Below are 43,916 nucleotides of genomic sequence, written 5' to 3'. Positions count from 1 at the left end.
GTTAGAGCGCACCCCTGATAAGGGTGAGGTCGGCAGTTCGAATCTGCCCAGACCCACCAATTTTGTTATGGGGCCATAGCTCAGCTGGGAGAGCGCCTGCCTTGCACGCAGGAGGTCAGCGGTTCGATCCCGCTTGGCTCCACCATAAACTGCTTCTGAAAGCTTAGAAATGAGCATTCTGCTTGAATGTTGATTTCTAGTCTTTTGATTAGATCGTTCTTTAAAAATTTGGGTATGTGATAGAAAGATAGACTGAACGTTACTTTCACTGGTAACGGATCAGGCTAAGGTAAAATTTGTGAGTTAAATTGCAAATTTTCGGCGAATGTCGTCTTCATAGTATAACCAGATTGCTTGGGGTTATATGGTCAAGTGAAGAAGCGCATACGGTGGATGCCTTGGCAGTCAGAGGCGATGAAAGACGTGGTAGCCTGCGATAAGCTTCGGGGAGTCGGCAAACAGACTTTGATCCGGAGATCTCTGAATGGGGGAACCCAGCCATCATAAGATGGTTATCTTGTACTGAATACATAGGTGCAAGAGGCGAACCAGGGGAACTGAAACATCTAAGTACCCTGAGGAAAAGAAATCAACCGAGATTCCCTTAGTAGTGGCGAGCGAACGGGGACTAGCCCTTAAGTGGCTTTGAGATTAGCGGAACGCTCTGGAAAGTGCGGCCATAGTGGGTGATAGCCCTGTACGCGAAAATCTCTTAATCATGAAATCGAGTAGGACGGGGCACGAGAAACCTTGTCTGAATATGGGGGGACCATCCTCCAAGGCTAAATACTACTGACTGACCGATAGTGAACTAGTACCGTGAGGGAAAGGCGAAAAGAACCCCGGAGAGGGGAGTGAAATAGATCCTGAAACCGTATGCGTACAAGCAGTGGGAGCAGACTTTGTTCTGTGACTGCGTACCTTTTGTATAATGGGTCAGCGACTTATTTTCAGTGGCGAGCTTAACCGAATAGGGGAGGCGTAGCGAAAGCGAGTCTTAATAGGGCGTCTAGTCGCTGGGAATAGACCCGAAACCGGGCGATCTATCCATGGGCAGGTTGAAGGTTAGGTAACACTGACTGGAGGACCGAACCGACTACCGTTGAAAAGTTAGCGGATGACCTGTGGATCGGAGTGAAAGGCTAATCAAGCTCGGAGATAGCTGGTTCTCCTCGAAAGCTATTTAGGTAGCGCCTCATGTATCACTGTAGGGGGTAGAGCACTGTTTCGGCTAGGGGGTCATCCCGACTTACCAAACCGATGCAAACTCCGAATACCTACAAGTGCCGAGCATGGGAGACACACGGCGGGTGCTAACGTCCGTCGTGAAAAGGGAAACAACCCAGACCGTCAGCTAAGGTCCCAAAGTTATGGTTAAGTGGGAAACGATGTGGGAAGGCTTAGACAGCTAGGAGGTTGGCTTAGAAGCAGCCACCCTTTAAAGAAAGCGTAATAGCTCACTAGTCGAGTCGGCCTGCGCGGAAGATGTAACGGGGCTCAAACCATACACCGAAGCTACGGGTATCACGTAAGTGATGCGGTAGAGGAGCGTTCTGTAAGCCTGTGAAGGTGAGTTGAGAAGCTTGCTGGAGGTATCAGAAGTGCGAATGCTGACATGAGTAACGACAATGGGTGTGAAAAACACCCACGCCGAAAGACCAAGGTTTCCTGCGCAACGTTAATCGACGCAGGGTTAGTCGGTCCCTAAGGCGAGGCTGAAAAGCGTAGTCGATGGAAAACAGGTTAATATTCCTGTACTTCTAGTTATTGCGATGGAGGGACGGAGAAGGCTAGGCCAGCTTGGCGTTGGTTGTCCAAGTTTAAGGTGGTAGGCTGGAATCTTAGGTAAATCCGGGGTTCTAAGGCCGAGAGCTGATGACGAGTTACCTTTTAGGTGACGAAGTGGTTGATGCCATGCTTCCAAGAAAAGCTTCTAAGCTTCAGATAACTAGGAACCGTACCCCAAACCGACACAGGTGGTTGGGTAGAGAATACCAAGGCGCTTGAGAGAACTCGGGTGAAGGAACTAGGCAAAATGGCACCGTAACTTCGGGAGAAGGTGCGCCGGTGAGGGTGAAGGACTTGCTCCGTAAGCTCATGCCGGTCGAAGATACCAGGCCGCTGCGACTGTTTATTAAAAACACAGCACTCTGCAAACACGAAAGTGGACGTATAGGGTGTGACGCCTGCCCGGTGCCGGAAGGTTAATTGATGGGGTTAGCTAACGCGAAGCTCTTGATCGAAGCCCCGGTAAACGGCGGCCGTAACTATAACGGTCCTAAGGTAGCGAAATTCCTTGTCGGGTAAGTTCCGACCTGCACGAATGGCGTAACGATGGCGGCGCTGTCTCCACCCGAGACTCAGTGAAATTGAAATCGCTGTGAAGATGCAGTGTATCCGCGGCTAGACGGAAAGACCCCGTGAACCTTTACTATAGCTTTGCACTGGACTTTGAATTTGCTTGTGTAGGATAGGTGGGAGGCTTTGAAGCGTGAACGCCAGTTTGCGTGGAGCCATCCTTGAAATACCACCCTGGCAACTTTGAGGTTCTAACTCAGGTCCGTTATCCGGATCGAGGACAGTGTATGGTGGGTAGTTTGACTGGGGCGGTCTCCTCCTAAAGAGTAACGGAGGAGTACGAAGGTGCGCTCAGACCGGTCGGAAATCGGTCGTAGAGTATAAAGGCAAAAGCGCGCTTGACTGCGAGACAGACACGTCGAGCAGGTACGAAAGTAGGTCTTAGTGATCCGGTGGTTCTGTATGGAAGGGCCATCGCTCAACGGATAAAAGGTACTCCGGGGATAACAGGCTGATACCGCCCAAGAGTTCATATCGACGGCGGTGTTTGGCACCTCGATGTCGGCTCATCACATCCTGGGGCTGAAGCCGGTCCCAAGGGTATGGCTGTTCGCCATTTAAAGTGGTACGCGAGCTGGGTTTAGAACGTCGTGAGACAGTTCGGTCCCTATCTGCCGTGGACGTTTGAGATTTGAGAGGGGCTGCTCCTAGTACGAGAGGACCGGAGTGGACGAACCTCTGGTGTTCCGGTTGTCACGCCAGTGGCATTGCCGGGTAGCTATGTTCGGAAAAGATAACCGCTGAAAGCATCTAAGCGGGAAACTTGCCTCAAGATGAGATCTCACTGGGATCTTGAATCCCCTAAAGGGCCGTCGAAGACTACGACGTTGATAGGTTGGGTGTGTAAGCGCTGTGAGGCGTTGAGCTAACCAATACTAATTGCCCGTGAGGCTTGACCATATAACACCCAAGCAATTTGCGAACTCGAAAGAGACCAGATTGCGGTGTGTGAAGACGAAACAAACCGAAAGTTTGCACAACACACAAATCTATTACATACCCATTCGCTGGCACGTTGCATCAGCAACGGACTGGCTACCGAATTTCTTGACGACCATAGAGCGTTGGAACCACCTGATCCCATCCCGAACTCAGAAGTGAAACGATGCATCGCCGATGGTAGTGTGGGGTTTCCCCATGTGAGAGTAGGTCATCGTCAAGATTAAATTCCGAAACCCCAATTGCGAAAGCAATTGGGGTTTTGTTTTTGCGTGGAGAAAAATTGCTCTTATTCGCAAACAAAATTGCACAGTTATTTTCGAATTGGAACACTAGAATAGCCGCTACTTTTTCCAATTCCAGAGCCCTCTATGCCAGATCCGGTTGACGCCCCCGGGTTGTCAGAACTACCACTGGACGACCTGGTTGCCTGCCATGAGTGCGACTTGCTGATGCGCAAGCCAACGCTCGCCCTTGGCGAGAAAGCCCAGTGCCCGCGTTGTGGCTATGAGCTGTATGCCCATCGGCACAATGTGGTCGAACGCAGCCTGGCTCTGGTAATCGCCGCCTTATTGCTCTACGTGCCGGCGAACTTTCTACCCATCATGCAGCTCAATCTATTGGGACAGTCTTCCGAAGATACGGTCTGGAGTGGGGTACAAGGCCTGTTCGATACCGGCATGGAAGGCGTAGCGCTGGTGGTATTCCTGTGCAGCATGGGCATTCCATTGCTCAAGTTGATTTGCCAACTTCTGGTGCTTCTAAGTATCCGCTGGAACATCGGCCGTAGTTACGGTTTGCTGCTCTATCGCATTTATCACCATTTGCGCGATTGGGGCATGCTCGAGGTCTACTTGATGGGCGTACTGGTGGCCATCGTCAAGTTGGCCGACATGGCCTCCATCACCGTAGGCCTGGGGCTGGTGTGTTTCATCAGTCTGTTGTTGGTGCAGGTCTGGCTGGAAGTGGTGATGTCGCCTCATCAGGTCTGGCAGGCGCTATCGGGAGAAGACATACATGCGGGCCATTGATGCAGGCATTCTGATTTGCACTGAATGCCATGAATTGAACCGGCAGGAGGCTGACAGCGACGGGCAGACCTGCACTCGTTGCGGAGCTTCGGTATACCCACGGCGCCCCAACAGCATCCTGCGTACCTGGGCCCTGCTGCTTACCGCCGCCATTCTCTATATACCCGCCAATGTCCTGCCGATCATGACCGTCAGCTCGCTGGGCCAGGGCGACCCGAGCACCATCATGTCCGGGGTGATCCAGCTGGTGCAGCATGGAATGTTCCCCATCGCCGCCGTGGTGTTTGTCGCCAGTATTCTGGTGCCTACCTTCAAACTGGTGGGCATTGCCCTGTTGCTGTTCTCGGTGCAGCGTCACCAGCCACTGTCAGCGCGGCAACGGATTATCATGTACCGCTTTATCGAGTTCATCGGTCGTTGGTCGATGCTGGATATTTTCGTCATCGCCATTCTGGTGGCGGTGGTCAACTTTGGCCGGCTGGCCAGTATCGAGGCCAATCTCGGTGCGGTCGCCTTTGCCAGCGTGGTGATCCTGACCATGCTGGCCGCAGTAACTTTTGATCCCCGACTGATCTGGGATAACACGGAGTCGGACGACGACCATGAGTGATTTGCCTACCGCCAAAACCCGCCCGGCCTCCAACTGGTCGGCCATCTGGGTGCTGCCCCTGATTGCCTTGATCATCGGTGGCTGGCTGGGTTGGCGTGCCTACAGCCAGACCGGTATCGAGATCCAGTTGCGCTTTGAAAGCGGCGAAGGAATACAGGCCAACAAGACCGAAGTGGTCTACAAAGGCATGCCTGTGGGTAAGGTCAAGACTCTGGCTCTGGACGATGAGGGCAACTCCAAGGGGGTGATTGCCACGGTCGAAATGAACAAGGATGTCGAACAGTACCTGAAGACCAACACCCGCTTCTGGCTGGTCAAGCCCAGTGTCAGCCTGGCCGGGATCACCGGTCTGGAAACCCTGGTCTCAGGCAATTACATCGCGGTCAATCCCGGAGAAGGAGAGCCCACGCGCAAGTTCAAGGCCCTGGCTGAAGAGCCGCCGTTATCGGATGCCAAGCCTGGTCTGCACCTGACCATCAAGGCCGAACGCCTGGGGTCGTTGAGCCGCGGCAGTCCGGTCTTCTACAAACAAATCCAGGTCGGACAGATCAAGAGCTTCCTGCTTTCCGAGGATCAGAACACAGTCGAGCTCAAGGTCTACATCGAACCGACCTACGCCAATCTGGTGCGCAAACACACGCGTTTCTGGAACGCCAGCGGCATCAGCATCGACGCCAATCTGTCCGGGGTAAAGGTGCGCAGTGAGTCCCTGTCCAGCATAGTGGCCGGCGGTATCGCGTTCGCCACTCCGGAAAATCGCAGGGACAGCCCGCCCACCGACCCGAGCCTGCCGTTCCGCCTATACGAAGATTTCGATGCCGCCCAGGCGGGCATCCGGGTCAAGGTCAAACTCACCGATTTCGAAGGCCTGCAGGCAGGGCGCACGCCTGTGATGTACAAAGGCATCCAGGTGGGCAGCCTGAAAGCACTGAAGGTCGACTCCGACCTGACTAGTGCCACCGCCGAGCTGACCCTCGATCCACTGGCCGAGGACTATCTGGTCCAGGGCACTCAGTTCTGGACCGTCAAACCCTCGATCTCCCTGGCGGGTATCACGGGGCTCGAGGCCTTGGTGAAAGGCAACTACATCGCCATTCGCCCCGGTGACAAGGGCGCCGCCCCCCAGCGCGAGTTCGAGGCGCGGGCCAAGGCCCCGCCCCTGGACCTGCGGGCACCCGGCCTGCACATGGTGCTGTTTACCGACAATCTCGGCTCCCTGGAGGTGGGCAGCCCGATTCTCTACAAACAGGTCAAGGTCGGTTCGGTGCAGAGCTACCAGTTCTCCCACACCCGCAAGCAAGTGGTGATCGGTGTTCATATCGAGAAAGAATACGAGGGACTGGTCAACGGCTCGACGCGCTTCTGGAACGTCAGTGGCATAACCCTTACGGGCGGTCTCACTGGCGGTATCCAGATCAAGAGTGAGTCGCTACAAAGCCTGATGGCCGGTGGTATCGCCTTCGAGACGCCGCTGCCCAACGTGCCACTGAAAAAACGCATTCCGCGTTTCCGTCTGTTCGCCAATCAGGAAGAGGCGGCGCAGCGTGGCACCCTGATCAACATCAAGGTTGATCGCGCCGACGGGCTGCGCGCCGGAACGCCGGTGCGCTTCAAGGGCCTGGATGTGGGCAAACTGGAAGAAGTGACCCTCAGCGCCGACCTGCAATCGGTGATGCTCAAGGCGCGGATCACCGAAGTGCCGGAACGTATTGCTCGGGTCGGCAGCCAGTTCTGGGTGGTCAAGCCGGAACTGGGGCTGATGAAGACCTCGAACCTGGAAACCCTGGTGACCGGTCAATACATCGAAGTTCAGCCCGCGGCGAAGAACCAGGGCGTGCAAACCAGCTTTGTCGCCTTGCCGCAGCCACCGGAAGCCAGCTCCCAGGAAGCGGGTCTGAGCCTGGTGCTGAGTGCTGCTCGCCGTGGTTCGCTGAAGGTGGGTGTCCCAGTGACTTACCGGGAAGTGACCGTGGGCAAGGTCACCGGCTACGAACTGGGACAGACCGCCGACCGGGTACTGATCCATATCCTCATCGAACCCAAGTACGCGCCGTTGATTCGTGGTGGCACGCGCTTCTGGAACAGCAGCGGATTTGGTGTGGACTTTGGCCTGTTCAAGGGCGCCACAGTGCGCACCGAATCCCTGGAAACCCTGATCCAGGGCGGCATTGCCTTCGCCACCCCGGATGGCGAACGCATGGGCAACCCGGCCCGTCCCCAGCAGACCTTCCCGCTGTTCGACAAGTTCGAGGATGAATGGCTGACCTGGGCTCCCAAGATCCCCCTGGGTAAGTAACCCTGTTGTAGGAGCCGGCTTGCCGGCGAAGAGGCCCTCAAGTCCTGCGTTCTTCTAGAGGACGCCTTCGCTGGCAAGCCAGCTCCTACAAAAGCTATCCAATAAAAAGGCCGCGCTCCCAAGAGCGCGGCCTTTTTCGTTGCAGCGTTACGAAATCAGACTTCGTCCAGTTCCGCTTCTGCTTCGGGTTCCACGTTCAGCGTCGCCTTGACCTGATCGTGACGACGGATGAACTTCCAGTCCGCCTCGTCGATGTAGATGCCGTTCGGTCCGCTGCCGCCTTCCAGGTCGATGGCGACCTGGGCCGACACCTGCGGCTTCACACTGGCCAGGATCGGCACGAAGCCCAGCTGCAGGCTGGTTTCCAGCAGCGCCGCCTGGTTGCGTTCGTCGATGTCCGCTGCCTCGTCGAGGTAATAGGGCAGACGAATGCGTCCGGCCTGGTCGCGGTCCATCAAGTGCAGCAACAGGTACATGTTGGTCAGCGCCTTGATGGTCATGGTGGTGCCGTTGGACGCCGCGCCATCGATGTCGGTGTGGATCACCGGCTGGCCGTTGACCTTGGTGATCTCGAACGCAAGCTCGAACAAGTCCTTCAGGCCCAACTGGTTGTGGTTGGCTGCTACCAACCGCGCCAGGTACTCCTTGGCCTCTTCGTTCTTGTTGTCCTGCTCGGCGCTCTGGCTCAGGTCGAACACCGACAGGGTCTCGCCTTCCTCGTACTGGCCGGCGCTGTGGATGATCTGGTCGATGTGCTTGAGGGCTTCCTTGTTCGGCGCCAGGACGATGCGGAAGCTCTGCAGGTTGGACACCTGGCGTTTGTTGATCTCGCGGTTGAACAGCGCCAGCTGGTGTTCCAGGCTGTCGTAGTCACTGCGGATATTGCGCAGGGTCCGGGCGATATCGGTCACCGCGGCGCGGCGTGCCTTGCCCAGGGTCAAGGCTTCGTCAGTGCGGTGCGCATAGGCGTTGATCAGCAACTGCAGGCGGCGCTCGACGTCATCCTCGCTGTCGAACTTGGCCACGCCCTTGAGGCGTACCTGGGCATACAGCGCCTCGATCTGCCCGTCGACCCGTTGCAGGCCCTGCCAGCTGTCCTGGTAGTCATTGAGCAGTGGCAGCAGGTTGTCCATGGAGTCGTCCACCGGGTCCATGAACGGCGTGCCGAACGGCAGGTCTGCCGGCAGCAACTGACGGCGACGCAGGGCGTCATCCAGAGTGCGCTGCTTGGCTTCCATGTCGGCGATCTGCCGGCCCACCAGTTGCAACTTGGCCGACAGTTGCTGGACGCGTTCGGTGAAGGCATCACTGGAACGCTTGAGTTCGTCCTGGGCCGCTTCCATCTGCGCCAGCTGCTCCAGCTTCTCGCCTTCCTCGGCGCTCAGGGTCTGGGCACGGCGGAAGTCTTCCAGGGCCTTCTGCGCATCCAGTACCTGCTGGTACAGGACTTCGGTCTGGGTCTTGCTCGCGGCGCGGTCGGCAGCCACGGCAGCCTGGGTCTTGAGCTGCTTGAGTTCTTTTTCCAGACGCTCTTTCTGATCCCGCAGGGCGGCGCGGTCGGCCAGGGCCTGCAGGGCTGGCGGCTCGATGTGGGAGATGTCGATGGTCAACCCTGGCACTTCGAAACGCTCGCCCTTGAAGCCATCGAGGATCAGCTCCACCGACTTCACCCACTCGCCGTTGTCGTCCAGGGCGATGCCGTGCTCGCCCAGGGGCAGGCTGAACAGCGCGCTGTTGAACAGGCGCATCAGGCGCTCCACGTCCTGCTGGGAGAACTCCTCGCGCAGGCGGGCATAGCTGTTGTTGTCAGCGTGATCGAGTTGCTGCTTGACCGACTTCAGGCGCTTTTCCAGATCCCGCAGGCGTTCTTCCAAATCTTCAGCCGAGAACTGCCGGGACTGGGCCAGGGCGCCGGCCAGTTCATCGTGGGCATCCTTGGCTGCCAGCAGTTGCTGTTCCAGGACCTTGACGTCATCCACCAGGGCGAAGCGGTGCTTGAGCACCGACAGCTCGCCGAGCCAACGCTGGGTGCCGGTGATTTCCCGTTCCAGGCGCATCATTTCCTGGGTGCTGCTGCGTTGGTCGTTTTGCAGCGCGTCCTGCTCATTACGGTAGTGCTCGGCCTGGATGGTCAGCTCTTCCTTGCGCGCGCCGGCGTAGTCCGACCACGTACCCAGCAGCGAATCCAGCAGGGGCGACAGGCGATGCAGCTTGCCCCGCAGAATGTCCCGCTGCTTCACGCCGTTGGCCAGGGCTTCCACCAGAGGGCCCGCGGCCACCAGGGAGTTGTAGTCCTGCTCCATGCGCCGCACATCGCGGAAGGCTTCGTCGCAGGCGGCGATGTAGTCGACGCTGCCGGAGCGCAGGCTGTGCTCGAAGGCATCGAGGAACAGCTGCTTGAGCTTGGCTGCGGTGATCTCGCGCATGTGCAGCAGGTTGATGAACAGCGCGCGGAAGGTCTTCAGGCTCTGCTCGCTGGTCGAGCGCAGCGGGATCAGGGTCAGGTCCAGTGGAATTGAGGTGTGGCCGCCTACCAGCAGGCGCCGCAGTTCATCCGGCTTGAGTTCATAGGCCTTCAGGCCCTGGCGTTCCAGGTTGGTGAACAACTCTTTCTGCCGCAGGCAGGTGTCGTCCTTCTGGTAATGCGCCAGGTCCAGCTGGCCGGCGTAGGCGAAGAACTGGTGGCCGAAACCGCCGCCCGGGCCGCGCCCGACCACGCCAATCACATGAGGGCCGTGGGGCAGCGAGACTTCCACCAGGATGTAACTGGTGTCCGAGGCGAAGTAGAAGCGCCGGGATTGTTCCAGGCTGTACTTGCCGAAGCTCATGTCCGACATACGCGCCAGGATCGGGAATTGCAGGGCGTTGATCGACGCCGATTTGCCCAGGTTGTTGGCCCCGTAGACCGACAGCGGCTCTTCCAGGGGGAACAGGCCCAAGCTGTAGCCGGCGGTGTTCAGTAGGGCAAAGCGGCGGATGCCGTAGCGTTCCTTGCTCATGCGTCGAGCTCCTGTTCTTCGGCGATGGCCCGGGCCAGCGCGTCTTCTTCACTTTCTTCGGACTCGTCGAATTCGCTCAGGTCCAGCGGGTCATCGGTCTGCAGCAGTTTCTCGTCGCTGTCGTTGTCCACCAGCACCGGGGTCGGCAACGGCAGCACGCTGTGCAGGCTGGCGGCCAGGTCGCGGTCCTGCTGCACCGACAGGCAAACGTCGAGGAAGCGGTGCATTGGCGGCAGGAAGCGGTAGATCCCCGGTTCCTCGGCGGCAAAACCCAGCTGGGTCATGCGGCGCATGATTTTCTCTTCCAGCTCTTCCTGGGTCTGTACTTCGGCCTGGATGAACAGGTCGCGGTATTTCTCCAGCAAGGACGGCAGTTCGTCACGGCCGAGGCTGCCGCCATCGAGCACGGCAATCGGGTCGCGGCCCTGGTCGGCCAGATGCTCCACCAGGATGAAAGTGAACAGCGCCAGGCGCTGGGCGGTCTTGTTCACCTGGGCGGCGGCGTTGTCGGGGACAAAGTAGTAGAAGCCGCGGGTGTCGCACACCAGTTCGAAGCCCAGGGCCTTGAACAGCGTGCGGTACTGGTCCTGGAAGTTCGACAATTGCGCGTACAGCTCCGGGTCGCGGCGGCTGACGTGGTAACCCTTGAACAGCTCGCGGAAGATCGGCGCCAGCTGGGACAGTTCGGAAAGATCAAGATGCATGGGCGTTGCTCGCAGAATGCTCGGCGGTGTCATCGCGGGCCGAGAGCAGGGCGAAGGAGCGCAGGCTGACCTGGTGCTCCTGGGTGTGGTAGTCGCGGCGTTCTAGGCGCTCGCGCTTGAAGCGTTTTTCCCGGGACAGGCGGGAGAACCAGTACAGCAATTCGTCGGTGGCGCCATCCGGCTCCTGGTCCAGCAGCCAGCTCATCAGGTCCGGCATCGGCAGGGCGTCTTCGCAGCGCTCGAGCATTTCCCGAACCGTGCGCGGCGCCTTGGGGGCCAGGCCCTTGTGGGTCTTGTGGGCCTTGGGGAAACGCGCCGGCTTGGGCTCGAAGCGGGCCAGGGCGTAGACATAGGCTTCCACCTGGCCGGAGCTGCCGAGGAAGGTGCTCTGCGGACGGGTGAACATCGGCATCGCCGCCTGGGGCACCGCGTCGATGCCCTTGCGGCGGATGGCCGCCAGGGCCAGGGCGGCGCCGCGGGTCACGGCGTTGTGGCGGCGGGCTTCCTCACGCAACGGCAGCAGCAGCTCCCGGGCGTGACGCAGGGTCAACTGGGCGCTGGTCTGCATTTCCAGGATGCGCGCGTGGGTGCGCAACAGCATGTCGTCGTCCACCAGATGGCCCAGGCGCTGTTGCTCGGTGAGCAGGCGCAGCAGGACGTTCTCCACCTTGCGCACGCCCTGTTCGAAGGCGCCGTCGGCGTTCACCAACTGAATCATCGGCTCGACGTATTCGTCCCAGGTGGCCAGCACCTCAGCGTAGCGCTGGCGCAGGGGAATCTGCCGGTCGCTGGTCTTGGCCCGCTCGGCCACGGCCACCAGGGCCTGTTCGTCGTTGGCGAGCTTCTTCAGGACATCGCGCACGCGCATGTCCAGCAGCCGCAACTGGCGCGCCAGGTCGTTGCCGTCGCGCACATCGAAGGCGTCCTGGATGTAACCGGCCAGGCGCTCCAGGTGACGCAGGTAGGCTTCGATCTCCAGGCACAGGCCCAGGCGGTGTTCACGGCGCAGGTAGGCGAGGAAGTCGTGGATCTGCGCATTGAGCTCGAAACGGTTCGGGCTTTTCGCCACCGGGACCAGGATGTCCAGGCGTATCCATACGTCCAGCAGGTGGGTGATGTCCTGGGGCGTACTGTCCAGTTGTTGGGCAGACAGCTGTGAACGCAGTTCGGCAAGACTCAGGGTGCCTTGGTCGAAGTGCTCGCACAGCGGCTCCAGAAGTGCCCAGTGTTCGGCGAGGGCGCGCAAGACGCGCTTGGGTTCGATCATCGGAATGGCCGGCTGGTTGGCAATGAAAAGCGGCGATTGTACTGCATCAGGGGGCCGACGATTCACCCCCAGGTCCAGGTATGAGACGGACTGTCGCTTTTGCGCGCAATCAACAGCAGGCGATCTTTGGCGAAGGACGGTAGAATCCCCCACCTCAGTTATCCACAAGTGGCCGACCTTTGCTTATCGAGTCCCGTCGTCGCGCTTATCTGTCCGCCATGCAGGTGGTCAGTTGGCTGCCGCGCAGCGAATTGCCCTTTGCCGCCCCTTCGCGTCCTGAATTGCTGGCCTTGCCGGAACCTGAGGTGCAGGCGCCGCCTGCCCCTGTGGTCGAGGCCAAGGCCCCGGCGGCGGCTGCAAGGACCGTCGAGCGGCCGAAGATCGAGGTGCCGCGTCCTTCCACCACGCCTGCAAAGTCAGCCAGCAAGCCAGTGGCCGAGGGCGAAGAAGCCCCGGCTCCGGTGGTCAAGGCGCCGGTGGTTCCTCCGCCGCGCTTTGCCCTGCAGCTGTTGCGGGCCGGCCGTTGCCTGCTGCTGGTGGAGTTACCCACAGGCGAAGCCTTCCAGAGCCGCGACCCGGCCTACTTGCTGCTCAAGGACATGCTGCGCGCCGCCGGCCTGCCGGACAGCCCGCAGATCCTCGCCGAGCCGGTGCGCTGGCCGATGCTGACCCGGGGCAACCTCGACCAAGGGCCGGAAGCCGCCCGGGACTTCGTCCAGGCCTTTGTCGGCGTGCGAATCGAAGAAGAGCCCTGCGTCTGCCTGTGGCTGATCGGTCTGCCGGCCGTACGTTTCGCCGGGGAAGCCAACGCTGAATCCTACAACCGTGAACTGCAGGTCGAAGGCCTGGGTTCGGCCTGGGCCTTGCCCGGCCTGGAACTATTAATGGAAGAGCCACAGCGTAAGGCTGATGTCTGGCAAGCCATGCGTCGATTGATGACGCGCTGGAAAAGCACTGATGAGCACAATGACCAATGAGTGACGCGTTGACCTTCCGCCTGGCTACCGAGGCGGACCTGGATGCCATCCTGAAAATCGAATATGCCGCGTTCAGCCACCCCTGGACCCGGGGCATTTTCATGGATGCCTTCAAGTCCTACGAAGTCTGGCTGATGTTCGAAGGCAGTCAGCAGGTGGGCCACGGGGTGATCCAGGTGATCATTGACGAGGCGCATTTGCTGAATATCACCGTCAAGCCGGAAAGCCAGGGCCGCGGCCTGGGCCTGCGGCTGCTGGAAGAACTGATGAAGCGCGCCTACCAAAAGGACGCGCGCGAATGCTTCCTCGAAGTGCGTTCCAGCAACCAGACCGCTTATCGGCTTTACGAGCGTTATGGCTTCAATGAAGTCGGGCGCCGCCGCGACTATTACCCGGCGGTGGGTGGTCGCGAAGACGCCCTGGTGATGGCCTGCACCCTGGTCGACTGAGCCTTCAACCAGCACGCAGGCAGCTGTAGGAGCTGGCTTGCCAGCGAAGACGCCATTCGCGGCGATGTATGGCTTGAGGGCCTCTTCGCCGGCAAGCCGGTTCCTACGGGAGAGGGCGTCATTAAATGTGGCGCCGAGCTCAGGGTTTGCCGTCCAGCGGGTCGCGACGTGCCAGTTCGGCTTCATCCAGACCACTGCCACCCCCAATGTCCGTGGCATCGACAATACTCAGATCCCAGTCCGCCGGTTTATCGGTGCCGATTTCCCGGGCAGAACGGGCCCCATCCTCGCGGATCAGGGTTTCCGGGCTCAGGTCGTCGTCGCTGGAGCCGTCGCTGGTGAGGCCGGTGCTGCTTAGGGCGCCGGGTTCGTCGTCATCGAAATGCAGTTCCTCCATGGACCCCATGCGATCCTGATCATCGTCGATCGGCTCGGGCTGGGGCGCGTTGAAGGGGCGTCGTGATTCGGTCATGGCGATTGCTCATACTTTTAGGGGCTTGCAGGGTGGACCCACAGCCCCGGTGAAGATTCCCCGGCAGGGATAACCGGTATCTGCCGTTATTGGCGTGACCTCGACAGGCACTCGTCTGTCAAAGCTGCGCATCATTCTTGAGGCTTCACAGCATGAACGAACTACAAGATCTGATTGATAACAACGCGCGTTGGGCCGAAGCGATCAAGCAGGAAGATCCGGAATTCTTCTCCAAGCTGGCCCGCCAGCAGACTCCGGAGTACCTGTGGATCGGCTGCTCGGACGCCCGGGTGCCAGCCAACGAGATCGTCGGCATGTTGCCGGGCGACCTGTTTGTGCACCGTAACGTGGCCAACGTCGTGCTGCACACCGACCTCAATTGCCTGTCGGTGATCCAGTACGCGGTGGATGTACTCAAGGTCAAACACATCCTGGTCACCGGCCACTATGGTTGCGGCGGCGTGCGCGCCTCGATGCAGGATCGCCAGTTTGGCCTGATCGATGGCTGGCTGCGTTCGATCCGTGACCTGTACTACGAGCACCGCGAGGCGCTGGCACAACTGGCCACGGAAGAAGAACAAGTCGACCGCCTGTGCGAACTGAACGTGATCCAGCAAGTGGCCAACGTCGGCCATACCAGCATCGTGCAGAACGCTTGGCATCGCGGGCAGAGCCTGTCGATCCACGGTTGCATCTACGGGATCAAGGACGGTCGCTGGAAGAGCCTGGACACGACCATCAGCGGTTTCGAACAACTGCCACCGCAATATCGCCTGCGTCCCCTCGGCGCCGTCTGAATGCGGGCTGGGGGGGGCGGGGGGGGGGGGGCGGCCCCCGCGGGGCGGGGGACGGGGGGGGCGCCCGGGGGGTGGGGGGGCCGGGGGGCGGGCGCACCTGCAAGGCCGAAGATGGGCTCAGAGACGCCGCTGGCGCTTGAGCTGGGGAATGGTGGTGGCGGGAATCTCCAGGCGCTGCAACTGGTACTGGGTATGGGCCGCCAGGGCCGCCAGGGTCGGCTGGCTGAACAGCAGCCGGGCATCGGCATGCAGGCCCTCCTGGCGCATGCGCGCCACCAGGCTGACCGCCAGCAGGGAGTGCCCGCCCAGTTCGAAGAAATGGTCATGGCGCCCCACCCGCTCGACCTGCAGCACCTCGGCCCAGAGCCGCGCCAGGGTCGTTTCCAGCTCGCCCTGGGGCGCCTCGAACTCGCGGCTCAGCACCGCGTCCACCCCGGGTTCCGGCAATGCCTTGCGGTCCAGCTTGCCGTTGGCGCTCAGGGGCAGCGATGCCAGCCGCACATAGGCGGCCGGCACCATGTACTCCGGCAACTGCTCCAGGACATGGGCCCGCAGTGCCTCGATACCCGGCGGCGCCTGATCCGGGTGCAGGCTGAAATAGGCCACCAGGCGCTCATCGCGCATCAGCACCGCCACCTCGCGCAGGGCCGGGTGTTGCGCCAGCCGTGCCTCGATCTCCCCCAGTTCCAGGCGCAGCCCGCGCAGCTTGACCTGGAAGTCGTTACGACCGAGGAACTCCAGGTCGCCGTCGGCGTTGTAGCGCACCAGATCGCCGCTGCGGTACAGGCGGTCACCGGCCACGAAGGGGCTGTCGATAAAGCGCTCGGCCTGCAACTGCGGCAAGCCCAGGTAGCCCCGGGCCACGCCGACGCCGCCAATATGCAACTGGCCACTGACCCCCAGGGGCACCGGCTGGTCATGGGCATCGAGCACATACAGCCGGGTATTGGTAATGGCCCGGCCGATGGGCAACTGCACCGGCGGTACAGGGGCCCCGGGTTCCAGGGTCCAGGCACTGCTGTCCACCGTGGCCTCGGTGGGACCGTAGACGTTGTGCAACCGGGCCTTGGGCAGGCGCCGCTGGAACAGCCGGGCGATGGCCTCGGTAAGCTCGCCACCACCGCAGAAGACGTCGGTCAGGCTGTGGCACTGTCCGCTCTCCTCCAGTTGCAGGAACTGCAGGAGCATCGCCGGCACGAACTTGATCATGGTCACCTGCTGCGCTTGCACCAGCTGCGCCAGGTAGCCCGGATCACGCTGGCCGTCGGGCCGCGCCAGGAGCAGGCGCATGCCGCTGACCAGGGGCCAGAACAGCTCCCACACCGAGCCGTCGAAACTGAACGGGGCCTTTTGCAGCAAGGTGCCGCCCGGGCATGCCCCACACAGTCGCGAACTCCAGTGCATCAGGTTGCCCAGGCCACGGTGTTCCACCATCACCCCCTTGGGGTTGCCGGTGGAGCCCGAGGTGTAGATCACATAGGCCAGGTGCCTGACCCCGAGCCCCGGCACCACAGGGTCATCCTGGCCCGGGTGCTGCCAGTGGTCGCGGTCGAAATCGATCAGCGGCACGGCCTGGGCCTGCAGCAGCGCCCGGGTGGGCTGGTGCACCAGCACGGCCAGTGGCTGGCTGTCATTGATCAGGAAGCTCAACCGCTCCGGCGGGTACTCCGGGTCCAGGGGCACATAGGCGCCACCGGCCTTGAGGATGCCCAGCAGGCCGATGAGCATTTCCAGGCCGCGCTCCACGCACAGCCCGACCCGCACGTCCGGCCCCACCCCTTGCTCGCGCAAGTGATGGGCCAGCTGATTGGCCCGCTGGTTGAGCTGGGCGTAGCTCAGGCATTGCTCGCCGGCCTGCAGGGCAATCGCCTGGGGCGTGCGGCGGACCTGGGCTTCGAACAGCCCGTGCAGGGTCAGCTCGCTGGGGTAGTCGGACGCGGTGGCGTTGAACGCCAGCATCTGCTGCCGATACTCCGCCGCCGGCAGGACGGACAGGCTCTGCAGCAAGGTCTGCGGTGCCTGTTCCAAGGCCTGGACCAGCCCCTCCAGGGCGCAGCTCAGGTAGTCCAGCAGGCGCTGCGCGCCGATCCGCCGGGGCGCCCGGGCTCCCAGGCGAAAGCCCGGTTCCAGGTCGTCCACCGCCAGCATCAAGGGGTAGCTGAGCACTTCTTCGCTGCTCAGCCATTGCGCCCCTGGCACCCCCTGCAACAGGGCCTGGGCGTCGGCGGCGACGTTGTGCCGGTAGTTGAGCAAGGCATTGAACAGCGGCGTCGGCGCCGCCACGCCGCTGCAACGCTGAGCCAGGGACAGGGGCCCCTGCTCATGGGCCAGCAGCGCGCTGAGGCGTTCCTGGGTCTGGCGCAACCCGGCCGCCACCGTCAGCCCCGCCAGTTCCAGACGCAGCGGCAAGGTGTTGATGAACATGCCCAGGGCCCGGTCCGCTCCCGCACCGGCCTGCAAGCGACCCAGCAGCACCGTGCCGAACAGCAGGTCCTCGCGGCCGCTGGAGCGTCCCAGCACCAGGCCCCAGGCCAGGTGGAACAGGCTGGCGGCACTGACCCCGAACTGCCGCACCTGATGACGCAGGCGCAGGCTCAAGTCGTGATCCAGCAGAGCACTGGCATGCTGCTGATCCACCGGCTCGCCCGCACGCTCCTGCCACTCGAAGGCCAGGGTCGGCTGGTCCACCGAGGCCAGGTATTCACGGAAGAACGCAGCATGGGAGGCCTGCCCCAACCGCGTGCGGGCCACGTAGTCACGGTAGGCAAAGGCTGGCGCCAGTGGCTGTTGCCGGCCGTTCATGTGGGCGGCGATTTCCGCCATCAGCAAGGCCGTGGACGTGGCATCGTTGACCAGATGATGAAAGCGCAGCAGCGCGAGCCAGCGCTGGTTCGGCCGGTCCTCGGCCCAGGCCAGGGCCAGCAGCGGTGCCTGGCGGATATCCAGCGGGTTGTGCCGCGGGTGGTAATGCTCGCGCAACTGCTCCGCCAGCGAGCCGCCCTCGGCCGTCGGCTGCCACTGCTCCACCGGCAACCGGGCCTGGCGCCAGACCACCTGCAGCGGCTGCTCTGTCGCCTCCCAGACCAGGCTGGTGCGCAGAATGTCATGGCGCTCGATCACCGCCTGCAAGGCCTGGGCGAAGGCGTCCAGGTCCTCGCGACGGGAAAAGGCCAGCAGCGCGTGCTGCTGGTACGGGTCATGCGCGGCAAAGGTCATGTGGTGGTAGAGCAAGCCCTCCTGCAGCGGCGCCAGGGGATAGATGTCCTGCACGTTGCTCACGCCGCCGGGAACCGTGGCCAGTACCCGGTCGATGCTCTCCTGGTCCAGGTCCACCAGGGTCAGCATCTGCGGGGTGATGTGCCGGCAATCGGCAGGTATGCCATTGGCCGGGATTTCCACGTCCTGCCGGCCCTCCACCGCCGCCGCCAGGCTGGCCAGGGTCGGCTGGCCGAACAGCACCCGCACATCGGCATGCAGCCCCTGCTCCTGCATGCGCTGGATCAGTTCCAGGGCCAGCAACGAATGGCCGCCCAGTTCAAAGAAATGGTCGTGGCGGCCCACCTGTTGCACCTGCAGCACCTGGGCCCAGAGCTGGGCCAGGGTGGTTTCCAGTGGGCCCTGGGGGGCCTGGTACTCGCGGCTGACCAGGGCCTCGGGCCCGGGGGCGGGCAAGGCCTGGCGGTCCAGCTTGCCGTTGGCGGTGAGGGGCAATGCCTCGAGCCGTACATAGGCCACGGGCACCAGGGCGTCGGGCAACTGCCGGCGCAGGAAGTCCCGCAGATCACTGATCGGCACGGCCTCGCGGGCGGTGAACCAGGCCACCAACTGGCCGTCCCGGGCCTGGACCAGCACCTCCTGCAGCGCGGGATGGGCGCCCAGGCGGGTTTCGATTTCTCCCAGCTCGACGCGCTGGCCACGGATCTTCACCTGATCGTCATTGCGCCCCAGGTACTCCAGGCGGCCGTCCTCCAGCCAGCGAGCCAGATCGCCGGTGCGGTACATGCGCGCACCGGGCCGGTCGCTAAAGGGATCGTCGAGGAAACGCTCGGCCGTCAGCTCGTCACGATTGAGGTAGCCCCGGGCCACCCCGTGGCCACCGATATAGAGTTCGCCGGCAATGCCAATGGGCAGCGGGCGTTGTCGCTCATCCAGCAGATAGACCTGGGTATTGGCGATGGGCCGGCCGATATGCAGCGGCTGCCCGGCCTCGATGCTCCCGGAGGTGGCCACCACCGTGGCTTCGGTGGGGCCGTAGTTGTTGATCAGGGCAAAGCGCTGTGCCTCGGGTAACTGGCGCAGGCGATCGCCACCGATCAACAGGGTGCGCAGGGTCGGATGACCGAGCCGCTGGCTCAAGGCGTACTCGGCCACCGGCGTGGGCAGGAAGCTCACCTGCAGCGGCTGGGCCCGCCACCAGGCGAGCAACCCATTGAGGTCTTCGGGGCCGTCACTGGCCGGGGCCAGGTGCAGGGTCGCCCCGGCGCACAGGGCCGGCCAGACTTCCCAGGCCATGGCATCGAAACCGAAGCCGGCCAGGCAGGAGGTGTGGCTGCCGGCCTGCAGCTCGAAGGCCCGGCAATGCCAGTCCACCAGGGCGGACAGGCTCTGGTGCTCCACCATCACGCCCTTGGGCAAACCGCTGGAGCCGGAGGTGTAGATCACGTAGGCCAGGTGCTGCGCCGTCAGCCCGGGCACCTGAGGACCGGGCGCCGAGCCTGACTGCCACTGCTGATCGTCCAGCTCGATCAGCGGCACCGCGAGGCTCGGCAGGCGCTCGCGCAAACCGGCCTGGGTCAGCAGCGCCACCGGCCCGCAGTCCTCCAGCAGGTAGGCCAGTCGCTCAGGGGGATACGCCGGGTCCAGCGGCACGTAACAAGCGCCGGCCTTGAGGATCGCCAGCAGGCCGACCAGGGTCTCCAGGCTGCGCCGGGCCAGGATCGCCACCCGCTGATCGGGACCGACCCCAAGCCCTTGCAGGTGCAGGGCCAGGGCATTGGCCCGGCGGTTGAGCTGGTCGTAGCTCAGCTGCTGGCCCTGGGCAACCAGGGCCACGGCGCCCGGAGTGCGCTGGGCCCAGGCCTCGACCCGCTTGTGGATGCGCTGCTCGGCAGCCAGCGGCTGGCGGGTGGCGTTCCACCCTTGCAAACGCGCGCCCTGCTCTGCGCTCAGCAGCGAAAACTGCTGCACCGGCAAGGCCACGTTTGCCAACCCCTGCTCCAGCACATGGATCAGGCAAGCGGCCAGGGCCTCGATCTCATGGGGCTGGAAATACCCCGTGTCGTAGACGTAATGCATCCAGGCGTTGTCGTCGAAACGGTTGCTGCGCAGGTGAATGGCCAGGGGCGTCGGCTCGTGGCGATTGGAGACTTTCACCGACGAGGCCACGGCATCGCCGTAGCGGTATTGCAGGTCCTCCAGTTCATAGGACAGGGTCAGTTCGAACAATTGCCCGCGGTCTTCACGCAGCAGGCCGAGGGCGCGATTGAGCTCGCTCAGGGGAAAGCGCTGATGGCGATAATCCTGCTTGAGCACGTCCCGCACCGCCGCCACCAGTGCCTCGAAACTCAGCTCGCGGCCGAAGTCCATGTGCACCGCACTGACCTGGGTGAAACAGCCCAGGGTCACCTTGAAGGCGGCGTTGGGCCGGTTCAGCACCGGCATGCCCAGGACCCACTGGTCGCGCTGGCCGGTGCGGGCGAAATACACATGCAAGGCCGCCAGCAGCACGTGGAAGGCCGAAGCCCCGATGCTTGTGCCCAGGGCTTTCATCCGCTCATGCAGGGCCGCGGGAAAGGCCTGCACCAGGGTCGCCCCGGGCGTCCCGGCTTCCTGGCCCGGACGATGGCGCGGGCGCAGCAGCGGCTCCGGCAGGCTCTGGTACTTGGCCAGCCAGTAGTCGCGGTCCCGGGCATAACGGCTGGACTGCTGGTAGCGCGCGTCGTCCTCGATGAAATCGACAAAGGACGGTGCGCCAGGGCCGGGTTGTTCGCCCCGCGCCAAAGCGCTGTAGAGGCTACCCAAGGACTGGGACAACTGGGCAAAGCCCCAACCGTCGAGGATCAGGTGATGGGCCTCGGCTTGCATCAGGTGATGCTCGGGGCTCAGGCGAAACAGCGAGAAACGGCACAGGCGTTCGCCACTGAGTTTGAACGGCTGCTGCATCTGCCAGTGAATCCGCGCCAGGGCAGTGGCCAGCGGGTCGGCCTCGGCGGACAGGTCGTGAAATACCAACTGCACCGGCCAGTCGCGGTCGAAGTACTGCAACGGCAAGCCGTCGCTGCTGCCCTCCAGGGACAGCACCGTGCGCAGCACATCATGCTTGCGCACCAGCGCCTCCACCGTGCGCTGCATCAGCTCGGGCTGGAACGGTCCCTTGAGGTCGGCATAGCCGCCGATGTTGTACAGCGGCGAGTCACCGCGGCTCAGTTGATCGAGCCAGATATCCCGTTGCCCGGTGGTCAGCGGCAAGCCTTGGGCCTGCTCCGCCCCGGCGCTCATGCCATCACCGGCGCTGAACGTCCAGCAGGCAGCGCACCGTGGATGACAAGGGTGATTGGCGCGACCAGATCGGCCACGGCAAAGGCAGAAAAACGCATCATAAGATCCTTCTCATGTGATGGGCCCGGGCACCAGCGTCCGCGGATTTAAGCATCGGCCCCACACCCTGTATGTCACCCGAAACCCGGACATTCCTGGGCCCTGTCGGAGCAGGCTCAAGGCCTTGAGAACGGCTCTGGCAGGCCGCCAGGCAAGCCCCCGGGCAGGCACCATCAACGCCGGGACGCTGCTGCGGATCGGCTGAAATAGCTGTAGGACATTGACCACCCGTACATGAGGCTCCTGGCCTCGCCTGCCTTGCCGCCAAGGCCTGATGAGCCTGTGCCGGCAGCGCCTTGCACAACCGCGAGGACGAACGCCAGCGGGGATTGCGCGCCTGTTGCCGGCCCACGGGGACAGCCCGGCAGCGCTCTGATGCGGCCTGCGTGTCCCGGTTTACCCCTACAGACGCGAAGTAAATTCTTAGGCTTAAATCAGATTTTTCCGACCAAATCAGGTACATGAACACTGTGCTGCGGGCCACCGTGGCGACCGCGTTTCGATCAGCGATTTGTCTCGATCAAGGATGATAAGGATATGGGTCTGACCAGCAGTATCGCCAACATGGAAACTCCACCCTTCTACTTCGAACTGGGGCAGTTGATCTCCAGTACCGGCCATTGCGGATTCGCCAGGGACATGCTGCAACTGGTGGACAAGCTGGTGCCGGTCAGCCAACTGCTGCTCAGTGAGTGGACCCTCGACGAACGCCAGGCCAGCTCCCTGGCAATCACCTTGCTGGGGCGGGCCGGGCTGCAGGAGGACCTGCCTCTGCCGGAGCCCCCGCGACGCCATGATCCGCTGCTGCACAAGATGCTGGAAATGGACGACTCGCTGCTGATTCAGATGAATGCCCAGGCCCAGGGCGGAACATCACGCCACACCCCGCACCAATGCCATCTGGTCTCGCGCAAAGCCAACCGCCGCTGTGTCATCGCCCTCTACCGCGAACCCTCCCAGGGCGGTTTTTCCCTGGCCGAACTGTCCTTTCTCAAGAGCCTGTCGGCGACCCTGCTGCCGCTGTTGGAGCGCCATGCCCAACTGCACCGGCAACAGGCCCTGAAGAACCTGCGCAGCTGGAGCAGCCGCCCCCTGGATGCGCGTCAGCAGACGCCCCTGCAACGGGAGTTCGACGAGCGCCTGTCCCTGGGGGACATCAGCCTTTCGGCACGGGAAAAAGAAGTCTGCCTGGGGCTGTTGACCGGAGGCACGGTGCCGGAAATGGCCCAGCGCCTGAGCGTCAAGAACAGCTCCATCGAAACCTACCTCAAGCGTGCCGCCGCCAAGCTCGGGGTCAGTGGCCGCCACGGCCTGGCCAAGTGGATGGTCGGCGCCTGAGGCGCGCTTGCTGCGCCCCTGTCGTCCACCTTCAGGATGTCCTTGTCACGAGGCTGATATGCGTACCTCCCCTTCGATCCTGGCGGCCCTGGCCCTGGCCCTCGGCGGCTGCTCGCTGATCCCGGACTACCAACGCCCAGCGCCGCCGGTTGCTGCCCATTACCCTCAAGGCCTGGCCTACGCCTCGGCCGCCGGCACCGCGGGAGCCGACTGGTCCGGCCTGTTCCAGGACCCCTTGCTGCAACAGTTGATCCACAGTGCCCTGGACAACAACCGCGACCTGCGGGTGGCGGCGCTGAACGTCGCGGCTTATCAGGCCCAGTACCGCATCCAGCGCGCCGACCTGCTGCCGGCGGTGTCGGCCAATGTCAACGGCAAGCGCCAGCGGCTGCCCGAGCAGATGACCGGTGGCAAGGCGCTGATCAATTCCAGCTATGGGGCGAACCTGGGCATCAGCGCCTACGAGCTGGATTTCTTCGGCCGCATCCGCAGCCTCAGCCAACAGGCGTTGATGACCTACCTGTCCAGCGAGCAAGCCCGGCGCAGCGCGCAGTTGAGCCTGGTGGCCAATGTCGCCAGTGCCTACCTGACCTGGTGCGCCGACCAGGAACTGCTGGAGCTGACCCGCAAGACCCTGGCCGCGGATGAGCAGAGCCTGCGTTTGACCGCCCGCAACGGCCATGCCGGGAAGATCTCGGCCCTGGACGTGGCCCAGGCCCGCACCCGCGTCGACAGCGCCCGGGCCAACCTGGCCCGCTACCAGCGCCAGGTGGCCCAGGACCTGAACAACCTGACCCTGTTGGTGGGGGCGCCCCTCCCCGCCGACCTGCCCCAGCGCAGGCTGGCCGAAGGCATGTTGGCCCAGGTGCCCGCGGGCCTGCCTTCGAGCCTGTTGCAGCGACGCCCGGACATTCTCCAGGCCGAGTACCAACTGCAGGCCGCCAACGCCAACATCGGCGCGGCCCGAGCGGCGTTCTTCCCCAGCGTCAGCCTGACTGCCAATGCCGGCAGCTCCAGCAAGGAGCTTTCCGGGCTGTTCAAGGGAGGGGCTGGCGGCTGGACCTTTCAACCGCAGATCAACCTGCCGATCTTCAATGCCGGCAGCCTGCGCGCCAGCCTGGACTACGCCCGGCTGCAGAAGGACATCAGCGTCGCCCAGTATGAAAAGGCGATTCAGACCGCCTTCCAGGAAGTAGCCGACGGCCTGGCCGCTCGCCAGACCTATCAGCAGCAATTGATGGCCCAGGGCAATCTGGTGCAGGCCAGCCAGGACTACTACAACCTGGCCGAGCATCGCTATCGCATCGGCGTGGACAGCAACCTGGTGTTCCTCGATGCCCAACGCTCGCTGTTCAGCGCCCAGCAGGGCCTGATCAACGACCACCTGGCGCAGCTGCTGGCCGAGGTCGACCTGTACCGGGCCCTGGGGGGCGCCTGGAGCGCAGCACCGAGCCTGGCCGGCACCCAGGCACAACCCTGACGCGGTCCTCGGCTTGAGGTCCGAATTGAGATTCTAGGTTGGAGGGGGAAGTAGCGGCTAGCGGGGGATGTTGAACGCATCGAACCTGAAGTGCCGACCCGGCCAACCAAGGGCAGTAGGCAGAACACGGACCGGGCAGGCAGGTATTGCGATGTTGCAGCCCGCCCTGACCAGAAACCACCACTGGGCATGGAGCCTGTGGTGGCTGGCCGGGCGAACGGGGCAATTCTAAGCAGCGGTCCTGGCAACGTATGTAAGAAAATTCTTATTCCTGCATATCCTCAGTCGCGCAATCGACGGGGATAAAACCAGAATCTTCCAAGAATGCTCGGGACCGCCGCTGTCGCCCGCGGTCAACGGGTGCCCGGCACCAGATCAAGGATCTCCTCGATGCCCAGGCAACGGGGTTCCACCTCCAGGGTCCGGCCATGTTCGAGAATGCCCACCGCCACATCACGCATGGCCATGTAGGCACTGCGCAGCATGTGGTTGGCGTAGATCACCGCGTTGAAGCCGGCTCCTTCCAGCTCGTCGAAACTCAAGTGGGCATAACTGGTGGGTACGCAGATCAGCGGCACCCGCGGGCATTGGCGACGGAACTGCCGGGCGAATTCGAGAATCTCCAGGCCGTCCTTTTTCCGACTGTGGATCATGATCCCGTCGGCGCCGGCGGCGACATAGGCCAGGCAGCGCTCGATGGCGTCGTCCATGCCCTTGTCGAGGATCAGGCTTTCACAGCGCGCGATGATCAGCAGTTCTGCATGGCTGCGGCTGGCGCAGCCCACGCGGATCTTCTCGCAGAATTCCTCGATGCTGTCCTGGACCTGGCTCACGGCGGTACCGAACAGGGAGTTCTTCTTCAGCCCGCACTTGTCCTCGATGACCACCGCCGAGACCCCGGCCCGGTCCAGCATCTTCACGTGGATGGCGAAGTGCTCGGCCTTGCCCCCGGTGTCGCCGTCGAAAATCATCGGCAGCGAACAGACATCGAAGATCTCGCGAATGCCGTGCAGGCGGTTGCTGGGCGAGAGGATCTCGATGTCCGGTAGGCCCTTGTGGGTCGAGTCGGTCAGGGAACTGGACCAGATGGCGTCGTAACTCAGGCTGGGCCCGGGCCCGCGCTCCAGCCTGGATTGTTCGGCCAGCAGCGCCGAGATCGGGCTGTGGGCTTCAAGGACCCGCAGACAGCGCTTGCGGCGCAGCAACTGGCTGAGGTGGGTTCGGCGAATATCAGCGTCCTGCATGGGATTCACGCGCCTCTTGTGAGTAGGAACAGCGGGTTGGCTGCGGCGGCCAGGGCTCAGGGATGGGTCATGTCCAGGGCCACCACATAGCGGTCGAAATCCGCGGCCGAAACGTAGCCAAGCTGTTGCGCCACCTCCCGCAGGGACTTGCCCTCCTGGTGGGCGGTCTTGGCGATGATGGCCGCCTTGTCGTAGCCGATGTGCCGGTTGAGGGCGGTCACCAGCATCAGGTTCTTCTCGATGTTGGCCTCGATCCGCGCTCGGTTGGGCTCGATGCCCACTGCGCAATGGTCGTTGAAGGCGCGGCAGGATTCGGCCAGCAAGGTGATGCTTTCCAGCACGTTGTGCACCATCACCGGCTTGTAGACGTTGAGCTGGAAATTGCCCTGGCTGCCGGCGAAGGCCACGCTGGCGTCGTTGCCGAAGACCTGGGCACAGACCATGGTCAGCGCCTCGCACTGGGTCGGGTTGACCTTGCCCGGCATGATCGAAGAGCCCGGCTCGTTCTCGGGAATGTCGATCTCGCCGATGCCGCAGCGCGGGCCGCTGGCCAGCCAGCGCACGTCGTTGGCGATCTTCATCAGGGCCATGGCCAGAGTACGGATCGCCGCCGAGGTGTTGATCAGCGCGTCATGGGCCGACAGGGCGAAGAACTTGTTGGCGCAGGACTTGAAGGGGTAGCCGGTGAGCTCAGCGATGATTCGCGCGCACTCGTCGCCGAACTGCGGGTGGGAGTTGAGCCCGGTGCCCACCGCCGTGCCGCCGATGGCCAGGTCGTAGAGGCCGCCGAGGTTGAGTTCGATGGCCCCCAGGGCGTAGTCGATCTGTTCGACCCAGCCGCCGATTTCCTGGCCGAGGGTGATCGGGGTGGCGTCCTGCAGGTGGGTCCGGCCGACCTTGACCACGTCGCGATACTGCTGGGATTTTTCGAACAGGGTGTCTCGCAGAGTCGCCACCCCGGGCAGCAGGGTCTCGAAGATTTCCGTCACCACCACCATGTACATGGCCGTGGGAAAGGTGTCGTTGGACGACTGCCCACGGTTGACGTGGTCGTTGGGGTGGATGGGCTTCTTGCTGCCCAGCTCGCCGCCGAGCATCTCGATGGCCCGGTTGGCGATCACTTCGTTGGCGTTCATGTTGGACTGGGTGCCGGAGCCAGTCTGGAACACCACCAGCGGGAAGTGATCATCCAACTGCCCGCTGATGACTTCGTCCGCCGCCTTGACGATGGGCAGCGCGATGGCTTCAGGCAGTTCGCCAAGCTTGAGGTTGGCCAGGGCCGCGGCCTTTTTCAGGATGCCCATGGCACGGATCATCGGTGCGCCCCACTGGAAGCGCGAACGGCCGATGGGGAAGTTGAGGATCGAGCGCTCGGTCTGAGCCCCCCAGTACCTGTTGGACGGTACGGAAATGGAACCCATCGAGTCGGATTCAAGACGCATGTTCATGGTTCTCCAGTCTTTGCTATGCAGCACAGTCAGTCATGGGAGGCCGGGCCGTCGCCGCGCCCGGCACGGTTTGCAGGGGCCCTACGCCTTGAGCACGGAGGCCATTTTTTCCAGGTGCGCGCAGGCCCGCACCACGTACTCGTCGGAGAGCGCGGCGATGCGCCGGTAGTCGATCTGCTGGCCGGTGGCCTGGGTGTAGAGCTTCAGGGCGTCGGTGGCGTGGCGGAAATGCCGAGCCTCGACGGCGCCGCAATGGACGCTGAGGAAGCCGGCGATGCGGTTGGCCTCCCCCGCCGGATAACCGCAGGACTCGCGCAGCCAGTTCTTCCACAGCGGCGTCATCAGGTTGTATTCGCCGGTGTTGAACAGCTCGGTCAGGGCCATCATCTCCAGGGCTTCCACCAGGTTCGGCGCCAGGGGGCGTTTCTCCCCGACCCAGGTGGAGAACTCCTTGGTGATGGGGTTCAGGTACTTGTCCTGCAGGCGCCAGTTGTCGGAGCCGCAGATGGCCGAGGCCATGCGGTGGTACAGCTTGGAATGGTGGGGATGGCCGTGCATTTCGCCGAGGCCGACATCTTCGACGATGATCTCGCCGCAATGCCGGGCGGCCTCCAGCAGCTTGAGTTTGTTGTCGTCGCCGGGCAGGTCCGCGGACTCCTGCAACAGCCGCACGATGATGCTGGACACGGCGTGAGCCGCGCCATCAGGGCTGCGCCAGCCGCAGAAAAAGGTGCACAGCGAATCCTCGGACCAGCGGCTGGATGTCATGCGCTGATAGGTCTGGCAGTAGCCGTCCAGCTTGTCGGGATGGTTTTCAAAGCCGGTCAGCAGGGCCTCCACCAGATTCCGGTCTTCGACATCCACCAGGGCCTGGTGCACGTAGCCGATGAACGCTTTGCGGGAACTCTCCATGTTTCTCTCCTGTATTTATTGTTCACTTCACGGACAGCAAGACGAGCGACGCCACCCGGGCCACCACAGGGGCGCGGGAACAGCGGTGATGACGGTGCAACGGCGGGCGACTTGAAGCGCCGTCAGTCCATGACGATGGCCGACATGAACTGGTTGAAACGGCCCAGCCCCTCGATCAACTCCTGGTACTCGACGGCGTAGGAAATCCGGATGCAATGCGGGTCGCCACACCCCGAGCCCGGGACCACGGCGATATGCGCCTCGGTCAGCAGCAGGTCGGCCAGGTGCTCGACATCCCGCACCTGCTCGCCGCGGTAGTAGCCCCCCAGGCGGGAGGAGACATCCAGGTAGAGATAGAAGGCCCCTTCCGGTGGTGCGTAACTGATGCCTTCCAGGCGATCCAGGTAGGTGCGGGCAGCGTGCAGCTGCCGTTGCAGGAACGGATTGACCTGGTCGGCGAACTGCGATGAATCGGCGTTCAGGGTGTTGAGCGCGGCGTATTGGGACAGGCTGCTGGGGTTGGAGGTGGTGTGGCCCTGGAGGTTGTGCATGGCCGCGATCACCGGCGCCGGGGCGCAGGCGTAGCCGATCCGCCAGCCGGTCACTGCCTGGCTCTTGGAAAAGGAGTCGATCAGCACGGTTTGCGGTTTCAGCGCCGGGAACAGCGAAAGGATGTTGTGATGCTCATGGGGCTCGCGCACCAGGCCGCGATAGCACTCGTCGAACATCACCCAGAGCCCCTGGTTGAAGGCCAACTGAGCGATCGCCAGCAGTTGCTGGCGTTGATAGACGGTGCCCGTGGGGTTGTTGGGGGTGTTGATGACGATCATCCGGGTGCGCTCGCTCAGCGCGCCCTGCACCGCCTCAAGGGTCAGCCGGTAGTCGTCGCCCCGGGTCTCGACCAACACGGGCGTGGCGCCCGCCAGGCGGATCTGGGTGGGAAAGGTTTCCCAGTACGGGGTCGGCACGATCACCTCGTCACCGGGGTTGAGCAGCACCATGCAGGCGTTGTACAGGGCCTGCTTGGCCCCGGCGGTCACCGCCACTTCATTGGCCGCAAAAGTCACGCCGGTGCGCTGGCTGACCTGCTGGGCGAGCTTTTCCCGCAGGGCCGGCAGGCCAATGGGCGGGGTGTAGCGGTTGCGCGCGTTTTCGATGGCTTCAATGGCTCCGGTGCGCATGTCCTGGCAGGCGTCGAAGGACAATTCACCGGCGGCGAAGTTGATCACCTTGACCCCGCTTTCCTTCAGGGCGTTGGCTTTGCTGCGCATGCTGGACGTACCGGGGGCACTGAGGCCCAGGGCACGCTTGGACAAGGAAAATCGGCTTGCAGTGGCTTCGCTGTTATTCATGTTCTTACCTGCGAAAACGATCTGGAAACAAGGCGCCCCGAATTCGGGAAACACCCTGCGCAGCCAACCTGGATGGGGGCTCCAGCCAAGTCTTCTTACATTCTGATGACAGTCAGAATGTCCGGCCAATACCGTTTGCGTCGTGATTGATACTGCAAAAGTAAGAAATATCTGATGGCCGCGAGGCCCCTGCCGCGAGCCCGGGCGCAGAACGCATCAGGCCCGGGCAGAACAGCCCCGGGCCTGATGATTCAAGGGTCGACAGCAAGCATCAGCCAGGGCTGGACAATGCCCGAGCATCGGCGTCCAGGCCGCGCTGCACGTACCAGGACAGCGGCAGCGTCAGCAGCAGCGTGGCGGCCAGGGCCATCACCGCCAGGGGTATCCCGGTAACGTCCCCCAGGCTGCCGAACAGCACCGGGGCCAGCGCCCCGCCACCGATGGTGCCGGTATAGAACAACGAGAACGCATGCTCGCGTTTGCCGGCCCCCGCCAGGTCCGGCACCGCGCCGTACAGCACCGAGGAGGTGCCGTTCAGCGCCAGGCCCAGCAGGGGCAACATCAGCATCAGGCCGTTGTAGGGCAGAAATACCGCCAGCACGATCAGGCTGGCGGTGGTGAATTCGGTGATCCACACCGTCTTCATCATGCCGATGCGCGCCCCCAGGTAACCGCACAGCAACTTGCCGAAGGCGCCGCCGACAAACAACAGGGTCAGGGCCAGGCCGATGCCCGCGGTGCCGGCGCCCTTGGCCTTGAGCAAAAACGGCAGGAAGGTCAAAAAGCCCATGCGCACCGCACTGTCCAGGGTGCCGGTAAGGATCAACGCACGCATTCCGCTGGCCGAGCCTTGGCCCTTGACCGCCTTGGGCGCCTTCTCGCTCATGGCCGCGGTGACGGCCCGGGAGGGAATCAGCCACCACAGCAACAGCGCGGCGGCCAGCCCCAGGAGGCCGATCAGGGTGACACTGGCGCGCCAGCTGATCACCGTCAGCAACAGGCCCACCAGGCCGGGGATCAGGGTCTTGCCGATGTCCCCGGCAAAGTTGTACTGGGACAGGGCCTCCTTGACCCCGCCTCCGGCTTCATGGGTGTCGGTGATCAAGGAAGACGCCAGCGGATGCTGGGTACTGGCCCCCAGGCCGCCCAGCAGCAGGGCCAGGAGCAACACGCTCAAGCCCCCGGCCTGCCCCGCCAGCAGGTAGGCCAGCCCGGCCAGCGCCGTGCCGCCCACCAGCAGGCGCTCGCGGCCCCAGCGCTTGGCGGCACGGCTGGCCAACAGTTGGAACCCGGCCATCATCCCGGAATAGGCCCCGCGCAACAGGCCGATCTGGGCATAGCTCAGGGCGAACTGCGCCTGCCAGATCGGCAGCAGCACGTAGATCACATCGGTGAGACCGTCGTGTACCGCATGAGCACTGCAACCGGCCACCAGGGAGCGGCGGCGTACCGAAGTGTCGGTGGCCGGCATGGCCTCCAGGGAGGCGCTGTGTTTCAGGTCATTCATCTTGGGGGCGGGCTGCGAGGTCGAAGGGATAGGAATCAGTCACAGGATAGGCAAGCCTGGGCCAGCCACAAGCCCCGTCGCCAGGGCCGGGCCGCACGCCATCAGCGCAACAGTTGGGTGCAGTCGCGCATCACCCGGGCCTTGCGCTGCAGGTATTCGCAGAAGATTTCCCGCGCCACGTTGGGGTCGACACGCACCTGCATGGCATCGACGAATTCCTCGACCGCCGCCACCGCATGGGCGAAGTGGTTGCTCTCGGTGCCGCCGGTGTGCACCGTGACCCAGGCCACAGTGGTCCGGGCCTTTTCCGCCGGCACGCCCATGTCGCGTACGAACCATTGCTTGTACAGCGGGTGGATGAACTCCACTTCACCGTGGGTATAGACCTCGTGGATCAGGGTGGTCAGCAGGCCCTGGAGCAGATCGCGGTCGCGCAGACGGCGGAAGTCGGTCCAGTCCTTGAAGCCTTGCGCCGAGGGCAGGCAGTTTTCCTTGAGCAGCCACTGATCGTCGCCGCAAATGGGCGTTGCCATGTTGTAGAACAGGTCTGAATGCAGGGTGTTGCCCAGAGCGCCCAGGTCTTCATCGGTAATGCGCTGCAGGCTGCCGCAGGCACGATAGAGGCCGTCGGCGGCTGCCGAACCCTGCCCCGAGCGGGCCAGCAAGGTGATGCGGTTGGCCAGGCCGGAAACGCTGGTGGCGGAATTGTTGGTCTTCGACCAGCTGGCAAAGAACTTGCGCAGCACGGCAGGCGCGTGGCGGCGCGAGGTGAGCTTCTCGAAGGCATTCTCGATGTCCACCAGGGCGTTCTCTTCGCTCCAGAACGCCTCGAACAGCGCATGCTTCAAGACACTGGCCGGCATGTCGTTCAACACAGGTTCGACAATCTTCAACAACTGGCTCTGCCGGGTCAGTACATTATTCATGGTCACCTCACGTATTCCTTGTTGGATGATGCATCTAGGGGGTTCACCAGCCTGGGATCGGCGACCGGTGCTTCGGGTTCGAGGGGCTTCCAGCCGCCCCAGGCAATCAGCAGCGACAGCAGTTGGAACACCACGATCAGCGCCACACAGCCCTGCCAGCCCCAATGGCTCCAGAGCAGTGCCGGGACCACAGCGCCGAAACTGCCTCCCAGGTAATAGAACGTCAGGTACAGCCCCACCGCCCCGGCCTTGTTGTGGCGGGCGGTGGCGGTGGTAAAGGAGTTGGCGGCGGCCTGCGCCATAAACACCCCGGTGGAACTCAAGGCCAGGCCCAGCACGATCAGCCACAGCGAAGGCAACAGGGTCAGGGCCGAGCCGCCGACCCCGAGCAGGGCCGCGACCTTGAGCAACTCGGCCTGGGGCCGGGACTTGCTCAGGCGGCCGGCGATGGGAATCACCACCAGTGCTAGCAGGAATACGCTGTAGATGGCGCCCAGGGCCGCGGCGCCCAGGTCGAAGGGCGGCAGGCTGAGGTAGAGCCCGGCGTAAGTGAAGGTGGCCACCTGGGAGAACAGCACACAGAAGCCCACGCCATAGGCCGCCAGCAAGGGCCGGCTGCACAGCTCGCGCAGATCCCGCATGCGGTTCTGTGCACGGCGGCTGACCACGGGCGCATTGGCCGGCAGCAGGAAATGGATGGCCACGCCGATCAGCAGACTCAGGCCGGCCAACAGCGCGAAGGCCTCGCGCCAGCCGACGTACTCGGTCATGAAGCCGGTGACGAAACGTCCGGCGAAACCGCCCAGCACGGTGCCGGCCACGTAGAGACTGGTGACTTCGGTGACGGTGCCGCCGCTCCAGCGATCGCCGATGTAGGCCACGCTGGTGGCGAACACCACCGGGATCAGCATGCCTTCGATAAAGCGCCAGAACAGCAACTGGGCAAAGCTGCCGGCACAGGCCGCCAGCAGCGCCGGCAGCGCCAAAAGCAGGGACGCCAGGACCATCACCGAGCGCTGCTGGAAACGGCCGGTGAAACGGCTGACAAAAGGTGCGGTGATGGCCACCGCCAGGGTGGTCACGGTGATGCTCCAGCCCGCGTCCCTGATACTCACCTGAAAGCTCTGGGCGAACTCCTGAAGAATGCCCTGGGTTGCATACAGGTTGAGAAAGGCCGCACAACCGCACAAAAACAGGGCGATGCGAGCACAATGCTGGCGCGGATTCATGAAACCTCTCGTTTTATGACGAAAGGCCTTTATAAAATACCCCGCGACCCCAAGACCAATACCGATTTACGACCGATCAATACCCAGGGAACAGGATGCTCGATCTACGCAAGTTGCGTTACTTTCTGACCGTCGCCGAGGAGCTGCACTTTGGCCGTGCCGCCCTGCGTCTGCACCTCGCGCAACCGCCGCTGACCCGGCAGATTTCGGCACTGGAAGCCGAACTGGGGTTTCGCCTGTTCGACCGCACCAGTCGCACCGTCTCCCTCACCGCCCAGGGCCGGCACTTTTTGCCTTACGCCCGGGCCGTGCTGGAACAGGTGGACCTGACCCAGGTCATGGCCAGCAAGCTGGCCAAGGGCAGCGCCGGGCAACTGGCCCTGGGCTACGCCAGCTCGATCGCCCTGTCGGACCTGTTCAGCCAGGCGATCCAGGCCTTCGCCCAGCGCTACCCGGACGTACAGCTGACCCTAGTCGAGGGCGCGTCGGTCAGCCAGTGGTCACAGATCGTCGACGGGCGAATCGATATCGGCATGAGCCGGATGCAGCCACCCAGCGAGCAGAGCGAAATCCAGGCCCTGTCCCTGGGGGACGAACCCCTGGTGGCGGCCATCTCCAGCGACAGCCCCCTGGCTGCCCAGGATCAGGTGACCCTGGCCGAGCTCAGCGAACACCCGTTGATCCTGTTTCCGGCGGACTACGGCTCGGGGCTCAACGAGGCGATCGAACAGCTCTACCGACGCAACGGCCTGCCCCTGCGACCGGGCCCCAGCGGCCGGCAGATCACCTCGATCATCGCCCTGGTCGCCGCCGGCCGGGGCATTGCCCTGGTGCCCCGCTGCACCCAGACCCTGGCCAAAAAAGGCGTGACCTACCGGCCGCTGACGGACCCCGGCGCCACGGCGCAACTGCTGGTACTGACCCGCAAGCAGGGGCGCAGCCAACTGGTGGACGCCTTCATGGGGGTGCTCGACGAATTGCTCCAGGCGCAACCGCAATCTGTGGGCGCTAGCGGCATGCCACCCGGGCCTCTGCTCCACCTCCAGCGATGAGCAGATCGTTGCCATTGACGTCGCTGCCCACGAACTCTCTGCTGTAGGCATGCACCTGCAAAGGTCTGCTAGACACTTCGACAGTCTTGGCAACTGGTCAGCCGCTGATGCAGGCGTATATTGATAGTGTCGATCCAGGTAGTTGAGGCGATAAAAGGTCGCCAATGGTGGGACAAGCGAGAGTGCTGGGGGCGCTAGCGGATAACCCGAAACGCTGGAGGTGTCACATGAGGCAATATCAACGACTCTTTCTGATCGCAGGTCCCACCATGCGTCACTCGCCGGCGATGGAGCGAGCAATCGCCCTGGCCGACGCTACGGGCGCCGCGCTGCATATCGCAGTGTTCATCGAAGACTTCGACCTTATGCGGTTAATGAGCAACAGCGAACAACTTCGTGAGAGTTGCCGGCAGGAGAACCTGCAGTGGTTGACGGATGAGGCCGAACTCATGCGCAGGCAGGGCATCAACGTGACCACCGAAGTTGCAGTGACCCGTGACCCGCTGCAAGCAATCCTTGAGCATGTGGCTGAAATGCAGCCGGACCTGATTATCAAGGACGTACATCATGAATCAGCGCTCAAACGCGTATTCGTCACACCTTTGGATTGGCAGTTGTTGCGTCAATGTCCGACCCCCTTACATCTGGTCAGCGAAGTCAGGTGTCCGCTTCCTCGGATGATTGTGGCGGCGGTTGATCCATCGCATCCAGAGGGTCAGATCAGCGGAATCAACGACAGCATCATTCAGGCGGCGAACGAACTGGCGACGCAATGTGAGGCTGAATTGCACATGCTGTATGCCTATGAACTGACACACACACATTTCTCTGATGCGGGTGCCGGCGCCGTGACGATGCCAGGCTTCAGCGACGACGTGCGCCGGTCACTTGAAAAGTGCTTCATTGCCTTGGCGGAACGCCATGGCGTGCCACCTGAGCGGCGACACTTCATTGCGGGGCCGCCAACCAAAGCGATGGCCGAATTTGCCACTCATACTCGAGCAGATGTCTTCGTAATGGGAAATACCCATCACAAAGGGGTGGACAAGCTTATTGGCAGTACTACGGAGCATGTTCTGCATCAGGTGCCGTGCAGCGTTCTGGCCATCACGGGAGAAGCGGATCAATGAACGAAAAAACCGCCACTATCGCAGCCGGCTGTTAGTGCTGATGTGGTTTTGACCCAAGTTGCGGACTTGCGCTGCCCCTTGGGTGGTCTGTGATAACGACGCTTCTGTTGGGTAAAGAAAATCACCAGAAAACCTTCCATTTTCACTTCCTCAGCGCGTACCGGTCATTTGGTAGGACAGAAGTCCTGCGGCGTGCAATGAAACCGAGCCGAGTGAACACAGCCATTTGCCCTCCTGAATCAGGGCAGCTGTCTCGGCGGAAAATGTGGAAAAGGTGGTCAGGCCGCCACAGAAGCCCGTGATGATCAGCAGGCGCCATTCAGGGCTTAGGGGGATGTGGCCAAAACGCGATGGCCAGGCCAATGATGCCGCCACCGACCATGTTCGCGACCACAGTGCCTGGCGGAATCGAGGGAAACAGGGCGTTTAACTTCATGCCCAAAAGCCAACGCCACCAAGCACCCACTGATGCGCCTAGAGCAATGACTAGAAGTGATTTCAACATGGTTGCGTGTCTCCTCTGGGCTGAAGTGGCCGAGGAGATGCGAATAACCGCGTACTAAGACAGGGAGCTGATATGAGGTTTTGAGTCACCATCCTGCCCTAAATTGGCGGACAGGGAGGCACACCTACGCACCCTGTCCAGGGTTCACGTAGGCATCATCAGCACAAAGGCGGTTGAAGGAGGAATACCCTCTTCTGTTTTCATGCCATGGCAGCCACTGTAAGACTTTCAAGGTACAACGAGTTCGTATGAACTGGCTTAATGAGTTTTGACACCTCAATCGAACGCTATGGTGGCGCTCAGATTCGAGGTGTATCTCTACCGCCCCCTGGTCTACGCGGCGCAAATCGCAAGGAAAAACCACGACATGAAGATTCACGACCTTTTTTCCGCCCCCAGCTTTCGTAGACGCAGACCCGTTTGCAGCCCTCTTTTCCTCATCGTCATCAATGTCTAATTAAATGCAGAAAACGTGTGCATGAACATAAACAGCAAAGGTGACCGTCGACCGTTTTTTATATTCCTCATCTTTTTGCGCCTGGGACTGACCTCATTTGGCGGCCCCATCGCACACTTGGGGTATTTCCGCGATGAGTTCGTCACGCGCCGGCAATGGCTGACTGAGCGTAGCTATGCTGACCTGGTCGCACTTTGCCAGTTCTTGCCAGGCCCCGCGAGTAGTCAGGTTGGTATGGCGCTGGGACTCTCCCGTTCGGGCTACTCTGGGGCGCTGGCCGCCTGGGCGGGTTTCACGCTGCCCTCGGCCATCCTTCTGATCCTGTTTGCGTTAGGTATTTCCAACCATGGCGATATCATCGCGCCTGGCGTACTGCACGGCCTGAAAGTCGTGGCCGTTGCGGTAGTCGCTCAAGCCGTATGGGGAATGGCACGGAATCTATGCCCAGATGCGTTGCGTATCACGATCATGGCGATTACGACGTGTGTGGTGCTGTTGGTTCCGTCTGCATGGGGGCAGATCGGCTCAATTGTTGTCGCGGCTTTTGCCGGCGTGCTTTTATTCAAACCAGCTCGCGCCGCCGAACATGATCCACTGCCTATAAAGGTCGGTTACCGAGCAGGTTTGTTCTGGTTATCACTGTTCTTCGCTTTGCTGGTCGGCTTACCGATAATGAGCCAGATGCTACTCAGTCAGACGCTCTCCATGGTAGATGCATTTTATCGCTCCGGGTCTCTGGTGTTTGGTGGTGGTCATGTGGTGTTGCCATTGTTGCAGGCCGAAGTAGTGCCTTCAGGCTGGGTCAGCAATGAAACCTTTCTTGCCGGGTATGGTGCAACGCAGGCTGTTCCTGGGCCGCTTTTGACCTTCTCGGCATTTCTAGGTGCTTCGATGAGCGTCGAACCCTCTGGCTGGGTCGGCGGGTTCATTTGTTTGCTAGCCATTTTTCTGCCGTCGTTTCTATTGATCGTTGGTACGTTACCGTTTTGGGAACAACTGCGGCGCAGCGTACATATCCAAGCGGCGTTGCTTGGGATCAATGCGGCGGTGGTTGGTTTGCTTCTAGCGGCGCTTTATCAGCCTGTATGGACGAGCGCGATCCTTAAGCCACAGGACTTCGGTTTGGCATTGGTGTGCCTGGTCGCGCTGATGTTTTGGAAGCAACCGCCCTGGTTGGTGGTGATCGGTGGTGGTGTAGCCGGATGGGTGCTGAGTGCCATGCTTTGACAGTCTTTCAAACTCCGTAGGGCTTTCTCGTCCAGTTGGAATGCCCTTCTATAGCATCCTTGCCATGGTCGGGGAGTTGGCCAAGTCGGTAATCGAGAAGCAGCGCGGAAAGCATCCGCTCTACGCGTCCCCGCTTGGCAAGCCTGATGGCGAGGGGAATGAAACGACGTTCCACAACATGAATGACTCAGCCTGGAAGAAGGCCAGGGTCACTTGGAAAGTCACGATGGCAGAAACAACTGCGGTGAAGGGCTATAAATCCGCGCGGAGCGGTTCAGTTTGGAAAGCCTCATGCTCGTCTCGTGCCTGGTTTCCTAGATAGATCCATCAAGCTGTGACGTTGTCGCCTCCCCCGACCGCCAGGAGCAGCTCGGGCAATACCACACCAGCACTTCCTTTCAGCATTATCTCGTCCGCGCCAACCCATCCAACCTCCTCAAGGTTGACATGGATCACCGCAGCCCCGGCTGCGAGCGCCATTTCCGGAATGCCAGCTGCCGGCATGACTACGCCGGAAGTTCCCACTGAAATCAGCACATCACAATCTCTCACGAGCCGTACTGCGGACCGCCAGGCGTCCTCGGGCATCTTCTCCTTGAACCAGACCACCCCTGGCCGAAGCCTTTCGTTGCAATGCTCACACCGAGGAGGCTCGATCCACTGTCCTTCCTCAGAAACCCTCAGCTGGTCAGGTGTTAATTCGCCTGGCCGGTGACACGCAAAGCATTTCGCGCCCATCAAGCTACCGTGAACGTGAACCACGTCCAATGAACCTGCCCGCTCATGCAGGTCATCGATATTTTGGGTAATGACGGACACCTCCCAGCCGGCATCTTGAAACCGGGGAATGCACAGGTGGGCCGCGTTTGGCTTTGCCCCGCTGACCTGGTGCCGCCGCCACAAGTACCAGCCCCATACGAGAGCCGGGTTCTCCCGAAAGGCGTCCGCTGTTTCCAGGCGTTGAGGGTCGTGCTTCGCCCATAACCCAGTTAGTTTGTCGCGAAACGTCGGTATTCCGCTCTCAGCCGAGATACCAGCACCCGAGAAAAAAACGATTGTCTTGGACGCACTTAAAACATCAGCAGCTCTTTGCATTTGGCTCACGAGACACCCCTCGGCTCTGCAGCGACGAATACTGTCGAGTAAACACGGGAAAGACCTATGACCCTAGTTTAGGCACTCGCGGCTGAGCGGAAAATAAAACGCATTGACCCAGGCGAATACGATCATCCTGGCGCAGCACAACCCTCTGGGTCGCTGCGACCCTGCGATCGGGCCTGCGTGACGATGGCCGCATCCCAACGAATACGGCCACGGACTGCATCAACTTACGGACGAATCCAGGCGGGAGCTGCAGCCGGCGCCAGACCGGTACGTGCGGTCTCGGCACAGGTCGCCAGCCCCGCATAGTGAATGCCCAAGCCGGAAATTCCGGGACCGTAATGCGCGTACTTGCCGGAGTTGGTCATCAGTGAGCGGGCGTTGGGCTTGAGCAGCGGTTTTTCGATCATGCACCAGCAAGTGTCGGTCATGAACGCCACGCCGAAGGCTGCCAGGACATCGATCGCACCGGCCGCCTCGGCCTGCTCGAACACCGTCCTGCCGCAGGTAACCATGATCGAGACCTGCGGGTGCTTGCGCTGACCGGCGCACAGTTGTGCCAGGCGCTTGAACTCGTCGAGGGAAAAATGCGGGTTGCCCAGGGAGATGATGTCCACCTGTCGATCATCGGCCGAGTTCAGTGCCTGCCAACTGCGGTACAGGTCGTCACGGCTGACCCTGATGGTTTCCAGGGGGTGGGCAAGAACCTCTAGCGTCGCCAGGGACAGCGCTTCCGGGGTGCCCCCGAAGCCGCGGATACAGCGACTCGTCGAAATCCGCCAGCTGCGGCACCTCAATCACCACCGCCGCCTGGCGATTCTTGTCGATATGGCAGCCGCGTGGGACCTGGCCGCGTGCCGGATTGCACGCAAAGCCTTGAACCGTTGAGCCCCCCATAAACCTCTGACGTGACCCGACAGCTTGCGTTGTCGGGTCCAGCAGCCTGAGTTGCGTGATAGCCAACACGCTGACGGGGTCAGCACTGCCACTCTCGAGCAGGATGGTTGATGAACACGGTCTTTGATCGGCGAAAGGCGTTGAGCCCGCACAGACCTACGTCGCTTCCGAGCCCCGACAACGTCCATCCATCAACCGTCAACGCCTCGTTGTAAATCAAAGGGTTGTTGACCCAGATCAGACCTGCCTCAAGCCGATCTGCGGCCGTGATTGCTTCGGCCAAATCGCCGGAAAACAATACAGCCCCCTGCTTGCAGGGTGAACTATTAGCCAGCTCCAGGGCTTCATCAAAGTGCCGCACACGGCGAACGGCGGCTACTGGGCCAAAACATTCCTCATGATAAATATCCATGTCATCGCTGAGCTCGGTAAGAAGGGTTGGTTCATAAAACCAGCCAATAGGGTGATCGGCGGGTATCTGTCCACCACAGACTCGTGTCGCCCCTTTGGCCAATGCATCCTCCACAAGGCCCATCACTTTTTTTCGTGCTTCCTCGCTTACCAACGGTCCAATCTCCGAGTAACCACGGCTGTAACCAGTACGCAGCGCACGAACACCTTCTGCAAACCTCTCGACAAATGGGTCGTGTACTTCATCCACGACAAAGAATCGTTTTGCCGAGGTACAGGTCTGTCCACCCAGACGAAACGCGGCAGTGACCGCACAGGCTGCTGCAACATCCAGCAATGCGTGTCGCGAAACGATCACCGGAGCACTGCATCCGGTCTCGATGACACAAGGTTTCATCAGCTCCGCACAAGTCACGGCTACGGCGCTAGCTGCTGCGGCACCGCCACTAAAGGCGACAACGTGAGTAGCAGCAGACTGCACCAGCAATTGTGCCGTTAAGCCATCCCCAGGAAGACAGGAAACCAAACCCGAAGGCAATCCTCTGAAGTACTCCATGAACTTCAAAGTACAGAGTGCAGCGGTCTCTGCAGGTTTCACTATGCAGCTGTTACCTGCGGCCAATGACGCCGCTACGGTTCGGCACATCAATAGCAGCGGCTGACTGACTCCGAGAATATGCACACTGATTCCATAAGGCTCATAGTGCCTGTGTTGCAGCGTCAGAGACCGCAAACTACTGAGGACGTCATTGGACTCTTCACTGGCCAGTTCGGCGTAGTGTCGAAAAACCCGTGCACAACCGGCCAGCTCAGCCATAGCGTCAGAAAATGATCTTCCCGTCTCCGCCCCCATCAGGCAAGCAACCTCAAGGCCATGCTCAACTGACTGCTCGATGGTCTCGGCGACTTCATGCAGTAACCGGCCACGCGCCCTGCCGTCGAATGCTCGCCACTCGATGCGTGCAGCGTCGGCGACGGCGATAGCCGCGTCGACGTCGGCTTTATCACATAACGGGATGACTCCAATGCGCTCCAGCGTCGCCGGATCGAAAACTTCCCGTGTTCGACGACTAGCAGAAGGCAAATACCCAGGATTGACGAAATACAGAACCACGTCAGCGTGAGCAGTGTTCATCGAAGCATCCTTGTTCAAGTCATTAAGGGTATCCGTCAACATCAAGAAAAGCGGACCACCCAGACATGTTCTCCATAGGGACCCACCGGCCACAGCCGGACCAGTCACTAAGGACGGACGCTACCAAGCTCCAGCTGACAATTCGATTTCACAGAGCTTACCTTCAGGTAACCAGATAATTGACCGTGGCTAGAACGCTAGGGGGCAATGCTTTCCAAGGCTTGCAGGTAGTGATCCAACAGCAGGTTTCCTGCTTGGTCGGGGCGAGTGATCACCGAAAGCTGAGTACAGTATCGGTAGTGTTCCGGACACAAAGCACGCATGCGTTCAGCATCGACCCAACGCTGAGCGTAATGGCTGGGCAGATAGCCAATGTATTCACCACTCAGAATCAAGAACGCCACCCCCTCGCGATCGCTGGACGTCGCCATTACCTTCAGCTTCTTGGAGTACTTGATGACCTCCGGTTCCTGGGATTGAGCGATGGTGACCGCGTCACAAAGGGGTAAGCGTTCGAGGATCGAGCTTTCATCCTCAACCCCGAACAGAGGGTGTTCATGGCTGCAATAAAGCTGCGACTCCTCGGCATACAAGGGTCGATAGTCCAAGCCATTCACTCTGTGAGTAGTGGGTATCGCGCCAATGTGGAAATGACCATCGAATACGCCGCGGGCCACGCTGCTTGGCGTCGTCATATGCACATTGACCTGAATATCGGGCCCTTTGGCCCTGAGAATCTTGAGTGCCTCAGTCATTCGCATGTGAGGCGATGTCACCAGATTGTCAGTAATTCCAATGTTGAGCTCCCCCCGCAGTTGAGTGGTGGCGGAGTTCACCTGGGTGCGAAAATTGCCTATGGCCGCGAACAACTGGAGTGACGCGTCGTAGATGCTCTGCCCGGCAACCGTCAAAGCGAAACCACTGCGCCCACGTTTGCAAAGACAAACACCCAGACGGCTTTCCAGATTGGCCATGCTCAAACTGATAGCCGCACGACTGATATTCAGCTCTATCTCGGCAGCGGAAAATCCGCCGCACTCAACCACCGCGCGAAACACCCGCAGCAACCGAATATCGATGTCACTTACCTGACCCACTCTCATAAGAGACCTCCGCAGCCAAGCCACAAGGTTCAGAACATCCAGCGAGCCGGCACTATAGAGGTGCCACCGCCCTTGTCGCCATGCTTCAGCAGACAGATCAGAAACGGCTTAGATAGGTAAGCCTCTGGTTACCTGAAGGTAAGACAAGAGCCATTCTTTAATTCCTTCGAGTTACGTAGCTTGGTCCTCCTGATCCGGCCGACAAATGTCGGCTTGGATTGCGTATTGAGTTCATACATCAAGCAAGGAGCATGACGATGAAATCGATGGCAGGAGCAACGGCTCTGGTAATGATGCTCAGTTCATCACTGGCGGCTTATGCCGATCAGGAGATCCGCATAGGTGTAGCCGGCCCCTTCACCGGCAGCTACTCCAGGCTGGGCGCGCAGGTCTGGAACGGCACCAACGCAGCGGCCAAACAGATAAACGCCGCGGGCGGCATTAACGGCAAATTGATTGTCCTGGTCAAAGGAGACGATGCCTGCGAACCCAAGCAAGCGGTGGCGGTAGCCAACCGGATGATCGATACCGACCATGTACAGGCCGTCATCGGCCACGTCTGTTCCTCCTCCACCCTACCCGCCTCGGAGATCTACTCGGACGCCAACATCCTGATGATGACTCCTGCGTCTACTGCCAACACCATCACTGAACGTGGCCTGGACACTGTGACCCGAATGGTCGGACGCGACAGCCAGCAAGGTGAGGTTGCTGCCAATTATCTACATGAACAACTCCAGGCCAAACGCATCGCCATCGTGCATGACAAGGACTCCTACGGCATGGGAGTAGCCCTGGCCGTACAACAGCGCCTGGGAGAAATGGGGATCAAACCTGTCCTGTTCGAAGGCCTCACACGCGGCGAGAAGGATTTCAATGCCCTGGCCACCAAGATCAAGGGCTTGCAAGTGGACGCGGTCTTTTATGGTGGTGTCGCCGTGGAGGCTGGCACCCTGGTCCGACAGATACGCGAGTCGGGGGTCGACGCTCCCTTTGTGGCTGGCGATGGCATCGCCTCCGATGACTTTCCGGTTGCGGCCGGTGGTGGGCAGTTCATCAAGGGGGTCTTGATGGTCTTCGGCCAAGACGCACGACAAAATAGTGAAAGCCAGATGGCAGTAGCCGCGTTGCGCAAGGAGGGATTCGAACCTCTGGGATACACGCTGTATGCCTACGCGGCGCTTGAAGCCATTGCTCAGACCATGCAAGCCACCCAATCCCATGACGGCGCGGTACTGGGACAGTGGCTAAGGGACAACAGTGTAAAAACCGTTGCTGGCAATAAGCGCTGGGACGCCAAGGGAGACCTGGCGACGCCTGACTTCGTGATGTATCGCTGGGATGATCAGGGCGAATACAGCGCCTTGCGCTGATTTTTTTGTGGGGCGCCAAGATCAGGCGCCCCACAATGAGGCAAGGACATTGCCCTGACGCAGGATACTGCGCAAACGATATCCATCAGACGGTTTCCCGGTCGCTGATCCTCAGCTCAGGCGCCAACGTGGACAAGCTGCTTGAGACCTCCAGACTCAGAGCAGCGTATCGCCTAACTTGATACCGAAGCCCTCGTTATACAGCGATGGATTTGGCTCGTTGGTGAACGACATGTTGGGCTTGAACACATGCTCGCCCATGGCGTTATGAATCGGAAAAGCTGTGAGCATGGAAATCCCCTCTGGAATTCAGCTCTCGGGCATGAGCTGTACGCACCGTTTACTGTTCTGTGTGCGTATCCTCTGCCCGACACTTCAGTGCCGGGCAGTCTGCTTTACCGCGCAGCCCAAGCGTTAAAGCGCTCTTCAAGCTCTGTTCCGTGATCAATCCAGAAGCCGCTATCAACCTTCAGGGCCTGAACCATGTTCTGCTCAGAGGTCGGAAAACTATTGCGCGTTTCGGCAGCGATCAGTTCCATGGTCTGCTTATGAGTGGGACCGTTGAACATCTTTTCGGCGAATATCTTTTGCTG

General features: G+C 61.5%; 30 protein-coding genes, 2 tRNA genes, 2 rRNA genes, 2 pseudogenes and 1 riboswitch (2 of these 37 cut by a window edge). Of the genes and pseudogenes, 16 read left to right on the top strand and 20 right to left on the bottom strand.

All coding sequences use genetic code 11. From position 1 onward, the window contains the following. The 7 genes from KHO49_RS11625 to KHO49_RS11595 all read left to right on the top strand — a co-directional run. Nucleotides 1–59: transfer RNA gene (locus tag KHO49_RS11625), tRNA-Ile, on the top strand; it begins 18 nt to the left of the window's first position. Nucleotides 60–69: 10 nt separating this feature from the next. Continuing rightward, nucleotides 70–145 (top strand) — tRNA-Ala (locus tag KHO49_RS11620). Between the two features lie 221 nt (nucleotides 146–366). After that, a 23S ribosomal RNA gene (locus KHO49_RS11615) occupies nucleotides 367–3,258 on the top strand. Between the two features lie 146 nt (nucleotides 3,259–3,404). Then, a 5S ribosomal RNA gene (rrf, locus tag KHO49_RS11610) occupies nucleotides 3,405–3,520 on the top strand. 148 nt (nucleotides 3,521–3,668) lie between these two features. Then, nucleotides 3,669–4,328, top strand: a complete 660-nt coding sequence (locus tag KHO49_RS11605; RefSeq protein ID WP_110652189.1) for a paraquat-inducible protein A — start codon at nucleotides 3,669–3,671, stop codon at nucleotides 4,326–4,328. After that, nucleotides 4,315–4,938, top strand: coding sequence for a paraquat-inducible protein A (locus tag KHO49_RS11600; RefSeq protein WP_110596289.1), 624 nt, complete (start codon nucleotides 4,315–4,317; stop codon nucleotides 4,936–4,938). Before KHO49_RS11605 ends, KHO49_RS11600 begins: the two co-directional genes overlap by 14 nt. Then, entirely contained in the window at nucleotides 4,931–7,234 is a 2,304-nt protein-coding gene (locus tag KHO49_RS11595; protein ID WP_102880983.1) for a PqiB family protein, read from the top strand. Before KHO49_RS11600 ends, KHO49_RS11595 begins: the two co-directional genes overlap by 8 nt. A 155-nt stretch (nucleotides 7,235–7,389) precedes the next feature. On the opposite strand, the gene mksF is transcribed toward KHO49_RS11595, so the two are convergent. The 3 genes from mksF to mksB are packed head-to-tail and all read right to left on the bottom strand — an operon-like array spanning nucleotide 7,390 to nucleotide 12,204. Beyond that, nucleotides 7,390–10,233, bottom strand: a complete 2,844-nt coding sequence (gene mksF / locus KHO49_RS11590; RefSeq protein WP_213665035.1) for an Mks condensin complex protein MksF — start codon at nucleotides 10,231–10,233, stop codon at nucleotides 7,390–7,392. Then, nucleotides 10,230–10,937 (bottom strand): Mks condensin complex protein MksE, encoded by a 708-nt coding sequence (gene mksE / locus KHO49_RS11585; protein ID WP_015637041.1) that lies wholly within the window; start codon nucleotides 10,935–10,937, stop codon nucleotides 10,230–10,232. The genes mksF and mksE overlap by 4 nt, the downstream gene beginning before the upstream one ends. Then, complete coding sequence (gene mksB / locus KHO49_RS11580) at nucleotides 10,927–12,204, bottom strand: Mks condensin complex protein MksB (RefSeq protein WP_180988442.1); 1,278 nt, start codon at nucleotides 12,202–12,204, stop codon at nucleotides 10,927–10,929. The genes mksE and mksB overlap by 11 nt, the downstream gene beginning before the upstream one ends. Nucleotides 12,205–12,383: 179 nt before the next feature. Here mksB and KHO49_RS11575 point away from each other — a divergent pair, with 179 nt between their 5' ends. Both KHO49_RS11575 and rimI read left to right on the top strand, forming a co-directional pair. Next, a complete protein-coding gene (locus tag KHO49_RS11575; protein WP_110596293.1) occupies nucleotides 12,384–13,181 on the top strand; it encodes an energy transducer TonB in 798 nt (265 codons plus the stop codon). Further along, a complete protein-coding gene (rimI, locus tag KHO49_RS11570; protein ID WP_047285456.1) occupies nucleotides 13,178–13,630 on the top strand; it encodes a ribosomal protein S18-alanine N-acetyltransferase in 453 nt (150 codons plus the stop codon). Before KHO49_RS11575 ends, rimI begins: the two co-directional genes overlap by 4 nt. Nucleotides 13,631–13,769: 139 nt before the next feature. Here rimI and KHO49_RS11565 read toward each other — a convergent pair whose 3' ends face one another. Continuing rightward, on the bottom strand, nucleotides 13,770–14,102 hold the full coding sequence (locus tag KHO49_RS11565) for a serine kinase/phosphatase (RefSeq protein ID WP_110652191.1): 333 nt from the start codon (nucleotides 14,100–14,102) through the stop codon (nucleotides 13,770–13,772). A 152-nt stretch (nucleotides 14,103–14,254) separates the two neighbouring features. Here KHO49_RS11565 and can point away from each other — a divergent pair, with 152 nt between their 5' ends. After that, on the top strand, nucleotides 14,255–14,899 hold the full coding sequence (gene can / locus KHO49_RS11560) for a carbonate dehydratase (protein ID WP_016963568.1): 645 nt from the start codon (nucleotides 14,255–14,257) through the stop codon (nucleotides 14,897–14,899). A 117-nt stretch (nucleotides 14,900–15,016) separates the two neighbouring features. Here can and KHO49_RS11555 read toward each other — a convergent pair whose 3' ends face one another. Then, nucleotides 15,017–21,397: a non-ribosomal peptide synthetase gene (locus KHO49_RS11555; RefSeq protein ID WP_213665034.1), complete on the bottom strand. Its 6,381-nt coding sequence runs from the start codon at nucleotides 21,395–21,397 to the stop codon at nucleotides 15,017–15,019. Between the two features lie 636 nt (nucleotides 21,398–22,033). On the opposite strand from KHO49_RS11555, the gene KHO49_RS11550 reads away from it, so the two are divergent. Together KHO49_RS11550 and KHO49_RS11545 are read left to right on the top strand one after the other, a co-directional pair. After that, nucleotides 22,034–22,834 (top strand): helix-turn-helix transcriptional regulator, encoded by an 801-nt coding sequence (locus KHO49_RS11550; protein ID WP_102882419.1) that lies wholly within the window; start codon nucleotides 22,034–22,036, stop codon nucleotides 22,832–22,834. 58 nt (nucleotides 22,835–22,892) lie between these two features. Next, on the top strand, nucleotides 22,893–24,314 hold the full coding sequence (locus tag KHO49_RS11545; protein WP_213665033.1) for an efflux transporter outer membrane subunit: 1,422 nt from the start codon (nucleotides 22,893–22,895) through the stop codon (nucleotides 24,312–24,314). A gap of 353 nt (nucleotides 24,315–24,667) precedes the next feature. Here KHO49_RS11545 and aepX read toward each other — a convergent pair whose 3' ends face one another. From aepX to KHO49_RS11510, 7 genes are all read right to left on the bottom strand, one after another. Next, nucleotides 24,668–25,558 (bottom strand): phosphoenolpyruvate mutase, encoded by an 891-nt coding sequence (gene aepX / locus KHO49_RS11540; protein ID WP_110652615.1) that lies wholly within the window; start codon nucleotides 25,556–25,558, stop codon nucleotides 24,668–24,670. Nucleotides 25,559–25,614: 56 nt separating this feature from the next. Beyond that, nucleotides 25,615–27,000 carry a class II fumarate hydratase gene (gene fumC, locus KHO49_RS11535; RefSeq protein ID WP_110596843.1) on the bottom strand — a complete coding sequence of 462 codons (1,386 nt, stop codon included), beginning with the start codon at nucleotides 26,998–27,000 and terminating at the stop codon, nucleotides 25,615–25,617. An 87-nt stretch (nucleotides 27,001–27,087) separates the two neighbouring features. Then, nucleotides 27,088–27,918 carry a hypothetical protein gene (locus KHO49_RS11530; RefSeq protein ID WP_102882422.1) on the bottom strand — a complete coding sequence of 277 codons (831 nt, stop codon included), beginning with the start codon at nucleotides 27,916–27,918 and terminating at the stop codon, nucleotides 27,088–27,090. A 122-nt stretch (nucleotides 27,919–28,040) separates the two neighbouring features. Beyond that, the gene (locus KHO49_RS11525; RefSeq protein WP_213665031.1) at nucleotides 28,041–29,270 is read right to left on the bottom strand and encodes a pyridoxal phosphate-dependent aminotransferase; all 1,230 of its coding nucleotides are present in this window, start codon (nucleotides 29,268–29,270) and stop codon (nucleotides 28,041–28,043) included. Between the two features lie 271 nt (nucleotides 29,271–29,541). Then, nucleotides 29,542–30,777 (bottom strand): MFS transporter, encoded by a 1,236-nt coding sequence (locus KHO49_RS11520; protein ID WP_102882424.1) that lies wholly within the window; start codon nucleotides 30,775–30,777, stop codon nucleotides 29,542–29,544. Nucleotides 30,778–30,878: 101 nt separating this feature from the next. Then, complete coding sequence (locus KHO49_RS11515) at nucleotides 30,879–31,703, bottom strand: hypothetical protein (RefSeq protein WP_102882425.1); 825 nt, start codon at nucleotides 31,701–31,703, stop codon at nucleotides 30,879–30,881. A gap of 2 nt (nucleotides 31,704–31,705) precedes the next feature. Continuing rightward, nucleotides 31,706–32,932 carry an MFS transporter gene (locus KHO49_RS11510; RefSeq protein WP_110596827.1) on the bottom strand — a complete coding sequence of 409 codons (1,227 nt, stop codon included), beginning with the start codon at nucleotides 32,930–32,932 and terminating at the stop codon, nucleotides 31,706–31,708. 95 nt (nucleotides 32,933–33,027) lie between these two features. Between KHO49_RS11510 and KHO49_RS11505 the strand changes: the two genes are divergently transcribed. After that, on the top strand, nucleotides 33,028–33,984 hold the full coding sequence (locus KHO49_RS11505; RefSeq protein ID WP_213665030.1) for a LysR family transcriptional regulator: 957 nt from the start codon (nucleotides 33,028–33,030) through the stop codon (nucleotides 33,982–33,984). A gap of 227 nt (nucleotides 33,985–34,211) precedes the next feature. Next, nucleotides 34,212–35,114 carry a universal stress protein gene (locus tag KHO49_RS11500; RefSeq protein WP_110652612.1) on the top strand — a complete coding sequence of 301 codons (903 nt, stop codon included), beginning with the start codon at nucleotides 34,212–34,214 and terminating at the stop codon, nucleotides 35,112–35,114. On the opposite strand, the gene KHO49_RS11495 is transcribed toward KHO49_RS11500, so the two are convergent. Both KHO49_RS11495 and crcB read right to left on the bottom strand, forming a co-directional pair. Continuing rightward, nucleotides 35,108–35,254, bottom strand: a complete 147-nt coding sequence (locus KHO49_RS11495; protein ID WP_170002285.1) for a hypothetical protein — start codon at nucleotides 35,252–35,254, stop codon at nucleotides 35,108–35,110. The two genes, KHO49_RS11500 and KHO49_RS11495, sit on opposite strands and share 7 nt — an antisense overlap. A 10-nt stretch (nucleotides 35,255–35,264) precedes the next feature. Further along, nucleotides 35,265–35,619 (bottom strand): annotated as a pseudogene (crcB, locus tag KHO49_RS11490) (fluoride efflux transporter CrcB). Between the two features lie 142 nt (nucleotides 35,620–35,761). Continuing rightward, nucleotides 35,762–35,823, bottom strand: a riboswitch (Fluoride riboswitch). A gap of 274 nt (nucleotides 35,824–36,097) precedes the next feature. Here crcB and chrA point away from each other — a divergent pair. After that, the gene (gene chrA / locus KHO49_RS11485; protein ID WP_110652611.1) at nucleotides 36,098–37,303 is read left to right on the top strand and encodes a chromate efflux transporter; all 1,206 of its coding nucleotides are present in this window, start codon (nucleotides 36,098–36,100) and stop codon (nucleotides 37,301–37,303) included. Between the two features lie 327 nt (nucleotides 37,304–37,630). Here the strand turns inward: chrA and KHO49_RS11480 are convergent, their stop codons facing one another. The 4 genes from KHO49_RS11480 to KHO49_RS11465 form a co-directional block, all read right to left on the bottom strand. Further along, nucleotides 37,631–38,407, bottom strand: a complete 777-nt coding sequence (locus tag KHO49_RS11480; protein ID WP_349628960.1) for an SIR2 family NAD-dependent protein deacylase — start codon at nucleotides 38,405–38,407, stop codon at nucleotides 37,631–37,633. Nucleotides 38,408–38,631: 224 nt separating this feature from the next. Continuing rightward, on the bottom strand, nucleotides 38,632–39,201 hold the full coding sequence (locus KHO49_RS11475; RefSeq protein WP_213665029.1) for a 3-isopropylmalate dehydratase large subunit: 570 nt from the start codon (nucleotides 39,199–39,201) through the stop codon (nucleotides 38,632–38,634). Nucleotides 39,202–39,380: 179 nt separating this feature from the next. Next, on the bottom strand, nucleotides 39,381–40,847 hold the full coding sequence (locus tag KHO49_RS11470) for an aldehyde dehydrogenase family protein (RefSeq protein WP_213665028.1): 1,467 nt from the start codon (nucleotides 40,845–40,847) through the stop codon (nucleotides 39,381–39,383). Nucleotides 40,848–41,044: 197 nt separating this feature from the next. Further along, nucleotides 41,045–41,950, bottom strand: a complete 906-nt coding sequence (locus KHO49_RS11465) for a LysR family transcriptional regulator (protein ID WP_110596821.1) — start codon at nucleotides 41,948–41,950, stop codon at nucleotides 41,045–41,047. Between the two features lie 257 nt (nucleotides 41,951–42,207). On the opposite strand from KHO49_RS11465, the gene KHO49_RS11460 reads away from it, so the two are divergent. Next, entirely contained in the window at nucleotides 42,208–43,323 is a 1,116-nt protein-coding gene (locus KHO49_RS11460; protein ID WP_249735505.1) for a branched-chain amino acid ABC transporter substrate-binding protein, read from the top strand. Between the two features lie 156 nt (nucleotides 43,324–43,479). Here the strand turns inward: KHO49_RS11460 and KHO49_RS31290 are convergent, their stop codons facing one another. Both KHO49_RS31290 and KHO49_RS11455 read right to left on the bottom strand, forming a co-directional pair. Further along, on the bottom strand, nucleotides 43,480–43,614 hold the full coding sequence (locus tag KHO49_RS31290) for a hypothetical protein (RefSeq protein ID WP_283776993.1): 135 nt from the start codon (nucleotides 43,612–43,614) through the stop codon (nucleotides 43,480–43,482). A gap of 104 nt (nucleotides 43,615–43,718) precedes the next feature. Then, a pseudogene (locus KHO49_RS11455) lies at nucleotides 43,719–43,916 on the bottom strand (ABC transporter substrate-binding protein); its annotated part runs 708 nt beyond the window's last position; the annotation flags it as partial.

Origin of the sequence: Pseudomonas sp. RC4D1 (assembly GCF_018390395.1) — a bacterium.
GTDB classification, from domain to species: domain Bacteria; phylum Pseudomonadota; class Gammaproteobacteria; order Pseudomonadales; family Pseudomonadaceae; genus Aquipseudomonas; species Aquipseudomonas danubii.
The sequence above is the reverse complement of the archived record's forward strand: the minus strand, read 5'-3'. Positions and strand labels throughout refer to the sequence as shown.

Excerpts from the sequence above, each read along its gene's own strand:
- KHO49_RS11605 (WP_110652189.1), top strand. The coding sequence starts at position 3,669 with ATGCCAGATCCGGTTGACGCCCCCGGGTTGTCAGAACTACCACTGGAC.
- KHO49_RS11600 (WP_110596289.1), top strand. The coding sequence starts at position 4,315 with ATGCGGGCCATTGATGCAGGCATTCTGATTTGCACTGAATGCCATGAA.
- KHO49_RS11595 (WP_102880983.1), top strand. The coding sequence starts at position 4,931 with ATGAGTGATTTGCCTACCGCCAAAACCCGCCCGGCCTCCAACTGGTCG.
- mksF (WP_213665035.1), bottom strand. The coding sequence starts at position 10,233 with ATGAGCAAGGAACGCTACGGCATCCGCCGCTTTGCCCTACTGAACACC.
- mksE (WP_015637041.1), bottom strand. The coding sequence starts at position 10,937 with ATGCATCTTGATCTTTCCGAACTGTCCCAGCTGGCGCCGATCTTCCGC.
- mksB (WP_180988442.1), bottom strand. The coding sequence starts at position 12,204 with ATGATCGAACCCAAGCGCGTCTTGCGCGCCCTCGCCGAACACTGGGCA.
- rimI (WP_047285456.1), top strand. The coding sequence starts at position 13,178 with ATGAGTGACGCGTTGACCTTCCGCCTGGCTACCGAGGCGGACCTGGAT.
- KHO49_RS11565 (WP_110652191.1), bottom strand. The coding sequence starts at position 14,102 with ATGACCGAATCACGACGCCCCTTCAACGCGCCCCAGCCCGAGCCGATC.
- can (WP_016963568.1), top strand. The coding sequence starts at position 14,255 with ATGAACGAACTACAAGATCTGATTGATAACAACGCGCGTTGGGCCGAA.
- KHO49_RS11555 (WP_213665034.1), bottom strand. The coding sequence starts at position 21,397 with ATGAGCGCCGGGGCGGAGCAGGCCCAAGGCTTGCCGCTGACCACCGGG.
- KHO49_RS11550 (WP_102882419.1), top strand. The coding sequence starts at position 22,034 with ATGGGTCTGACCAGCAGTATCGCCAACATGGAAACTCCACCCTTCTAC.
- KHO49_RS11545 (WP_213665033.1), top strand. The coding sequence starts at position 22,893 with ATGCGTACCTCCCCTTCGATCCTGGCGGCCCTGGCCCTGGCCCTCGGC.
- aepX (WP_110652615.1), bottom strand. The coding sequence starts at position 25,558 with ATGCAGGACGCTGATATTCGCCGAACCCACCTCAGCCAGTTGCTGCGC.
- fumC (WP_110596843.1), bottom strand. The coding sequence starts at position 27,000 with ATGCGTCTTGAATCCGACTCGATGGGTTCCATTTCCGTACCGTCCAAC.
- KHO49_RS11530 (WP_102882422.1), bottom strand. The coding sequence starts at position 27,918 with ATGGAGAGTTCCCGCAAAGCGTTCATCGGCTACGTGCACCAGGCCCTG.
- KHO49_RS11525 (WP_213665031.1), bottom strand. The coding sequence starts at position 29,270 with ATGAATAACAGCGAAGCCACTGCAAGCCGATTTTCCTTGTCCAAGCGT.
- KHO49_RS11520 (WP_102882424.1), bottom strand. The coding sequence starts at position 30,777 with ATGAATGACCTGAAACACAGCGCCTCCCTGGAGGCCATGCCGGCCACC.
- KHO49_RS11515 (WP_102882425.1), bottom strand. The coding sequence starts at position 31,703 with ATGAATAATGTACTGACCCGGCAGAGCCAGTTGTTGAAGATTGTCGAA.
- KHO49_RS11510 (WP_110596827.1), bottom strand. The coding sequence starts at position 32,932 with ATGAATCCGCGCCAGCATTGTGCTCGCATCGCCCTGTTTTTGTGCGGT.
- KHO49_RS11505 (WP_213665030.1), top strand. The coding sequence starts at position 33,028 with ATGCTCGATCTACGCAAGTTGCGTTACTTTCTGACCGTCGCCGAGGAG.
- KHO49_RS11500 (WP_110652612.1), top strand. The coding sequence starts at position 34,212 with ATGAGGCAATATCAACGACTCTTTCTGATCGCAGGTCCCACCATGCGT.
- KHO49_RS11495 (WP_170002285.1), bottom strand. The coding sequence starts at position 35,254 with ATGGAAGGTTTTCTGGTGATTTTCTTTACCCAACAGAAGCGTCGTTAT.
- chrA (WP_110652611.1), top strand. The coding sequence starts at position 36,098 with ATGAACATAAACAGCAAAGGTGACCGTCGACCGTTTTTTATATTCCTC.
- KHO49_RS11470 (WP_213665028.1), bottom strand. The coding sequence starts at position 40,847 with ATGAACACTGCTCACGCTGACGTGGTTCTGTATTTCGTCAATCCTGGG.
- KHO49_RS11465 (WP_110596821.1), bottom strand. The coding sequence starts at position 41,950 with ATGAGAGTGGGTCAGGTAAGTGACATCGATATTCGGTTGCTGCGGGTG.
- KHO49_RS11460 (WP_249735505.1), top strand. The coding sequence starts at position 42,208 with ATGAAATCGATGGCAGGAGCAACGGCTCTGGTAATGATGCTCAGTTCA.
- KHO49_RS31290 (WP_283776993.1), bottom strand. The coding sequence starts at position 43,614 with ATGCTCACAGCTTTTCCGATTCATAACGCCATGGGCGAGCATGTGTTC.